Source organism: Prosthecobacter sp. (genome assembly GCF_044232965.1).
GTDB lineage: Bacteria > Verrucomicrobiota > Verrucomicrobiia > Verrucomicrobiales > Verrucomicrobiaceae > Prosthecobacter.
On sequence record NZ_JBIIKX010000046.1, the window covers coordinates 1 to 49816 of the forward strand.

At 61.6% G+C, this 49816-nt stretch carries 47 protein-coding genes, 1 tRNA gene and 1 pseudogene; 30 read left to right on the forward strand and 19 right to left on the reverse strand.

What is annotated here, in order from left to right:
* Window positions 1–777 (reverse strand): annotated as a pseudogene (locus ACILSI_RS17500) (IS5 family transposase); the annotation flags it as partial.
* A 61-nt stretch (window positions 778–838) separates the two neighbouring features.
* Window positions 839–1159 (reverse strand): transposase, encoded by a 321-nt coding sequence (locus tag ACILSI_RS17505; protein WP_395723196.1) that lies wholly within the window; start codon window positions 1157–1159, stop codon window positions 839–841.
* 202 nt (window positions 1160–1361) lie between these two features.
* Between ACILSI_RS17505 and ACILSI_RS17510 the strand changes: the two genes are divergently transcribed.
* Entirely contained in the window at window positions 1362–2939 is a 1578-nt protein-coding gene (locus ACILSI_RS17510; protein ID WP_395723197.1) for a sulfatase, read from the forward strand.
* A 2-nt stretch (window positions 2940–2941) separates the two neighbouring features.
* Here ACILSI_RS17510 and ACILSI_RS17515 read toward each other — a convergent pair whose 3' ends face one another.
* From ACILSI_RS17515 to ACILSI_RS17530, 4 genes are all read right to left on the reverse strand, one after another.
* Window positions 2942–3325 carry a hypothetical protein gene (locus tag ACILSI_RS17515; RefSeq protein WP_395723198.1) on the reverse strand — a complete coding sequence of 128 codons (384 nt, stop codon included), beginning with the start codon at window positions 3323–3325 and terminating at the stop codon, window positions 2942–2944.
* A gap of 34 nt (window positions 3326–3359) precedes the next feature.
* Entirely contained in the window at window positions 3360–4040 is a 681-nt protein-coding gene (locus ACILSI_RS17520) for a hypothetical protein (protein WP_395723199.1), read from the reverse strand.
* Window positions 4041–4074: 34 nt separating this feature from the next.
* On the reverse strand, window positions 4075–5796 hold the full coding sequence (locus tag ACILSI_RS17525; RefSeq protein ID WP_395723200.1) for a putative ABC transporter permease subunit: 1722 nt from the start codon (window positions 5794–5796) through the stop codon (window positions 4075–4077).
* Window positions 5797–5928: 132 nt separating this feature from the next.
* On the reverse strand, window positions 5929–6228 hold the full coding sequence (locus ACILSI_RS17530) for a hypothetical protein (protein WP_395723201.1): 300 nt from the start codon (window positions 6226–6228) through the stop codon (window positions 5929–5931).
* Window positions 6229–6405: 177 nt separating this feature from the next.
* On the opposite strand from ACILSI_RS17530, the gene ACILSI_RS17535 reads away from it, so the two are divergent.
* Window positions 6406–8856 carry a PPC domain-containing protein gene (locus ACILSI_RS17535; RefSeq protein ID WP_395723202.1) on the forward strand — a complete coding sequence of 817 codons (2451 nt, stop codon included), beginning with the start codon at window positions 6406–6408 and terminating at the stop codon, window positions 8854–8856.
* Window positions 8857–8964: 108 nt separating this feature from the next.
* Here ACILSI_RS17535 and sufT read toward each other — a convergent pair whose 3' ends face one another.
* From sufT to ACILSI_RS17550, 3 genes are read right to left on the reverse strand one after another with little or no spacing between them, the layout of a single operon-like run.
* On the reverse strand, window positions 8965–9522 hold the full coding sequence (gene sufT, locus ACILSI_RS17540) for a putative Fe-S cluster assembly protein SufT (RefSeq protein ID WP_395723203.1): 558 nt from the start codon (window positions 9520–9522) through the stop codon (window positions 8965–8967).
* Window positions 9523–9561: 39 nt separating this feature from the next.
* Window positions 9562–10050 carry an iron-sulfur cluster assembly scaffold protein gene (locus ACILSI_RS17545; protein ID WP_395723204.1) on the reverse strand — a complete coding sequence of 163 codons (489 nt, stop codon included), beginning with the start codon at window positions 10048–10050 and terminating at the stop codon, window positions 9562–9564.
* 9 nt (window positions 10051–10059) lie between these two features.
* Window positions 10060–10620: a rhodanese-like domain-containing protein gene (locus tag ACILSI_RS17550; protein ID WP_395723205.1), complete on the reverse strand. Its 561-nt coding sequence runs from the start codon at window positions 10618–10620 to the stop codon at window positions 10060–10062.
* A 247-nt stretch (window positions 10621–10867) separates the two neighbouring features.
* Here ACILSI_RS17550 and pssA point away from each other — a divergent pair, with 247 nt between their 5' ends.
* Genes pssA through ACILSI_RS17565 form a run of 3 tightly spaced genes read left to right on the forward strand, consistent with a single transcriptional unit; the run spans window position 10868 to window position 14334 of the window.
* Entirely contained in the window at window positions 10868–11746 is an 879-nt protein-coding gene (pssA, locus tag ACILSI_RS17555; RefSeq protein WP_395723206.1) for a CDP-diacylglycerol--serine O-phosphatidyltransferase, read from the forward strand.
* A 56-nt stretch (window positions 11747–11802) separates the two neighbouring features.
* Complete coding sequence (locus ACILSI_RS17560) at window positions 11803–13029, forward strand: hypothetical protein (protein WP_395723207.1); 1227 nt, start codon at window positions 11803–11805, stop codon at window positions 13027–13029.
* 39 nt (window positions 13030–13068) lie between these two features.
* Entirely contained in the window at window positions 13069–14334 is a 1266-nt protein-coding gene (locus ACILSI_RS17565; protein ID WP_395723208.1) for an RsmB/NOP family class I SAM-dependent RNA methyltransferase, read from the forward strand.
* A 51-nt stretch (window positions 14335–14385) separates the two neighbouring features.
* On the opposite strand, the gene ACILSI_RS17570 is transcribed toward ACILSI_RS17565, so the two are convergent.
* Together ACILSI_RS17570 and ACILSI_RS17575 are read right to left on the reverse strand one after the other, a co-directional pair.
* Complete coding sequence (locus ACILSI_RS17570) at window positions 14386–14607, reverse strand: zinc ribbon domain-containing protein (protein ID WP_395723209.1); 222 nt, start codon at window positions 14605–14607, stop codon at window positions 14386–14388.
* Between the two features lie 113 nt (window positions 14608–14720).
* Entirely contained in the window at window positions 14721–16277 is a 1557-nt protein-coding gene (locus ACILSI_RS17575; protein WP_395723210.1) for an MFS transporter, read from the reverse strand.
* Window positions 16278–16693: 416 nt separating this feature from the next.
* On the opposite strand from ACILSI_RS17575, the gene ACILSI_RS17580 reads away from it, so the two are divergent.
* Window positions 16694–16879 carry a hypothetical protein gene (locus ACILSI_RS17580; RefSeq protein ID WP_395723211.1) on the forward strand — a complete coding sequence of 62 codons (186 nt, stop codon included), beginning with the start codon at window positions 16694–16696 and terminating at the stop codon, window positions 16877–16879.
* Window positions 16880–17046: 167 nt separating this feature from the next.
* Here ACILSI_RS17580 and ACILSI_RS17585 read toward each other — a convergent pair whose 3' ends face one another.
* Window positions 17047–18573, reverse strand: coding sequence for an MFS transporter (locus ACILSI_RS17585; protein WP_395723212.1), 1527 nt, complete (start codon window positions 18571–18573; stop codon window positions 17047–17049).
* Between the two features lie 188 nt (window positions 18574–18761).
* Here ACILSI_RS17585 and ACILSI_RS17590 point away from each other — a divergent pair, with 188 nt between their 5' ends.
* The 5 genes from ACILSI_RS17590 to ACILSI_RS17610 all read left to right on the forward strand — a co-directional run bounded on the left by ACILSI_RS17590 (window position 18762) and on the right by ACILSI_RS17610 (window position 22657).
* Entirely contained in the window at window positions 18762–20813 is a 2052-nt protein-coding gene (locus tag ACILSI_RS17590) for a penicillin-binding transpeptidase domain-containing protein (protein ID WP_395723213.1), read from the forward strand.
* A 47-nt stretch (window positions 20814–20860) separates the two neighbouring features.
* Window positions 20861–21286 (forward strand): DUF6941 family protein, encoded by a 426-nt coding sequence (locus ACILSI_RS17595; RefSeq protein WP_395723214.1) that lies wholly within the window; start codon window positions 20861–20863, stop codon window positions 21284–21286.
* 29 nt (window positions 21287–21315) lie between these two features.
* Window positions 21316–21795 carry an acetolactate synthase gene (locus ACILSI_RS17600; protein WP_395723215.1) on the forward strand — a complete coding sequence of 160 codons (480 nt, stop codon included), beginning with the start codon at window positions 21316–21318 and terminating at the stop codon, window positions 21793–21795.
* A 320-nt stretch (window positions 21796–22115) separates the two neighbouring features.
* A complete protein-coding gene (locus ACILSI_RS17605; protein WP_395723216.1) occupies window positions 22116–22343 on the forward strand; it encodes a hypothetical protein in 228 nt (75 codons plus the stop codon).
* Between the two features lie 5 nt (window positions 22344–22348).
* A complete protein-coding gene (locus ACILSI_RS17610; protein WP_395723217.1) occupies window positions 22349–22657 on the forward strand; it encodes a type II toxin-antitoxin system PemK/MazF family toxin in 309 nt (102 codons plus the stop codon).
* Window positions 22658–22941: 284 nt separating this feature from the next.
* Here the strand turns inward: ACILSI_RS17610 and ACILSI_RS17615 are convergent, their stop codons facing one another.
* Window positions 22942–24690, reverse strand: coding sequence for an exosortase/archaeosortase family protein (locus ACILSI_RS17615; RefSeq protein WP_395723218.1), 1749 nt, complete (start codon window positions 24688–24690; stop codon window positions 22942–22944).
* A 79-nt stretch (window positions 24691–24769) separates the two neighbouring features.
* Between ACILSI_RS17615 and ACILSI_RS17620 the strand changes: the two genes are divergently transcribed.
* The 3 genes from ACILSI_RS17620 (at window position 24770) to ACILSI_RS17630 (ending at window position 28190) form a co-directional block, all read left to right on the forward strand.
* Complete coding sequence (locus ACILSI_RS17620; protein ID WP_395723219.1) at window positions 24770–25879, forward strand: hypothetical protein; 1110 nt, start codon at window positions 24770–24772, stop codon at window positions 25877–25879.
* A 24-nt stretch (window positions 25880–25903) separates the two neighbouring features.
* Window positions 25904–27106: a glycogen synthase gene (gene glgA, locus ACILSI_RS17625; protein ID WP_395723220.1), complete on the forward strand. Its 1203-nt coding sequence runs from the start codon at window positions 25904–25906 to the stop codon at window positions 27104–27106.
* Between the two features lie 619 nt (window positions 27107–27725).
* Entirely contained in the window at window positions 27726–28190 is a 465-nt protein-coding gene (locus tag ACILSI_RS17630; protein WP_395723221.1) for a hypothetical protein, read from the forward strand.
* Window positions 28191–28563: 373 nt separating this feature from the next.
* Here the strand turns inward: ACILSI_RS17630 and moaC are convergent, their stop codons facing one another.
* The 4 genes from moaC to ACILSI_RS17650 form a co-directional block, all read right to left on the reverse strand.
* Window positions 28564–29025 carry a cyclic pyranopterin monophosphate synthase MoaC gene (gene moaC, locus ACILSI_RS17635; protein ID WP_395723222.1) on the reverse strand — a complete coding sequence of 154 codons (462 nt, stop codon included), beginning with the start codon at window positions 29023–29025 and terminating at the stop codon, window positions 28564–28566.
* Between the two features lie 439 nt (window positions 29026–29464).
* Window positions 29465–30463 (reverse strand): GTP 3',8-cyclase MoaA, encoded by a 999-nt coding sequence (moaA, locus tag ACILSI_RS17640; RefSeq protein WP_395723223.1) that lies wholly within the window; start codon window positions 30461–30463, stop codon window positions 29465–29467.
* Window positions 30464–30526: 63 nt separating this feature from the next.
* Window positions 30527–31792 (reverse strand): sensor histidine kinase, encoded by a 1266-nt coding sequence (locus ACILSI_RS17645; RefSeq protein WP_395723224.1) that lies wholly within the window; start codon window positions 31790–31792, stop codon window positions 30527–30529.
* Entirely contained in the window at window positions 31789–32487 is a 699-nt protein-coding gene (locus ACILSI_RS17650; protein ID WP_395723225.1) for a response regulator, read from the reverse strand. Before ACILSI_RS17650 ends, ACILSI_RS17645 begins: the two co-directional genes overlap by 4 nt.
* Window positions 32488–32666: 179 nt before the next feature.
* Between ACILSI_RS17650 and ACILSI_RS17655 the strand changes: the two genes are divergently transcribed.
* From ACILSI_RS17655 to ACILSI_RS17690, 8 genes are all read left to right on the forward strand, one after another.
* A complete protein-coding gene (locus tag ACILSI_RS17655; RefSeq protein WP_395723226.1) occupies window positions 32667–33788 on the forward strand; it encodes a glycosyltransferase family 4 protein in 1122 nt (373 codons plus the stop codon).
* A gap of 4 nt (window positions 33789–33792) precedes the next feature.
* Window positions 33793–34662, forward strand: coding sequence for a UDP-2,3-diacylglucosamine diphosphatase (locus ACILSI_RS17660; RefSeq protein WP_395723227.1), 870 nt, complete (start codon window positions 33793–33795; stop codon window positions 34660–34662).
* A 30-nt stretch (window positions 34663–34692) separates the two neighbouring features.
* Window positions 34693–35388 (forward strand): phosphate signaling complex protein PhoU, encoded by a 696-nt coding sequence (gene phoU / locus ACILSI_RS17665; RefSeq protein WP_395723228.1) that lies wholly within the window; start codon window positions 34693–34695, stop codon window positions 35386–35388.
* Window positions 35389–35493: 105 nt separating this feature from the next.
* A complete protein-coding gene (locus tag ACILSI_RS17670; protein ID WP_395723229.1) occupies window positions 35494–36573 on the forward strand; it encodes a peptidylprolyl isomerase in 1080 nt (359 codons plus the stop codon).
* 9 nt (window positions 36574–36582) lie between these two features.
* Window positions 36583–37410 (forward strand): NAD(P)-dependent oxidoreductase, encoded by an 828-nt coding sequence (locus ACILSI_RS17675; RefSeq protein ID WP_395723230.1) that lies wholly within the window; start codon window positions 36583–36585, stop codon window positions 37408–37410.
* A 72-nt stretch (window positions 37411–37482) separates the two neighbouring features.
* Window positions 37483–37926: a universal stress protein gene (locus ACILSI_RS17680; RefSeq protein ID WP_395723231.1), complete on the forward strand. Its 444-nt coding sequence runs from the start codon at window positions 37483–37485 to the stop codon at window positions 37924–37926.
* Window positions 37927–37978: 52 nt separating this feature from the next.
* Window positions 37979–38893 (forward strand): sodium:calcium antiporter, encoded by a 915-nt coding sequence (locus ACILSI_RS17685; RefSeq protein ID WP_395723232.1) that lies wholly within the window; start codon window positions 37979–37981, stop codon window positions 38891–38893.
* The gene (locus ACILSI_RS17690; RefSeq protein WP_395723233.1) at window positions 38890–40164 is read left to right on the forward strand and encodes a putative Na+/H+ antiporter; all 1275 of its coding nucleotides are present in this window, start codon (window positions 38890–38892) and stop codon (window positions 40162–40164) included. Before ACILSI_RS17685 ends, ACILSI_RS17690 begins: the two co-directional genes overlap by 4 nt.
* Window positions 40165–40182: 18 nt before the next feature.
* On the opposite strand, the gene ACILSI_RS17695 is transcribed toward ACILSI_RS17690, so the two are convergent.
* Both ACILSI_RS17695 and ACILSI_RS17700 read right to left on the reverse strand, forming a co-directional pair.
* Window positions 40183–43656: a DUF1553 domain-containing protein gene (locus tag ACILSI_RS17695; RefSeq protein WP_395723234.1), complete on the reverse strand. Its 3474-nt coding sequence runs from the start codon at window positions 43654–43656 to the stop codon at window positions 40183–40185.
* A gap of 185 nt (window positions 43657–43841) precedes the next feature.
* Complete coding sequence (locus ACILSI_RS17700) at window positions 43842–44411, reverse strand: elongation factor P (protein WP_395723235.1); 570 nt, start codon at window positions 44409–44411, stop codon at window positions 43842–43844.
* Window positions 44412–44519: 108 nt separating this feature from the next.
* On the opposite strand from ACILSI_RS17700, the gene ACILSI_RS17705 reads away from it, so the two are divergent.
* The 8 genes from ACILSI_RS17705 to ACILSI_RS17740 all read left to right on the forward strand — a co-directional run bounded on the left by ACILSI_RS17705 (window position 44520) and on the right by ACILSI_RS17740 (window position 49812).
* A complete protein-coding gene (locus ACILSI_RS17705) occupies window positions 44520–44960 on the forward strand; it encodes a hypothetical protein (RefSeq protein ID WP_395723236.1) in 441 nt (146 codons plus the stop codon).
* A gap of 16 nt (window positions 44961–44976) precedes the next feature.
* Window positions 44977–46224 (forward strand): NupC/NupG family nucleoside CNT transporter, encoded by a 1248-nt coding sequence (locus ACILSI_RS17710; protein ID WP_395723237.1) that lies wholly within the window; start codon window positions 44977–44979, stop codon window positions 46222–46224.
* A 17-nt stretch (window positions 46225–46241) separates the two neighbouring features.
* Window positions 46242–46910 (forward strand): ABC transporter ATP-binding protein, encoded by a 669-nt coding sequence (locus ACILSI_RS17715; protein WP_395723238.1) that lies wholly within the window; start codon window positions 46242–46244, stop codon window positions 46908–46910.
* A complete protein-coding gene (locus ACILSI_RS17720) occupies window positions 46907–48073 on the forward strand; it encodes an FtsX-like permease family protein (protein WP_395723239.1) in 1167 nt (388 codons plus the stop codon). The genes ACILSI_RS17715 and ACILSI_RS17720 overlap by 4 nt, the downstream gene beginning before the upstream one ends.
* Window positions 48074–48116: 43 nt before the next feature.
* On the forward strand, window positions 48117–48314 hold the full coding sequence (locus ACILSI_RS17725; protein ID WP_395723240.1) for a hypothetical protein: 198 nt from the start codon (window positions 48117–48119) through the stop codon (window positions 48312–48314).
* Window positions 48311–48562 (forward strand): hypothetical protein, encoded by a 252-nt coding sequence (locus ACILSI_RS17730; RefSeq protein WP_395723241.1) that lies wholly within the window; start codon window positions 48311–48313, stop codon window positions 48560–48562. The genes ACILSI_RS17725 and ACILSI_RS17730 overlap by 4 nt, the downstream gene beginning before the upstream one ends.
* 6 nt (window positions 48563–48568) lie before the next feature.
* Entirely contained in the window at window positions 48569–49633 is a 1065-nt protein-coding gene (locus ACILSI_RS17735) for a class I SAM-dependent methyltransferase (protein WP_395723242.1), read from the forward strand.
* 93 nt (window positions 49634–49726) lie between these two features.
* A tRNA-Tyr gene (locus tag ACILSI_RS17740) sits at window positions 49727–49812 on the forward strand.
* Window positions 49813–49816 lie beyond the last annotated feature (4 nt).

Consider the following 49816-nt stretch of genomic DNA (forward strand, 5'->3'; position numbering starts at 1 on the left):
GCGAAGGCCAGCCAGTGCATGCCGGTCAGAGTCGAGGCCAGACGCTCGTAGTCCCTGGAAAGACGCTTGAAGTGTGCTGCCCAGCCAAAGCTGCGTTCCACCACCCAGCGGCGCGGCAGCAGCACAATGCCCTTCTTGGCTTCCGAGAGCTTGACCATCTCAAGTCTGATGCCGTGCTCCCGGCCCTGCCGTGCCGCCTCTGCTCCAGTGTAGCCCTGATCCACATAGGCCAGTTCCACGTTGTCTCCGGTGGCCTGTTGGATCTGCGCGGCAAGCTCTCCGACCTGCGCACGCTCCTGCTCGTTGGCCGCCGTCACCTTCACTGCCAGCAGATGTCCCAGAGTGTCCACCGCAATATGCGCCTTGCTGCCTTTGCGCCTCTTGTAGCCGTCATAGCCAGCCCGGCCTCCGCTTTCAGGCGAGGACTGCAACGTGCGGCCATCAAGAATAGCCGCCGAGGGCTGCGCGTTGCGTCCCCTGGCCAGACGCGCGAGCTCACGCAGATCATGAGCCATGGCTTCGAAGCTGCACGCCTTTATCCAGCGCTGCGCCTGCTGGTAAACGTTCTGCCAGGGGGGGCAGGTCATGGGGCATCATGCGCCACTGGCACCCGCAGCGCACGATGTAGCGCAGCGCGTTAAAAACTTCATGCGGCGAATAGTCCCGCTGGGGCGCATCTTCCTTCATCAGCACCAGGTAGGGCTGGCAAAAATCCCACTCTGCATCGCAAATGTCACTGGGGTAGGCGGTTCTTGGCTTGTTGCTCGAAGGTTCCATTCCAAGTTTATTGCTTGGAACCTCACCGGGGTACAGCTCTTTTTAAAGTTAATAACAGGCTCTAATTCAGTGCCATTCCACTCAGGCTGGAATGATCCGGCGTGTTCTCCGTGAGCGCGTAGCCAAGGAACCCGCGGATGGACAACGAGTCCGCGCACCGCGAGGCGATGGCCCGCTCGCTGGGCAGGTTCTCGAAGAAGCCCACCATGAGCATCTTTAAATACACCACAGGATCAATACCGTGGACGTCCGCCCTTTCTGCGCTCAGCTTAGGCAGGCGTGCAGATCTTCCAGACATCGGCGCAAAGCCCATCTTCTCCAGCGTCCGGTTCACCCGCCGGTAGAAGCCATCGGGCGTCGCCGCCGGCAGTTCCCCGGCCATGATCCAAAACTCTTTTTGCTCCCCGCCTGCTTCGCGTTGTTCAACAGGCTGCTAGGTTACGCATTGCCATTGATGGTGCGTCCTGAAACCAGCCGCCGCGTTTTTACCCCGGCCATCTGGAGCACTCTCCCGATTTTCGGCATAATTGGTGGGTAAACCGCTGCAACAATCCGGCGAAACGCTCGTTCCGGTTTGCCCAGCCATGATTCGTTCTCTTTTTGCGTCATTTCTTCTCGTCACCGCCGCCAGCGTGGCGCAGCCGCCGAATATTGTTTTCATTTTTTGCGATGACCTGACCACTCAGGCCGTCAGCGCGTATGGCGACAGCCGGAAACTGCTCGAAACGCCGAACATGGACCGCATCGCCAAGGAAGGCATGCGTTTTGACCGTTGCCTCGTGACGAACTCCATCTGCGGCCCGAGCCGCGCGGTGATCCAGACCGGCAAGTACTCGCACGCCAACGGCTTCTACAACAACAGCAACAGCAAGTTCGACAGCTCCCAGCCCACCTTCCCAAAGGTGATGCAGAAGAGCGGCTATCAGATGGCCGTGATCGGCAAGTGGCACCTCATGACCGATCCCGTCGGTTACGACTACTGGAACGTGCTTCCCGGCCAGGGCGCGTATTACAACCCGCCGATGACTGAGAATGGCAAGAACGTGAAATACGAGGGCTACACCACCGACATCATCGGTGATCTCACCCTCAAGTGGCTCGACCAGCGCGACAAGACGAAGCCTTTCATGATGATGAGCCAGCACAAGGCCCCGCATCGTGAGTGGGAGCCGCCGCTGCGCCTGCTCGGCTTTGACAAGGACCGCGTCTATGAGGAACCGGAGACGCTGTTCGACAACTACAGCGGCCGCAGCAAGGCGGTGAGCGATCACGACATGGGCATCGACCGCACTTTCACGCCCAAGGACGCCAAACTCGTTCCCCCCGGCAATCTGACGCCTGAACAGCGCAAGCAATGGGACGCCTACTACGAACCGCGCAATGCCAAGTACACCGCTGCGGCCCCTGCGGGCCGTGACCTCGTGAAATGGCGCTACCAGCGCTACATGCACGACTATCTGGCCTGCGTGAAGGCTGTGGACGAGAACGTGGGCCGTGTGCTCGACTACCTCGACAAAAACGGCCTCACTGAGAACACGGTGGTCATCCTGAGCAGCGACCAGGGGTTCTTCCTCGGCGAGCACGGCTGGTTCGACAAACGCTGGATCTTTGAGGAGTCGCTGCGCACGCCGCTGCTCGTCCGCTGGCCGGGCGTGATCAAGCCAGGCAGCAGCACAAACCAGATCGTGAGCCTGATCGACTTCGCCAGCACCTTCCTCGACATCGCGAAGTGCGAGAATCTGGCCGACGTGCATGGCCGCAGCTTTGTGCCGCTCATGAAAGGTGAAACGCCTCCTGACTGGCGCAAATCACTCTACTACCACTACTACGAGTATCCGGTGCCGCATCGCGTGCGCCCGCATTACGGTGTCATCACCGACCAGTTCAAGCTCGTGCATTACTACACGCCCGATGTCGATGACTGGGAGCTGCTCGACCGCAAAGCCGACCCGCTTGAGTTGAAGGACTTTTCCAACGATCCCGCTTATGCCGACAAGGTGAAGGAGTTGAAAGCCGAAATTTTGCGCCTCCAGGCCGAGGTCAAGGAAACCATGCCACCGCCGCGCTTCACGCATGGAAACAAGGCCTTCGATGGCGAGGTGAATCCTCCGCAGCAGCCGAAAGGCAATGGCAAGAAAAAGAACGCCGCGAAAGGGGAATAACCTCAATTCCAGAAATGGAACCACTGGTTCAGCCAGCCGACCACGGCGGCGATCGCGCCGAGGACGAAAACGCCTTCGGTGAACATGCGCAGCTTGGCACCACGCCGGGCACGCTGCTGGGCGATGGGCACACGGCGCTGACGACGCGGGGCAGGGGAGGAAAGCTCCATCGGCGGCACCATGTTGATGTTCGCGAGGCGCTGCTGGCGCTGAAGGCGCGGCGCGTCGGTGATGAGGCATTCCAGTCGGTGGATCTGGCTGCGCACCTCATCCGAACGTCTGGCCAGATGTCGGGTTTCCCTGCGTGGAGAAAGCTCCTGCTTGATCTCCTTCGCGGTTTGGGTGCGACGGGAGCGAACTTTACGGTTGCCGGAGAAGAGGGCCATAAGCGCGGTGGGTGAGAGGTTTGCCGGAGGGAAATTAGAACATGAGGCGGATCAGCACGATGGCGATGAGCACGGTGGCCATCAGTGGCAGTGTGAAAGCAAACCCACGGCGCATCCAGGTGGCAAGATCATCGGCGCTGCCGTTCATGCCGGAGAGCACGGGAGCATCCGCGTCTTCCAGCGTGATCGCGCTGGCGGCGGAATCCGGTGGTGTCATGGCGTGCAGGCGGCGCATGCCCTTGGCGAAGTCATTTTCCGCGTCCTCAATGGCGAGGAGAGCGTTGTCGAGCTCCTGGTCCACCTGGGTGCGGTGCCATTTTTCTGGCTGGAGTGATTTCAAGATGTCGATGTGACGGCGAAACTCGTCGAAGGTCAGGCTGAGTTCCTCCACGCGCTTCTGGGCGTCGTAGAGCTCGCGTTCGACATGACCGTTGGCCCGGCCGATTTTTTCGAGGAGATCCCGTTTGCCGGCCACGAAGCGCTCCTGCTTGATGCGCAGTGCTTCCAGATGCTGTTTTTGGCGCTCAATTTCCTCCTGTTGATGGCGGAGTTGGATGAGCTGCTCCTGGGCGGCTTTGACCTTGAGGTCCACATTTTCCAGAGAGGCTGAGACCGCGTGTCCGTCCATGAATTCGGGGGCTTCTTCGAAGACGAGGAGGTTTTCCTCGATGTGACCGGGCGCGGTTGCCGTGGCGGGTGCTTTGCGGGTGATCATGGGAGTGCTGGAAATTATTTCCAGCACGGAAATACTACAGATGTCTTAAATACTCCAGATTTTTCGTTCTCCTCTTGGCAAAAAAATACGGAAGACCTCCAAAAACCACAGTCAGCACAGCCAGTCCGCTGAGGCTGAGCAGTTCCAGCCGCCCGTCATAGGCCATGCCAACCGCTGCATCCTGCCTCAAATGCTGCCAGGAGGGGAGCACCAGCACCGCCATGCCGCACACGATGTAAACGAAGCTGGCGATCAGGCAGACGGTGCCGCCGAAGCCGGACACGATGCGCGCGGGGTTGGATTCACGGAAATTCGGCACCAGCGCCCCAAGCGACAGCGCCAGCGAGGTCAGGCCGTAGCTCAGCATCAAAATCGAGGCGCTGAAGAACCCGATGCGCCGCCAGGGCAGTGCCAGGGAAACGCCGGACACGATCACGAGCGCCACCATGATGAGTGAGAGCACGCTGGCGCTCAGCCGCAGCTTCAGGCCGAGCACGCGATGCAGCGGCACCGGGGACAGGCCCAAAATCCACATGCGCCGGCCTTCCAGGCTGAACTGCGGGTAAATGAAGCGCGTCGTCAGCGTGGACAGCGCCAGGCAGCAGACCAGCAGGTTCAAATGGCTCACCACCGCGATCCAGAAGGGGCTTTGCAGGTCATAGCCGAGTTTGCGCAGGTTCATGGAATACATCAGCAGCAGCCCGAAGATGACCGCTGTCTGCCCCCACTGCACCGGCTCGCGTACAAACATCCGCACCTCCTTCACCAGCAGCGCAAAGGAGGCGCGGTCCAGCGCCAGCACACGCCGCAGCCATTCCGCCAGCCGTCCCGGCCGTGCGCAAAACTCGGGCCGTTTCGCGGCTGAGTCCACGCCGGGCGCCGCGCTCATGACGCGGTTCCACGCAGGGTAAAACTGCGAGCCCGCGATCCGCGCCGTGATGACGATGCTCAGCAGCGCGTGCGCCAGCAGCACTAGGTTGAAAAACAGCGCTCTCTCCCGAATCCCGCGTCCGGCGGCCTGGATCGTCTCCGCCACCCAGGTGCTGGGCAGCAGCGGGTGCATGCAGATTTCCGTGTGGCGCAGGATCTGGTTCAGGCTCGCCGTCAGATCCCCCGTGTTGAGGGTTTCAAAGCCCGACTGCCAGACCGGCAGCGTGCGCACCAGCAGCAGGGCCAGCACCAGCGCCAGCGGCTTCCACATCCAGCGCCGTGCCCAGCGGGCCAGCGCGATCAAGAGCCAGGTCGAGACATTGGCCGCGATCGTCACCAGCGACAGCAGCGCTGGCAAAACGGCGAGCATGAAGCCTGAATCGGCCTCATACACCCGTGCCAGGGCCATCAGGATCGGCGCGCTGAGCAGCAGCAGGCCCCAACTGGCCAGCAGCATGCCTTCCAACGTCTTCCACAGCACCAGGCTGCGCGGTGGCAGCGGCAGCGCGATCTGCCACTCCATCTCGCGCCGACGAAACAGGCCCATGCCCGTGATCGTCGCGTTCGAGATGATCAGCATGATGAAGAAAAAGAAAAACAGCAGGAACACCAGCCGCTCCGTCAGCAGCGGGCCGATCAGCGGAAGCTTGGCGATGAAGTCCAGCCCCCGCGCCACCAGGAAATACGCGCCGAAGCCATACAGCACGAGAAAGGTGCCCACGGTGAGGCTGAGCAGCCGGTTCTCACGCAGCCCGAACCGCGCCTTGTGCACCAGCATGCGCCAATGGGCGCTCGCGAGCAGGGTGGTGGCACGGGCGACGGTCATGGGGCCTGTTGTTAAACCCGCTCCTGCCTTCGCGCCAGCGTCGAGTCACTTGCGCCCCCTTACCTGCGCAGCGCATTGATCAGCTCATCGAGCTTGCTGACGATGGCCTGCAGCTCGCTCTGCGTCGGCGGGTCACTCACCACCAGCCCCCAGCAAGGCCACACCGTTGCTGTTGCATCTCGTGCCTGCGATGGCGGCGCTGAAAGCGGCATTCGTCACCTCCCCCGGAGGCCCTTGCGGGCCAGGAGGTCCTCCCGGCTGTCCATCGGCTCCGGGCGGGCCTAGCGGTCCGGGCACACCGTCGGCCCCAGGCGGCCCCTGCGGCCCGGCGAGAATGGCGTCGATGAGATCCTTCAGGCCGTTGAACTGCGCACGCATCTGCGCCGAGGAGTTCGGCGCATTGTTGGCGGGAAGAGTGGGGTCGAAGGGCATGGCGGTTGAAGACTTGGAGAAGAGGGGACTGGGAGACGAGGAGTGCTTCTCCCGGTGTGAGCTGGAGTCTTGGAGCCGAGGAGACTGGCGGGACTTCTTCGTTTGCACAGATTTGGGGCGGGGCGTAATTTCCTCCCAGCCGGTGGCGTATGTGTGCCATCCCCTAATTCTTCCGTCATGACCTCTCTTCACCGTTTTGCCCTCCTCGCCGCTGCGGCTGCGCTAAGCACTTCCGCTTTTGCCGCCTACCCGACCTTCACGACCACGACGCCAAACGGCGGCCAGCGTGGCACGGAGATGAAGCTGACTCTCACAGGATCCCAGCTCGCGGATTTCGAGAGCCTGATGTTCTTCTCGCCCGGATTCACGCAGAAGAGCGTGGAGAAGGCGGAGAACGGCAAGGTGGAACTGACCATCGCCATCGCGCCGGATGTGCCGCCGGGAAATCACCTGATGCGCATCCGCACGAAGACGGGCATCTCGCACCCACGCCAGTTCTTCGTGGGGATCTTCCCGAACGTGGATGAAAAGGAGCCGAACAGCGACTTTGAGACGCCGCAGGTGATCCAGATGAACCAGACGGTGGAAGGCATCGTGCAGAACGAGGATGTGGACTACTACCGCATCTCGGCCAAGAAGGGCCAGCGCATCTCGGTGGAAGTCGATGGCCTGCGCCTGGGCTACACGGTGTTTGACCCCTTCCTGGCGATCATCGACAAGGACCGTTTCGAAAAAGTCATCTCTGACGACACCATCCTGCACCGCCAGGACGGCTACTGCTCGTATGTGGCCGAGGAAGACGGCGACTACACGGTGATGATCCGCGAGTCCTCCTACCGTGGCGGTGGCAATTCGTTTTACCGCCTGCATGTCGGCGGCTTCCGCCGCCCTGATGTGGTCTATCCCGCCGGTGGCAAGATCGGCTCGAAAACCAAGGTGCGCTTTATCGAGCGTGACAGCTCCTTTGAGGAAGAGGCCCAGCTTCCGGCGGAGATTGACCCCAACTACATGATTTACTCGAAGACCCAGGAGCCTGCGCCCTCCGGCAATCCCTTCCGTCTGGTGAATTACGACAACGTCCTCGAAGTCGAGCCGAATGAAGACCAGGCGAAGGCCACCGCCGCCGCGACGGGAGAGCCGATCGCGCTGAACGGCATCATCGAAAAGCCGGGTGATGTGGATTACTTCAAAGTGCCGCTGAAGAAGGGCATGACGCTGGAGGTGCAGACCTTTGCGCAGAGCCTGGGCTCGCCGCTGGACAGCGTGGTGAACATCTACAATGAAAAAGGCGGCAGCCTCAGCGGTAACGACGACGGTGGCGGCCGCCGCCGTCTGGACAGCAAATTCAAGATCGGCATTCCGGCGGACGGGAACTACTTTGTGCGTGTGGCGGACCATCTGGAGCGCGGCGGACCGAACTACGTGTATCGCCTCGAACTCATCGCCGCCGAGCCGGAGGTGTTCTTTGCCTCGCCGCAGTTCACAGTGAATGACACGCACTACCGCCAGTTCATCGCGGTGCCGAAAGGCGGCCGTTATGCCACGCTGGTGAACATTTCCCGCGTCAATGTGGGAGGGGATTACAAGTTTGAGGCGCCGAACCTGCCGCAGGGAGTCAAGCTGCTCACCGAGCTGGCTCCGAAAGATCTCGGCAGCATACCGTTGCTGTTTGAAGCCACCGCCGATGCGCCGCTGGGACATCAGGTCGTGCCGGTGAAGCTCAATCCAGTCGATCCCGCCAACAAGGTCGTGGGCAAGCTGCGCCAGGAGTTCGACGTCGTCCGCAACGGCAACGTGGTTTATTACACCGAGGTGGAAGACCGGCTTCCCGTCGGAGTGGTGGAAGAGGCGCCTTACTCGCTGGAGATCGTGAAACCCGCCGTTCCGCTGGTGAACAACGGTATTCTGGAGCTCAAGGTCGTTTCCAAGCGCAAGGAAGGCTTCAAGGCTCCGATTCGTGTGTTCATGATCTGGAAGCCGAACGGCATCAGCTCCCTGGGCGAGCAGACCATCGCCGAAGGCCAGAACGAATGCACCTTCCAGCTCGATGCGAACGCCGCCGCGCCTGCGGGCACCTGGAACTTCACCGTCATGGGCGAGGCCGACGCCGGAGCTGGCCGCATTTACAATGCCTCGCCTTTCCAGCAGGTCGTGACGGCTCCGGCCTACCTCAACGCGCCCGCCATTCCGCTCGTCGCCGTGGAGCAAGGCAAGGAGGCGGTCATGGTGGCCAAGCTGGAACATCTGCTGCCTTTCGAAGGAGAGGCCAGCGCCCAGGTGCTCGGTGTGCCCGAAACCATTCCGATCGAAGGGGCCAAGATCACCAAGGACACGAAGGAAGTGACCTTCAAGGTGAAGACCGACGCGAAATCCCCCATCGGCAAGCAGGCCAACCTGTTTGTGCGTGTGGACATCCCGGTGAAAGGCACCAACACCACCACCATTCATCGCATCGCGCTCGGTTCCATCCTGCGCATCGATGCGCCGCGCAAGGTGGTGACTCCGCCTGCCGCGCCGGTCATCGCCGCAAACAAACCGAAAGAGGCTGCGAAACCCGCCGCTCCTCCTGCACCGAAAGTGCTTTCCCGCCTCGAACAGCTTCGTCAGGAGGCTGCCGGCAAGAAGTAGCAGCGAAGGCTGACCGACAGACTGTCAAAAAGGGCATGACGCGAGTCATGCCCTTTTTCGTGATGGGAGGTGTATTGGAGTCCCGCCTTGAGGCGGTTCAGAGCCGACTCAAATCATGCCGAGCTTCATCTTGCCCTCGACGCTGATCATGCCCTGGTTCCAGGCGGGATCCCAGACGAGTTCCACTGCGGCGTCGTCCATCTCCTCGATGGTCATGATGCGGCTTTGCGCGTCAGCGGCGATGGTGGGGCCCATGCCGCAGCCGGGTGCGGTGAGGGTCATCTTCACGAGCGCCCTGTTCTTGCCCTCGGCGTCGGCCTCGACCTTACAGTCATACACGAGGCCAAGATCGACGATGTTCACGGGGATTTCCGGGTCATAGACGTTCTTGAGCTGGTTCCAGACCTGGCCTTCGAGATCGCTGACATCGGCGGGAATGTTGGAGGAGGTGCTTTCCTGCTCTTTCTTGGAGGCTTCAGGATCAATGCCAAGCGCATCGACATCCTTCGACTGGATGCGGGCCAGGCCGAAGTCTGTGGCCACGGTGTAGGTGCCACCGAGGGACTGGGTGATGATGACCTTCATGCCGATGGGCAGTGTGATCATGTCGCCGCTGGGGATTTGAACGGCTTCGACTTCGCGTTTGAGTTCGAGGGAGGAGTGCATGCTGGAAAATGACGATTGGTGAATGAACGAATGACGAAACTAGCTGGTGAGAACGATCTTGATTTTGCCCTGGGTCTTGCCGGCGAGGTTGAGGGCGTCGGCGAGGGTGCCGCTTTGGTCATTGACCGGCTTGGACTCTGGACTTTCCGCTCTTGGTTCTTTGCCCTCGGCCTCCAGAGCCGCCCGCAGCGCGCCTTCGACCATCTGACCGCAGTGGATCTTCATGGGGGGTAGCGGGCCGAGCGGCTGGCTGAGTTCTTCGGCTGACATGGAGAGCGCCTCGGCCTTCGTCTTGCCGCGAATCAACTCGGTGGCGATGCTGGCGACGGCGATGGCCGTCTGGCAGCCGAAACTTTGAAAGCTGGCCTTGTCGATGACCTTCTGGCCGTCCTTGTCCTTGTATTTGATCCACATGCGGACCATGTCGCCACAATCCGGGCTGCCGACGGTGCCGACGGCGTCGGCATCGGGCATTTCGCCGAGGTTTTGCGTGTTGGTGAGCGCTTGTTGGAGGGTGGCTTCGTCCATGAGAGGGAATCAGGCTTCGATTTCGATACGATAGCGGGGCAGGGAAGGATCAATCTCCTGGCTGTAGGCGGCGATGCCGCCGCTGAGGCATTTGGTTTCGGCAAAGCCGTGGCCGATGAAATACGCCGCCGCGTCGAGCGACCGGGACCCGGTGTGGTCGTAGAGCACGAGGGTTTTCGTCTTGTCGCCGCTGGTGAAGATTTCCTGAACGAGTTCCTGGGTGAGCAGGCGCGCGCCGGGTAGCTTCACGGCGTCATGCTCCTCGCGGGTGCGGACATCCAGCACGATGAGGTCGGGTGTTGAGCGGCGGAGCTGTTCGAAGTCCTGCGCGGAGATTTGCAGCGAGGCGTCGCCTTGGTGGCTGTCTTGGATGTGCGCGACGGCCTCGGTCACGGGGATGTTTTCATTGCGCTCGCAGACCTGGGCCAGCGTTTCACCGGGCTGGAAGCCACAACTGCGGCAGCCGCCGATGTGATAACGCGCAAACAACGCCCGCTGCGCCCCAGGATAGGCCTGGAGCACCTGGCTCATGGTCATGTCGCCGTTGAGGGGTGGAAGTTCGGAAGGCATGGCGGAAATGACGAATGTCGAATACGGAATGACGAATTGCGGGAAGCGTGGTGGCGGCTTTTTGAATGATTCTAAACGCCGGGGTTCTGCCATAACGGCAAAACCAGGCAATGCAAGCCGTCAGGGCGTCCTGGTTCGTGGCTCTCATTCGTCATTGATGCGCTGCGCTTCCCTGCGGGCTGCCTGCGGCAGTCTGTCTCGATTCTCTCGGCTCGACATTCCTCATTCTGCATTCACCTTTCCAGCCATGTCTTCCGCTCACGAACCCCGCATCCCGGTGCTGCCAACTTTGATGACGGCGGGTAACATTCTCTGTGGATTCGTCGCCATCCTGCAAATCTTCGACGGGCGGCATCTGGCGATGAACCAGCATTACCACTACGCGATCGTGTTCATCCTGCTGGCCTGCTTGTTTGACGCCTTGGACGGTCGCGTGGCGCGCATGGGGGGCACGGAGAGCCCGTTTGGCCGGGAACTGGACTCGCTGGCGGACATTGTGAGCTTTGGCGTGGCACCGGCGCTGCTGGTGCATGACATCGTGCTGAAGGAAATCGACACGCCGAAGGGCTTGGGCTGGCTGATCTCGTGTGTTTACCTTGTCTGCGGGGCGATGCGCCTGGCGCGTTTCAACTGTCTGGCGGCGGCGGATGTGAAAAGCAGCAGCAAGAGCTTCCGTGGCTGCCCGATTCCGGCGGCGGCGGGCGTGATCTCCTCGTTGACGCTGCTGGTCATCTGGCTGGACAGCACGGAGAAGGAGATTGGGAATTGGAAATACGCGCTGGCCGGGCTGATGGCGTTGCTGTCCTACCTGATGGTGAGCAATCTCGAATATCCGAGCTTCAAGGCGGTGAACTGGCGCACGAAGCGGTCGTTCCACTGGGTGCTCATCACCATCGTGGTCATTGCCTTCACGGTGATGAACTGGCACTGGATGCCTTCGGTCATTTTCGTGAGCTACCTGCTTTATGGATTGGCACGGCCGTGGATTTCCCGCCAGTGGCGGCAGGAGATCGAGATCGAGGCGGAATCCATCGAGATCGATCCCGAGGTGGAGGCGCTGGCGCTCAACGGCGAGGAAGATCGTCAGCAGGGGCCGCGCAACGCCGATCCCGCCGCGCAGATTTGAACAAAAACGTTTCACAATCGCGCGGCATGCGTCATTGAGCGTGCACACCAACCCTCATGGCAGATTTTTATCAGCACGCCCGCGTGCCCACCCTCCACCACCTCGCCCACGCGGACAGCGCCGAGCGTGAGCAGGAAATGCTGGCCTGGGCGGCGAAAAAGCCGGTGGCCCTGCTGCTGCCAGCTTTGTATGCCGAGTGCGAACGCCCGGCCCTGCCGCGCATCCTGGAGGAGGTCTCGCAGGCCTGCCACGTCAGCGAGGTGATCCTGAGCATGAACGGCATGAACGCCGCCGAGCACGATCGTGCGCTGCTCTTTTGCCGTCAAAACCTCAAGGGCAAGCGAGCGCATATTTTGTGGAATGACGGGCCGCGTCTGAGCCAGGTTTACCAGCGCATGGCGGACGCCGGGCTGCCCGGTGCGCATGCGGGGAAGGGGTCCAACATCTGGATGGGCATCGCCTGGCTGAAGGCGCGTGGGTTCAAGGGCGTGGTGGTCAGTCATGACACGGACATCCTGAACTACAGCCGGGATCTGCTTTGGCGGCTGTGCTACCCGCTGCTGCATCCGCGCATGGGCTACCGCTTTGCCAAAGGGTACTACAGCCGCGTGTCCGACCGCCTGTTTGGCCGCGTCACCCGCCTGCTGATTTTTCCACTGATTCAGGCTTGTCGCGATGTGCTGGGGGCGAAGCCGCTCATCGAACAGCTCGACAGCTACCGCTACCCGCTTTCCGGCGAGTTTGCCGCCGACATGGACGCGCTTCAGGACTTCAGCCTGCCCGGTGGCTGGGGTTTGGAGATCGCCTTGCTGTGCGAGGCCTTCCGTCATCTGCCGGGAGAGCATCAGTGTCAGGTGGATCTTGGTTTCCATTTCGAGCATCGCCACCGCAGTCTCTCGCATGAGCAGGTCGGTGTGAATGAGCCGGGTCTGATCACCGCCGCCGCCGACGTGGCGCGTTGCCTAGCCTTCCAGGTGCTGCGGGAGTCGGAACCGCGTTCTGCGGAGAACTTCATGAGCCTGATCATCGAGCGTTACCGCTCCCGGGCGCAGGAATGGCTGTCGCGCTACGAGCATGTGGCCCTCCTCAATGGTCTGCGTCATGACGCCGAGGAAGAAGGCGCGGCTGTGACTGCCTTTGGCCAGGCTTTGGACCGCCTCTTGAAAAATCTGCCCTCGGAGGGCCTTCGCGTGCCCGCCCTCCGTGAGACCCCGGCCAAAACCTTCGCGCAAATCCCCGGCCTCGCCGAGGAGATCGCAGGCTGTGCCACAGAGGTGTGTTGATGGCTTGCATGCGGGACGTGCTCCGCGTATCGGCAGCGCATGAAACTGCCGCCGCATCTGCTGGATGAAATCATTGTCGCCTTGGGGGATGTCTTTGTCGGGCGCAGGTATGCGGACAAGGTGATCGAGTTCACCTTCAAGCGGCATCGCAAATGGGGCAGCCGGGACCGGCGCATCTTCGCGGAGTCGATCTACGAGTGCGTGCGCTGGTGGCGCTGGTACTGGTATCTGGCCGGTTTACCGGATGCAGAGCACACGCAGCCGGAGGAAATCACCCCAGAGCGCCTGTGGCGGGTCTGGGCGGCCTACTGGATCGTCAACGGTCGCGATCTGCCGGCGGATGAAACCGCGCCGCAGGTGAGGTCGGCCGATATTTTGAAACGGGCGAAGGATGGTGCCGCGCCTGCGATCCGTGCGGCGATTCCCGACTGGCTGGAGCAGCGCGGTGAAAAGGAACTCGGCAGCGCCTGGCCGGCGTTGCGTGAGTCGCTGAACGTGCCTGCGGATGTGTTCATGCGTGTGAACACGCTCAAAAACGACCGCCGGGCGCTGCGGGAGCGGCTGGGGCAGGAAGGGTTTGAGACGGAGATCGTCGAGGATGTGCCGAGCGCCCTGCGTTTGAAGCAGCGGGCAAACCTGTTTGGCACCGCCTCTTACAAAGACGGCCTGTTTGAGGTGCAGGACGCGGCCTCGCAGCTCATCGCGCCCTTTTTGCAGCCAGAGCCGGGCCAGCGCGTGATCGACGCGTGCGCCGGTGGTGGCGGGAAGGCGCTGCACCTTGCGGCGCTCATGCGCAACAAGGGCCGCATCCTCGCGCTGGACATTCATGCCTGGAAACTGGCCGAGCTGCGCAAACGTGCCTCACGCGCGGGCGTGGACATCATCGAGGCGCGGGAGATCGAAGGCTCGAAGACCGTGAAACGTCTCGCGCAGAAGGCGGAACGTGTGCTGCTGGACGTGCCATGCTCCGGCTTGGGCGTTTTGCGGCGCAATCCCGATGCGAAGTGGAAATTAAGCGACGCGGAGATCGACCGCCTCACCGCGTTGCAGGCGGAGATTTTGGAAAGCTACAGCCGCATGGTCGTGCCCGGCGGAAAGCTGGTCTATGCGACGTGCAGCATCCTGCCGAGCGAGAACGAGCGCCAGGTGCAGGCGTTTTTGGCCAAGCACGGCGACGAATGGACGCTGGAGGAAGAGCTGCGCCGCACACCGGAGACCGGCGCGTTTGATGGGTTCTATGCGGCGAGGTTGCTGAGAAAACCCAATCAAGAGATGCCCACGGAAAGAACGGAAGACACGGAATGATCAGAGCCTTCTGTTTCCGCATCATTCCGCGTGTTCAGTAGGTCATCCAACTCAATGGCATCCGCATCCGGTGCCGCAGGAACCGCCGCTTGAGGAGCTGGCGCTGCTGCTGGCTCCCATGAGGCCGGTGCCGCCGATGGGGACGCGGCGGACCGGCTGGCCGCTGTCAGGATGCTGCGTGAGCGCGGCGTCCTTCATGCTTTGGCGGATTTCAAAGCGCTTGGCGGGCTCGCCTTCAAACTGGGGGATGGTTTCGTAAACGTAGGTGGGCATGATAGTGGAATGACGAAATCAGAATGACGAATGCCGAATGGGACGCAAGGCGGGAAATAAAAACGGCGTCCCGGTGAGGGGACGCCGCGTGAAGAAGATGAATGACGGGCAGATTACTTCTCGGCCGCCACTTCTTCGTCGATGGTGATCGGCTTGTAGCCGCCGATGGCCTTGAAGTAGAGCAGCAGCAGGAGGTAGATCGCCGCCATGGTGGCGGGGATGTAGGCGTCGAACTTCAGCGTCTTGCGGTCGCCCTGCTGGTCGGCCAGCACGACCACCTGCTGGTCAGGAGTCTTGGCTTTGGCTTCCTTGGCCTCGGAGAGTTTTTTGCCATCAAGACCGATGGTGGCGGTGGCATCCAGGTTGAGGAACTTGCTCGGGGCGGCGGCCTTGTAGGTTTCGTAGAGAGCCGGGTTCTTGGCCTTGAGCTCTTCACCGGCGAAGCGGTCCTTCATGTAGCCGAGGCCCGGGCCGCCGATGATGCCGGCGGAGAGCATGCCGATGCCACCCATGATCGAGATGGCGACAGCACCCGTGCGGGGGAAGCGGTCGGAGGCCACCGCGAGCATCGTGGGCCAGAAGAAGGTCTTGCCAAAGGCGTAGATGCCAAGGGCGATGAGCGCCGTGGTGAAGGTGTTCATGGTGGAGGCCAGCGTCAGGCCGCCAGCGGCGAGCACCGAGCAGACAAAGAGCAGGCCCACGGGGGACAGCTTGAGGGTCTTCTCGATCCAGTGGGCGCAGAAGCGCAGGCCGAACATGATGGCGGAGGTCCAAAGGAACAGCGCCTTGCCCTGTTCGGGGGTGAACAGGTTGCCGGTGATGTTTTGAATCCAGCCGTCTGTGCCAAGTTCCACCGCACCGACGAGGGCGTGGGCGATGAAAAGAATGAACAGGACGATCGAGCCGAGAGAGAACTTGGTGATCAAGCCCACGCCGATGAGCAGCGCACCACCGACACCGTAGCCAACGTTTTTGGCCATCTCAGGAGCCAGACCGATCACATCCTTGAAGAAGCCTTCCGCGAAGAAGGAAAGGAGGAAGCAGGCCACGGCACCGCCGAGGATACCCACGTCCTTGAGCATATTGCCAAAGCTGACGCCCTTGGCGGCGGCCTCGGACTGCGGGAACTTCTGGCCCATGAACATGAGGCCGTAGATCACGGTCGGGATGAGGTAGAGCGCGAGCTGGATGCGCCAGTTGATCTCCATCTTATCGTCGAGGAACCAGCCGATGATCACGCCGATCACCATGCCGGCAGGCCAGGAGGCGTGCAGGATGTTGAGGTAGTGCGTGCGGTTTTCCGGGAACAGCGTGGCGACGAGCGGGTTGGCCACGGCTTCCAGTGCTCCGTTGGCGAAGGCGAAGATGAACATGCCGAGCGAGAGCACCATGAAGGCATTGCCACCGCTGGCGGTGAAGGTGATGAGCGCGGAGGCGACGTGCAGGAGGAAGGCCAGCACCACGAGCTTGCCATAGCCGATTTTGTCCACCACCACACCGCCGAGGATGATGCCGAAGCAGAAGCCGTTGAAGCCCATGCCGCCGATGGCGCCGAGCTGTGCGCCTGTGAAGCCGAACTCCTTCGCCCAGTTGTCAAAGATGCCGCCACGGATGGCGAAGCCGACGCCTGCGGCAAGGATGGCCATGAAGCCGGCCCAGAGAAGTCTCATTCGATTGTTTTCGCTCATAGAGGAGGGGAGTGTGTGGATATGGTTGGGTGGTAGTTGTCGGGAAAGCGCGTGTTTTAGGTGCCACGCCTTCAAGCGACAAGGAAAAAATGTTCTCAAAGCTGAGAAGGTTGTCGGGGGTGAAGGGGCTCGTCGGGCCTTTCACATGCCTATTCCCCTTGGACCAAGTGTGGGCAGTGGTCCTTCGATGGCAGCGATTTCTACATCATCCAGGGGCTCCTCAATGGTGGCTTCCGCGAGTCATGTCAGGGGCTGGCCGATATTTTGATTGCTCGGCAACGGTTCGGAGGAGTAGAAATGACCCATGCGCATGGCCACCCTTAGTTTCTATATTTTCGTTTGGATGTCCGGTGTCTGATGTGGTGCGCGATGTGTTAACCCCATTCAACTGTGTCACCATGGATAAAACCCCGCCCGAAATCATCATTGCCGAACTTCAGCAAAGAATTCTGCACATGGAGTCCGCAAGTCTGCAGTTTCAAGAAGATGCGAGAGCTCGCATTGATGAGCTGGAAATAGAGAATGCCAAACTCAAGCTGGAGAACGAGAAGCTCAAGTTGTCAGGCGGGCCATACGAAGCCTGAGGCCATCCAGGCAAACAGCCGCGCTCTTCTATGCGCGATGTTTGATGCCTCTTTGAAGTGGTGCGGCATACCGACGATCGCGCCGTCCATCCCGGCGCACCGAAAAGAGCTGGGGCTGAATGTGTGAGCGCCGTTGAACTCGCTGGAAGAACTGGCGGGCGGCCGTTTCAGTGGGAGGAAGCGAGGTCCACCGGCTTGTAGCCGCCTCTGGCGCGGAACCAGAAGAACATGCCGAGGTAGCAGACGAGCATGAAGCCTGGCAACACGGCAATGTTGGTGAAGGCACCGCGTTTGCTGTCAGCCTGCACGGCGGTGAGTTCCTTCGTGGAGGCTTCGTCGAGAGCCTGGATCTTTTTCTGATCGAGGCTGGGCGTTTCGCCAAAGATGCTGGGTTTCGCCGGACCAGCGACTTTGGCGAGCAAGGCGCTGTGATCCTTCGTCAGGCGCTGATGCATGTCCTGATCCTGCTGGTAACCGATAAAGGGACTGCCCAGCACGCCGAGAAAGAGCACGCCGACGGCGGAGACGCCATTGAGAGTGAGCGCTCCGCCTTTGGGAAATTGCTCGGAGGTGAGGCCGAGGGTGGTGCTCCACAGAAAGGTTTTGCCAAAAGCATAGATCGTGGCGGCACCGACGATGGTCCAGCCGACGCTCTTCGAGAGCAGCATGAGGCCGACGATGGCCACGGCCGCTCCCATGACCAGCAGACCAATGGGCGAGAAACGATGCACGATCGGCCCGGCGTAGAAACGCAGGATCGTCATGATGGCGGAGACATAGACGAAGACCCAGGCAGCGAAGTTCGGCGAGTCGGCTGGGCCATTGAGCTTCAGCAGTTCGGGCATCCAGCCATCCGTGCCGAGTTCGGTGGTGGCGAGCGGGCCGATGACGATGAGCACAACCAGGAAGAGCCAGTTCCCCAAAGAGCGGGTGTAGAGGCCGATGAGGATGGCGACCACGCCTGCGATCGCGAGGTCGTAGGTCCAGTTCACTTCCTTGCCGGCCATCTGATAAACGGCGGCGACGATGAGGGCGGCGATCATGAAGAAGCCGACAGCGCCGACCTCCTTCAGCATGTCACGGTAGCTGACGCCGGCGGCGACGCGTTCATTGATGGGGAACTGACGCGGCAAGATCAGCAGCGCATAGAGCACGACGGGGACGAAGCACAGCGCGAAGCGGAACTTCCACACGGCGTCGAAGCCGAGGGTGGTGTTGGGGAACAAGGCGCAGAAGAGAGCGCCCAACGCGAGTCCGGCGGGCCATCCGGCGTGCAGGATGTTCAGCCACTTGGATTTGTCCTTGCTGAACACGGTGGCAACGACGGGATTGATGAAGGACTCGACCGTGCCATTGGCCACGGCGACGAGGAGCGTGCTCCAGTAGAAGGAATTGAATCCATCCGCCCGCAAGGTGAGAACGAGAGAGACGAGGTGACAGACGATGGCGAAGAGAGCGACGGTCTTGTACCCGATCCAGTCGATGATCAGGCTGAAAAAGATGATGCTCAGCGCGAAGGGCCACATCCCGGCCCCGTTGATGGCTCCCTTCTGGGATTCGGAGAGATTGAAGCCGTCTTGCAGCAGGCCGATGGTGTTGGCCCGGACGCCGAAGACGAAGGAGGTGGCGACGAGGGCGATGAAGCAGGCCCAGAAAAGTTTCATGTCGGGTTTGCCGACGGCGGAGTGGCTCATGAGAGATGGTGGTGGGTGGAATGCGGAGCGATTCCAGCAAATGTGCCTCCACTGCGCAATGCCTTTTTGCAGGATCATGCGTTTGCCACCGCTGACGTGCGCCTTGACGCCGTGCGCACGGGGCCGCATGTTCGGGGCGCTGCCGGGGGGCGGATCGATTCCCGGCGGCTGTTCTTTTTCCGACCCCCATGTCTTTTCCGTTCTCACTGAAGAATCTGCGCCTGTGCCGCGTGGTGTGCTGTTTCATGGCCGCAAGCCTGCCGTCGATCTCCCAGGCCCAGGTGGTGCTGAAGGCGCAGCCGGTGCTCGATGAGCCGAAGGAGGCCGTCGCCAAGCTGCCACCCCCACCCAAGGAAGATTTGAAGGCTTCCTGGCAGACGCAGAAGGAGGCGCGGGCGATGACGCTGAGCGTGCCTGCTCCGCGGGGTCAGATCGTGGACCGGCATGGCATCCCTTTCGCGCAAAACCGCGCGGCGAGCTACCTGGCGCTGGTCATGCCTTACATGGAGGGGGCGGGAGACGCCCAGATCGTGGCGTATGCGAAAAACGCCATCGACGGCGTGAACAAGGCGCTGGGCAAGAGCTGGTCGCTGGCCGATGACAAGCTGCTGCTGCACTACAAGCACCGCCGCTGGCTGCCGCTGGTTTTTTCCATTGAGGAGGGCCTCAATGTGGAGATCACGCCGGACATGGAGGAAAAGCTCAAGTCGCTGCTGGGGCCGAGTCTTGTGCTCCAGCCGGCTTACCTGCGCCATTACCCGCAGGGCGCGACGGCCTGCCACATCATTGGTTACACGGGCAAGACGCGTCCGCTGCCCACCGGGCCGATTGTGGACGGTGATCCGGTGTTTGAGGAGATGGAAGGCCGCGAGGGCATCGAGACCGCCTTTGACAGCGATTTGAAAGGCGTGCCGGGCATCGTGAACGTGCTCTTCAGCCCGGACGGCAAGCGTCTCTCCGAGGATGTGCGTCGTGTGCCGAGCCCTGGGCGCAATGTGGTGCTCTCCATCGACTACAACTTCCAAAAGTACGCCGAGAACGCCCTGCGCAAGCACACCACCAGCGGCGCGATGGTGATCATGGATGTGACAAACGGGGACATCCTGGCCATGGCCTCCAATCCTGGTTTTGACCTCAATGAGTTCGTCCCCGGCATCCGTGCAAAACGCTACGAGGAGCTGACCAAAGATCCGCGCCTGCCGCTCTATCCGCGTGCTTTTCGCGGCGAGTACCCACCGGCCTCGACCTTCAAGATCGTGACCGCTCTCGCCGCATTGGACAGCGGCAAGGTCACGGCGAAGACCTATTATGACTGCACCACGGCGCTGGAGGTCGGCAACCGTGTGTTCCACAACTGGAACAAGGAAGGCGAGGGGTCGATGACGGTGGTGACGGCCATCAAGCGCTCCTGCAACACCTGGTTTTACCGGGCGGCACTGGACTCGGGGGCTGATTACCTTTCCAACATGGCCCTGCGCCTGGGCTTCGGTGAGCGCACAGGCATACCGCTGAAAGCGGAAGGCGCTGGCTTTGTCCAAACCAACGCCTGGTCGTTGCAGAACCTGGGGCAGAAGACGCAGTCGGGTGACTTGGCGAACATGGCGATCGGCCAGGGCCGCGTGCTCGTGACGCCCTTGCAGGCCTGCCAGTGCATGGCGGCCTTGGGGGACGGTGCGCGCATTCCGCAGCCGCGCTTGGTTTTGCAGGTGCAGGACATCGCGGACCGGGTGGTGATGGCCTACGAGCCGAAAGACCGCAAACGCATCGACCTGAACCCTGACCATCGGCAGACGGTGATCAACGGCATGGTGGCTGTGGTCAACGGCGGCGGCGGCACGGGTCGCTCCGCAGGGATCAAACACGCCGAGATCGCGGGCAAGACCGGCACCGCGCAGTGGAAGATCGCAAAAGACCAGAACCTGGCCTGGTTCACGGGTTTTCTGCCGGCCGGAAAGCCGATGTTTGCCTTTGCTGTCGTTTACGAAGGCGAGCCGGGGGAGACAGTCAGCGGCGGTCAGAAGGCCGCGCCGATTGTGCGCGAAGTCTTCACCAACATCTTTGAAAAAGCCCCGGCTGATGATCCGATGCTGCTGGCGATGAAAGATGTTCCCAAGGCCAAGGTGGTTGAGGAGGAGGTGACCGGCTCTTCTGACAATGAAAAAATCGAACCCGCCCGTCCGCCCCCGCCGCAGAAAAAGGGCATCGGCGGATTCTTCCGCAAGCTGTTTGGCCGCGACTAGCGTAAACCGAAAGCCCGTCCTGATCTGCGAACCGCGAACCATCCCTGATGAACATCCAGCTCGCCACCGTGTGTGACTTCGCCGCCGACTACAACGGCAAGCTGTGCATCCAAGGCGCTTTCGACACTCTTTGCGCGCAGACCTTTCCGGTGGTCCATCCGCAATGCTCCATCGCCGTGCGGGCCGTTTTCATGCCTGACGACGCTGGCAAGCATGAGTTTGTCATCCGCTGCGTCGATCCTGAGGGGAAAGAATGCCTGCCGCCGATGCCCGCCGGGCTGGAGGTGACGTTCCCCTCGTCCTTCATTCCCTTTGTCTCACGGAACATCGTTTACACGCTCCAGCGCGTGAAGTTTGAGCGCCAGGGGCTCCACCGCTGGCTGGTGCAGCATCGTGGCGACACCCTGGCCAGCATTCCGCTGCGGGTGACGCTGTTTGACGACCGCCGCTCCACCACTGGCCCGGCCGGCTGACCGGGGAAATTCGCAGCACGCTTTTCTTTATGACCACGATTCATCCCAAGTCACAGGAGGAGACGGCCACACCTGCGGGAACACCGGTGCGGCAGCTCTCGGTTTTTCTGCAAAACCGCGTGGGTGCGCTCATGGCGCTGGTGAAACTGCTCGCCGAGCACCGCATCGAAGTGCTGGGCCTTTCCCTGCAGGACACCACCGAACTGGCCCTGGTTCGCCTCGTGCCGAGTGATCCTGAGACGGCGCAGATGCTCTTTATCGAGAAGGGCATCCCTCATGCGGTTTTTCCGGTCACCGTGGTGGAACTGCGCGAGACCGACCGCTCCCTTGTGCAGGCGCTTGCCGCGCTGCTCTCTGCCGAGATCAACATCAGCTTCAGCTACCCGCTGCTGGTGCGCCCCTCGCAGCATCCTGTGCTCGTGCTGCATCTTGATTCACCAGATGTCGGTGCGGAGGTGCTTTCCAACGCCGGCTTCAAGGTGCTGATGCAGGAAGATTTGAGCCGCTAGGCGCGCGGCTCCAACCTCCATGTCTATGTCAGACAGAACGCGTGGACGGTGTTCGATCCAGATGGTCAGGCGTTAGCGCTACGCATCTATTTTCTGCCGGATTCACCGACACCTTGCCCCATGCGTGCATGCTCGCGCCAAAGAGCACGAGCAGCAGCAGGCAGCATGGGAAATTCAATCGCATGGAAACTCTGCATCCGTAGGAGGTCTGGACTGACGACGGAAGCATCTTTGCACGGCAGCCCGGATGGGTGTCCTGTAACACTGGGCTTAGAAGAGGATGCACTCGACGAACCAGCCTCCCTGCGCTAATCTTTAGCATGTCCGTCACACTCAGACCCGTTCCCGCCACCGTGCTGCCCAACGGCACAGTGCGCCTGCTGGAAAACATCCGGCTGCCGTTCCCCGCGATGGCGGTAGTGACGCTGCTCATTGAGGACGATGCGCCCGCAGGGCCGGAAACGGCTCTGCTCAGCCAAGACGCCCTGATGGACTGGAACCGCGATGAGGAGGAGGCTGCATGGGCGCACCTGCAAGAGGCGAAGTAGTGCTGGTGAACTTCCCGTTCACCGATTTGAGCGGACGCAAGCTGCGGCCCGCCGTCGTGCTAGCCGCCGGGGATTACCACAACGACATCATTCTGTGCCAGATCACCAGCCAAGCTTATGGCGACCGTGAGGCCGTGTCGATTGATCCGGTCAATGACTTCGATCAAGGCACGCTTGCCAAGCCCAGCTTTGCCAGACCGCGCAAGCTCTTCACCGCCAATGAGAGATTGGTGAGCCGGGTCATCGGCACGTTGAAGACAGCCAGGCTCGAAGCGATTGCACAGGCCGTCACGAGCGCCATCGCTGGCCGCTGACTTGTGTCAGGCGGCGCGGTTGTCGTTAAAACCTCTTTCGTTTAGCTACTTGAAGCGGCTACAACAGCGATACTGATGCGCTCGATCCTCCAGTTTGGTTTGATGGTGCTGCTCCTTAGCGCGGAAAACCGTCTCTGGGGCAAAGTGGCTTTCGGTCAACAAATTTCAGAGCGGGGCTTTGTTGAGAGCGGTGTGTTTGTCGGCGTGGTCGATACGCCGCCGGTGCTAATGTCATCAGGGGCGCTGGCGGCCAGCGGCGCGAATCAGCAGCCTTCGAGGATGGTTCAATGTTTTACCATGAAACTCGGCGCGAGTTTCGCGATGAAACTCCGTGCGTCTTCCAGTGCGTTGAGTTCGATCAGCGGATCTTCCCGGCCCACGGTTTGTTCTGGCAGGGGGACGTAGATGGAGGCCATGGACCAGCGGTGCTGGATGTTGCGGAAGACGGAGTCAAGGTAGGTCAGCAGGATGTGTTCATAGTGCTCCGGGCAGGTGGTGCCGTCCGAGCCGATGTACCAATACAGATTCAACGCCCGCGTGCGCAGCCGCGTTCCATCCGGCGTTTCCTTGTCATGAAAAATCCGCAGCAAGGTGACGGTGATCTCGCGCCCGTCATCCAGCCGCACAGGGATGTGGGTGCTGTTCGTCACCGTCCATCCCTGGCCGGGCAGGCAGACCTCCGGGCGGTGCAGGCTGCGTTTCACCAGCCCGCTGAGGATGATCGTGGCCATGAGCTGCCTGCCTGTCTGGGAGCCGTAGGTGTTGCGCACGAGCTTGACGCCCTCGTCCAGAACGTTTTTTTCCTGCGCTGTCATGTCAAACTCGCGCCCCTGGTAGTCTCCCAGGGACAGGGGAAGTTGCAGCACGACACCGGGTTCGGAGACATGAAAGCTGATGTCAGTGCGGGCGCAGATGCCGAGCGCGGCCAGCGGCAGCAGCAGCGCCGCCGCGATCTGTGCCAGCGTGCGGTTCGGCCGCAGGATGGCGGCGCGCCCCTCTGTCGCTGTGGAGCCGCCTCCGTGCCGTTTTAGATTAGACTTCATTTCCCGCCCTTCTAGCAGCCAGCACAGGGCAAACATGCCGCCCAGGGCCACGCCGAACACCGCAAAACCGGCGAAGGTGTGAAAGGGGGACATCTCCTGGTGGTCCCCCAGGCGGCGGCCCACCGCAAACTCGGAGCCAAAGGTCAGCGTGCCCGCCACCAGCAGCAGCAGGCGCACCACATTGCCCGCCACGGCCAGCGGCACCGAGCAGATGAACAAAATGAGCCGCGAGCGCGGGTGTTTCAGCGCCAGATAGCCCAGCAGAGCCGAGATCATCATCAGTGCGAAGAGGGAATTGATACCGCTGCACTTGGCGTCCACGTCCAGGCTGAACAAATCCCCGGTTTGCCGGCCTTGCGCCGCATCCGGGGCGGATTGCAGCGCCGAGCCCTCGCTCACCGCTGGTTTGCCAACGAGGTTCAGCATCGTGGCGGCCATCGCCGCCGTCTTGGGGCGTAGCGGGGAGGCCACGGAGTCCTCCAGCGGCTGCATCGGCCAGGTGAAGAACAGAAACAGCCACGCAAATCCCAGCGCCCGCATCCAGGCCGTTCCAAACACCAGCAGGATCATGCCCGCCAGCACCAACTGCACCGCCAGAAAGCCCGGATAGCCCGTGTCCGCCTTGTAGCCCAGCCAGTAAAAAAACAATCCTGCCGCCAGTGGCAGCACGCCGCGCCAGTCTCCCTGCCAGGGCAGCTTGCGCAGTTCCTCGCGCCGCAGCCACACCAGCCAGCCCACCAGCAGCGGCACCAGCAGGCAGAACTGCCAGTCCGCATACTTGCTCACCCACTTCGCCCAGCCGTGCAGCACGCTGAACCGCTGGCCAAACTCCCAGTGCTGATAGGGCCACGCCAGAAACAGCACCGCAAACACCGCCGGCAGTCCCCACAGCGCCAGCCAGCGTGGTATTTTCAAGCGCAGTCCGCCTGCCGCCGGGGAGTCCGGTGACGTTGACAATACGGCGGGTGGGCGGGTGGATTCTGTTGCCATGACGTGGGTTGACGCGCAAAGGCTGGCCTTGTTTGTTGCGTCTGGCAACCTTCATCGCGTAACGTAACATCCACACGACATGGCAAGCAAAAAGAGCACCCGGACCAAGCTCCTCGAAAATGTGAACGATCTGGAGCTGCCGGCTTCCACCGCGATCTGGAGGGACGACCCTGGCTCGGTCAAAGAAGCGCCGGAGAAAGCCGCCGATGGCCTGTCTGCCGCGCATGACCCGCTGCTGATCAAGCGCGATGCTCATTCCCCCGCCAGCTCCAACCTGCGGCGTTCGCATCTGACTTACCGGCATCTGGTCATCTCCCTCATGACCTCGGTGGTGATCGGTTTGCTGGTGCTGTGGGTGGAAAACAGGTTCTACGAGCGCGAGATTGCGCCCCGGCTTGCTGCGTCAGCGCCCGCGACCCCCGCCGTTCCTGCGGCAACGGGTGTGGAGGCGGCCGAGCTTGTCAGGGCTGAGGAGAAAATCGCCGCGTTGCAGCAGCAGTTGGATGTCATCCGCCGCGAGCAGCTCATCACACAGCAAAGCACGCGGGAGTCCTTGGAGCGCATCTCCGGGGTGCTCAATAACCCGCAACTGGCTCCCAAACCCGCCGCTCCGGCCACCGACCAGCCGGGTGAGGCGCGCATGGCCGACGCCACGCCCAGCATCACGCCCACCCAGGCGGAATTCATCCAGATCAAGGAACGCAACCGCCTCACGCAGTACGCTGACGAGGCCATCGCCACCGGCCTGCGCAAGCCGCTGGCCGCCATCGTCGAGTATTTGCGTGATCCCGACTCCAAACATCTCCATGAGGCGGCCCAGGCTGAATACATGCGGGTCGTGCGCTCCATTCAGTTCATCCAGCGTGACGATCCCGGTTACCGCCTGCCCGTGTCTGAGCTGTTCAAAGGCCAGAAAATTCGGGAAGAGGCGGATGTGAAGCCCGAGGCGTTGCTCAAGCTCCTCGCCGACTATCAGCAGCCCTGGGAGGTGCGCGTGCGCGTTTGCTTCCTGCTGCTGGGCAGCGCCGCGCCGGAGACCAACGCGAAACTCATCGCCGCCATCAAGGATGATCCTTCCCTCGAAGTCGCCAAGCACGCCCAGCTCGCGCTGGAGCAGCGCGTCAAGCGCCGCTTCCGCATCTTCGACATCCCTGCCATCGATGCCTGGTGGAAATCCCAGGGCAACTAAAGCTCCCCGCTCCCGAACTCCCGCATGAAAACACTCTTCCTCACCAACGAATATCCTCCTCACATCTACGGCGGAGCCGGCGTCCACGTCGAATACCTCTCCCGCGAGCTGGCGAAGCTCATCGAGGTCGATGTGCGCTGCTTTGGCGACCAGGACAGCAGCGGTGAGAACCTGAGTGTGAAAGGTTTTGGCCTCGACACGAAGGACTGGGACTGCCCGCTGAATTTGAAGTCCGTTTTCGGCGCGCTTCAGCGCTGCCTCGACTTCAACACCCGCGGCATCGACGCCAGCATCGTCCATTTGCACACTTGGTATGCGCACTTCGGCGGCATCCTCGCCAAGCTGAACTACGGCGTGCCCATGGTGCTCACCGTTCACTCACTGGAGCCGCTGCGCCCGTGGAAGCGCGAGCAGCTCGGCCACGGCTATGATTTCACCGTCTGGCTGGAAAACACCGCGCTCAGAATGGCCGATGCCGTCATCGCCGTGTCCGAGGAAACGCGCATCGACCTGCACAAGCACTTCGACCTCGATCCGCACAAGATCCACGTCATCCACAACGGCATTGATCTCGATGAATACCATCGCGTTGAAGCGCCGGACGTGCTGAGAAAGCACGGCGTCGATCCTGACCAGCCTTACGTCCTCTTCGTCGGACGGATCACGCGACAGAAAGGCATCATTCATCTCGTGCGGGCCATTCAGCACCTCGATCCGGGTTTCCAGATCGTCTTGTGCGCCGGTGCGCCTGACACACCGGAGATCAAGGCGGAGATGGAGGCCGCAGTGGCTGCGGTGAGCGCTACTCGCCCTGGTGTCGTGTGGATTCAGTCCATGCTGCCCGCGCCGGAAAAGATCGCCATGTATTCGCATGCCGAGGTGTTTTGCTGCCCGTCGATCTATGAGCCGTTTGGCATCATCAACCTGGAGGCCATGGCCTGTGAGACCGCCGTCGTCGCCACCGCCGTCGGCGGCATCAAGGAAGTCGTCGTGGAAGGCGAGACCGGCTTCCTCATTCCGATCGAGCAACAGACCGAGAGCCCGTTTGAGGCCGTGCATCCTGAAAAATTTGCCCGCGACCTCGCCGCAGGCATCAACAAGCTCATGGCCGATCCCGCGCTGCGCCAGCGCATGGCCCTGGCCGGCCGTCAGCGCGCCGTGGACCACTTCAGTTGGAAGTCCATCGCCCGCAAAACGCTCGCGCTCTACAAGACGCTCGCGGTTTGATCCGCCTTCGTCTTCTTCACGAGTCGCACTCCCTCGACGCGCATTTTTTTCTGCCCGACCAACGGCGTTAATCCCGTGCCATTCATCCTTGCCCCTTTCTTGCTTGCTTGAGTTCTTGCCGATTCAATTTGTCAGCCAGTTGCACACTGACCCCGTTTCCCCTGACCCCGTTTCCCTGGATCATCGGCCAATCATTTACTCATGAGAACCTTGGGGACGATTTACAACGAAAGCCACTTGGACTCCAAAAGGTTTTCGCCCGACGAGGAAACAACAATTAAATCCAAGCGGAAATTTTATGTCCCGACTAACTAAGCTGCTTGCATTCAGCATCTTCGCATCTGGCGGAGCGAATTCTCAAGAACCTAGGGCCGAATACTCTCCAGACAGGACTGTTATCGAATCGCTTACTGATGAGAAATTGAAGCAATTAGATTTACATGATAAAACGTTGTCGATGGCATACGCAGAAGTGTTTGTGGCGTCGTTTGAACCTGGTGAGAAAAGGCCCGCTTGGTTCGAAGCTGCCAAACTCGACCTCATGCGACGAGGAAACTCAGCAGTCCCACTGTTACTGACCTTGTTTAAACAACATCCCCTGCAGTAGTTTAAGGACGATTTGCTCAGAAAAGTTGAAAACTATCCATCAATCGACATCGCACCATTCTTGGATCTGGCACGCTCGTATTGGCGTGAGCACAAATTTTCAACTCCGCCGAGAACTTGTTATGGCATCGCTCGGATACTTAGCAGGCACGGCTCCAAAGAAGACCAAGCCATCTTGGCCGAAATGAAAAACCATCCGACGAAAGAGGTAGGCTTTGTCATTGAGCCTGACATTGATCGCATGACCAAGCGATTGAACGGAACGCTGAAACCTTCGGAATGGCATGATGCTCTTGGCCGTCCTCCCGAAGGTTACGATTGGCCTCAAACAACCAAAGCGGTAAAAGCCCCCTCAACAGCACCGACGACATCAACACCGAGCGAAGCACCAGCTTCATCAACGCCGTGGAGCATCATCGTTGTGTTGATCGCGGCAACTCTTGGCCTACTATGGTTGCCGCTCAAGCGGCGTTCGTGAGCAGGAAAGGGTCAGGAGCAGGAAAGGGTCAGGAGTCGATAGTTGACAGAAACGACTGAACAAGCGTGGCGGTTCGCAAATCACGCAGAACGCAAGCCGCCGGGTTTAGGACTTGGCAACGGGCCTGCCTGTGTCAGCATCGGCGTTGTGTGGACTCGTCTGCGACATCGGAACTTCAGCGGGTGGCCTGCCTCCTGCCCACCGCTTTGAACTCGACCATGCGGAGTAGTGTGCAGCAGGCCGCCACCCCTCCTTCGCTAAAGCTACGGAAGGGAACCCGGCGGCCTGCTGTGCGCTCGCAAAGCCTCGCCACACTCTGCCGCGTGATGGCTCCGGCCGCATGGCCGTCCGGCGCCGCCAGCCCTGATGCATGTCAGCTCCAGAGGCTGACCTCCTTCGTCTTCTTCACCAGCCGAACGCCCTCGATCCGCATCTTCTTGTCCGCAGCCTTGCACATATCGTAAATCGTCAGCGCGGCGATGGAGACGGCGGTCAGCGCCTCCATTTCGACGCCTGTGGGTGCCACAGTGATGGCGGTGGCGGTGATGTGAACGGCTTTGAGGCGCAGTTCGAAGTCGATCTGCACCTTGCTCAGTGGAATCTGGTGGCAGAGCGGGATGAGGTGCTGCGTCTGCTTCGCGGCTTGAATGCCCGCGATGCGCGCGATGCTCAGCACATCTCCCTTGGCGATTTGGTTCTTCCGAATCAGCTCCAGCGTGGCCGGGGCCAGCACGATGCGGCCTTCAGCCACCGCCTCACGTCTCACCGGCGGTTTGGCGGAGACATCGACCATGGCGGCTTCGCCTTTGCGATTGAGGTGAGTTAATTGGGTCATGGGTTCAGAAGTCAGGGGTTGGAAGCAACGCAGTCGAGCAAAGCTAATGGATGTGATGAGTAGGAGAAGGCCAAGGGCCTTCCGTAACATAGCGAAGGGGTGCCGAGCCTTGGCGAGTGCTCCCCTGGCAGCGCAGGCCGCACGACGCGGTTCTTCTGGGCGAACCCCAACGGGGTTCCGTATCTGCGCGTCGTGGGAGATGAACGGGCGTTCAAAGATACGGAACCCCGTTGGGGTTCGGCGCGAAGGAGGTTGTGCGTAATGGCTACCCCAGGGTTCTGCGAACCCTGGGCTATGATACGCAAGCCCCTTGGGCTTAAGCGGCAGCACCCGCAAGTCAGGCGATCCCAAACAGCATGGCTTAAAGTCATAGAGGTTAGAGGCGAGTGGCCTTGTGACATGGAACGCTTAACTCATAACTCATCACACCGATCACTCCTCACCCACCAATCGCGATCATCTTGCGGTTGGGCTGGTAGTTGTCCCGGAAGTCATGCTCCTTGGGCTTGCGGGCGACGACGTTTTGGAAAAACGCGGCCAATTCGGCATCCGTGCAGCCGCCGCGCAACACGGCACGCAGGTCGAACTCCAAATAACTGCCGAGGCAGGGCCGCAGCTTGCCGTCACAGGTCAGGCGCAGCTTGTTGCAGTTCTCACAGAAGTGCAGGTTCGTCATCGCGCCGATGAAACCGACGCGCTGGCCGCTGGCGGGGACGCGATGATAAACGGCGGGGCCGTTGGTCTTGAAATCCGGCTCCGCGATGAGCGGGCCGGTGGTTTGCTCGACGAGCTGCTTCGCGGTGGCGATGGGCAGGAAGTTGTCCTCGCTGAGCACGTCCTGGGTACTGACGGGCATCAGTTCGATGAAACGCAGCAAGGCGTTCTTCCGCCGGGCGAAGTCGATCAGCGCGGGCAGTTCGCGCTCGGTCTGTCCTTTCATGAGGACGCAGTTGAGCCGGATGGAGTCAAAACCGGCGTCGATCGCGGCGTCGATGCCTTCAAGAACGCGGGGCAGCAGATCGCGGCTGGTGGTGCGCTGGTAGGTGGCGCGGTCGAGGGAGTCGAGGGAGACGTTCGCGGTGCGGACCCCGGCTTTGACGAGTTTTTCAGCCAGGGTGGTTCCACCTTCGGTTTTGGCGAGCAGTGTGCCGTTGGTGGAAATGCCAACGCCTTCGATGCCGGGGATTTGTGTCAATTCACCGCAGAACCCGGCGATTCCGGGGCGCGTGAGCGGCTCGCCGCCGGTGACACGGATGCGCTTGATGCCGAGCGTGGCGCCGACCCGCACCACACGCGTCATTTCTTCATAAGTGAGCGTGTCCTCCTTGGCGAACCAGGGCTGCTCCTCCTCGGGCATGCAGTAACGGCAGCGTTCGTTGCACCGGTCGGTGACGGAGACGCGCAGGTAGGAGATGTGATGGCCGAAGGAGTCTTCCACGAGGGGGTTGGAGGCGGTTGCACGCCTTAACCACAGTCTGCGGCCTGTCTCAAGGCGAATGCCTCACTCGCATTCACACGGCACGGGCACGCGCATGGTGAAGGTGGTTTCCACGCCGGGGGTGCTGGTCAGCTCGATCGTGCCGCCATGGGCCTCGACGGCACGTTTGACGATGGAAAGCCCCAGCCCGGTGCCTTTGACCTGGGAGGCGGAGGAATGATGCTTGTTGCCGCGATAGAAGCGTTTGAAGACGAAGGGCAGGTCATGCGCGGGGATGCCGATGCCGTTGTCCATGACTTTGAGGACGCACTGGTCGTTGTCCCAGCGGCCGGAGACGCGGATGACGAGACCTGGGCGGGAGTTTTCCTTGATGGAGTTTTCGAGGAGGTTGGTGAAGATCTGGTCCCAGTAGAAGCGGTCTCCCATGATCCGTCCGCCATTCTCGGGAAAGTCGAACTCGAGCCTCACATCCCTGCCTTCCAGCATGGGGGCCAGATGATCGGCGGCGTCCTGGGCGCTGGCGCGGACGTTGAAGGGCTCGCAGTTGAGCGGTGTGCCGCTGTCCTCCAGGCGTGAGATGGCCAGCATGTCCTCGATGATGCGGGCGATGCGCTTGGTGTGCTTTTCCATCACGTCCAGGCTGCGCTTCATGGCGGCTGGCGTGAGTGGCGCGCCGCCGTCCTGCAGCATTTCAATGTAGCCGCCGATGAGGGTCAGCGGGGTGCGCAGCTCATGCGAGGCGTTGGCCACGAAGTCTTTCCGAATCTGCTCGGTCATGGCGGCCTCGGTCACATCCTGGATCATCAGCCAGGCGCCCTCTCCGCCTTCCGCGCCGAGCGGGGCGGCCTCGACGAGAAAGTGGCGTCCGCTGAGGTTCGTGCCGGCACCAGCCTCCGAGGACAGCATCTGAATGCGCCGCGTCGTGTGCTGCTTCTTCTGCAGCGACTCCTGCACGAGGTCGGTGATCTGGTGGTCGCGCACCTCTTCGATGAGGGAGCGCCCTGGGTGGATTTCAGCGCGGTTGAGGAGCCTGGCGAGCGGCCGGTTGGCGTAGCGGATGCGCAGGTCTGCCTCCACCAGCACCAGTCCTTGGCTGATCTCATCAAGCAGCGACTCAAAGATACGGCGCTGCTCGGACTGCCGCCTGGTTTCCTGGAGAGCGTTCCAGACCTGCACCGCCTGCTCCGGCAGCTCATCCGCGTCCCTGGCCCGCATGCCGATGGACCGGGCCACCGACTCCCAGCGCTTCCGCCAGAATTTCTCACGCTGCATCCAGATGACGACGCAGGCTGCCAGAAGAATGAGAAGAACGAGGCTCAATGACGTCATGCGGCGATGGCCTCCGGCAATTCCGTCTGAAACTGGAAGCCTGTGCCGCGAATGGTGACGATGTGGTTGCCCGCCGGGCCCAACTTCTCGCGCAGGCGCTTGATGTGCGTGTCCAGCGTGCGCGTGGCCACCTCGGTGCTGTAGCCCCAGACCTCGCGCAGCAGGTCGGCGCGGGTGTGTACGGTGGCGTCGTTTTCCATGAGCGTGGTCAGCAGTTTGAACTCCGTCGTGGTCAGGTCAAGCGGCGAACCGTCCAGGAACAGTTTCATGTTCTTGCGGTCCAGCATGAAGCGCCCGCGCTGGATCTCGGAGACATGCGTCACTTTCTTCACCCGGCGCAGGATGGCGCTGATGCGCAGGTACAGCTCGCGCGGGCTGAAGGGTTTGGTGAGGTAATCGTCCGCGCCCAGCTCCAGGCCGGCGATCTTGTCCGTCACTTGCGACTTGGCCGTGAGAATGATGACCGGAATGTGGGTGGTGCGGGTGTCGGCGCGGAGGCGCTTGAAGATTTGCAGGCCGTCCAGGCCGGGCAGCATCAGGTCCAGCACGATGAGGTCCGGCTGATGCTCCACGGCGGAGGGCAGCGCCTGCAGCCCGTTGGCCACGCAGAGGTAGTCGTGCCCTTCGCGCGTGAGGTGCAGCGCGATCAGTTCGGAAATGTCCGATTCATCCTCGACGATCAGTATCTTGCTCATTGTGTGGGGCTTTTCTGCTTCGTGAAGGCTTGCGGGGCAAAAGAATGATGGTGACGAACGTGTCACATGGCAACAGGGTTGCTCGGTCATTGCATTTAGATAGTGTCAATTACGTCACGTTTGCCGGGTTGGCCGGCCGGACATGCTGAACTATCCGCAAACACGTTATTCATATGCCCATGCGGGTTCTCATCGTCACAGACACGTTTCCGCCGGACATCAATGGTGTCGCGCGGACGCTGAACACCCTCGGTGAGGGACTCCAGCGCCGGGGTTGCGAGGTGAATGTCGTCACCACCGTCGAGGCGGCGGAGCCCGGCGGTTTGCGCCGCCACGTCATGCACTCCATGCCGTTGCCCGGTTATCCCGGCCTGCGCATGGGCTTCAGCTCCGCCCGCCAGATGCTGGAAATCTTCGACGAGTTCCGCCCGGACGTGCTTTATGTCGCCACGGAGACACTCATGGGCATCGCCGCCATCCGTGCGGCAGGAAAGCGCGGCATCCCGGTCGTGTCCGGCTTTCACACGAATTTCCAAACCTACCTCGAAGACTACCATCTGCCTGGCATGGAGACCGTGGCGCAGGGCGTCCTTCGCAGCATCCACAACCACACCGCCCGCACTCTCACCCCTTCTGCGGACACCGCCACCATGCTGGAGCGCTGGGGCATTCAAAACGTTGGTGTCATGGGCCGTGGTGTGGACACGGAGCTGTTTGATCCCGCGCACCGCAGCGTGGAACTGCGCCAAACCTGGGGCGCGGATGATTCGACCCCCGTGGCCGTCTATGTCGGACGCATCGCTGTAGAAAAGAATCTGGCCCTGGCCGTGCGGGCCTTTGCCGTGTTTCGTGAGGCGCAGCCAAAGGCACGCATGGTCTTTGTCGGCGACGGCCCGCGACTGGCCGCGCTGCGGGAGGAGCATCCCGAGTTTATTTATGCCGGTGCCCGCACCGGGGCAGATCTGGCCGCGCACTACGCCTCGGCGGACGTGTTTCTCTTCCCCAGCATCACCGAGACCTTTGGTAATGTCGTGCTGGAGGCCATGTCCGCCGGTTTGAGCGTCGTCGCCTTTGATTACGCCGCCCCGCGCCTCCTCATCCGCAGCGGTGAAAATGGCTGGCTCGCCCCGCTGGGTGACGAAAATGCCTACCTCTCCCAGGTGCGGCTGGCCGCCGCCGCATGGAACAATGCTGCGCTGCGCTCCGCCGCCCGCCAGTCCGCGTTTGATCTCGGCTGGGAGCGTGTCATTGCACAGTTCGAGCAGGAACTCGCCGCCGTCATTCCACCCGCCACCCATTGATTTTATGAGCGATACCTTGGAACCTGAATCCAGCGGCAAAACCAAGCTCCGCGTCAAGACCGTCTTCATCTCCGACGTGCATCTCGGCATGCCGGACTGCAAGGCCGCCCAGGCCTCCCACTTCATCCGCAACTGCCTTTGCGACAAGCTCGTGCTCAACGGCGACATCATCGATGCCTGGCACCTCCGCCGCCTCGGTGGTTGGAACAAAGGCCACACCCACTTCCTCCGCACCGTGCTGCGCAAGATGGAGAAGGAGAACACCCAGATCATCTACCTTCGCGGCAATCACGACGACATCCTCGACCGCTTCATCCCCATCCAGTTTGACGGTTTTCAGATCACCGACGAGCACATCCACCAAACCCCGCAGGGAGACTACCTCGTCGTCCATGGCGACGGCTTCGACGCCGTCACCACCAACCACGCCTGGCTCGCCAAACTCGGCGGCCTCGGCTACAACGCCCTTCTTCGCGTCAACCGCACCTACAACTGGTACCGCCGCCTGCGTGGTAAGGAGAGCTTCTCCCTCAGTGCCTGGGTGAAGCACAAGGTGAAGTCCGCCGTCAGCTTCGTCGGTAAATACGAGGAGCAGCTTCAAAATCTCGCCCGCCAGCGCCACTGCAAGGGCATCATCTGCGGGCACATCCACAAGCCCGCCAACAAGCTCGTCGGCGACACGCATTACCTCAATTCTGGCGACTGGGTCGAATCCCTCACCGCCATCGTCGAAAACCTCGACGGCAGCTTCGAGGTCATCAACTACGACACCTTCTGCCAGCGCACCAACCGTGTGCCCAAAGGAGACGCCCCCTCCGCCACCGTAGCCAACGAGGGCGCGTTTCCGCTCGAAACTTCTCCCAATCCGATGTAGAGAAAACGTCACACTCGGCCATTTTACAACATGCAAGATCACATCCTGTCCACCTTCAACCATTCCCTCGACCGCCTTCGCCAGGATGTGCTCGCCATGGCCAGCATGGCCCGCAAAAACCTCGCCAGTGCCATGCGCGGCCTGCTGGAGCGGGACACCGACCTCTGCAACAGCGCCATCGCCGCCGACCAGGACGTCAACGAGCTCGAAAAGGCCGTGGACAAGCACGGCATGCAGATCCTCGTGAAGTTCCAGCCCACCGCGCACGACTTGCGCCAGGTCATGGGCACCATCCGCGTCGCCAACAACCTTGAGCGCATCGCCGATCAGGCCTCCAGCATCGCCAAGCGCGCTCGCTTCATCAACAACCTACCCGAGTTCGCCGAGATCAAGCTCATCCAGCCCGTCTATTCCTTGTGTGACCACAACCTCGACGCCAGCATCCAGGCCTTCCTCAACGCCGACCCGGAAGCCGCCGCCGCCGCCCGCCTGCTCGACAAACAGCTCGACGCCGCCGAAAAGGATCTTGATCGTGAGTTGATCAGCGTCATGGAGTCCCACCACTCCTCGCTCGAAGGCTACATTCACCTCATCTTCGTCGCCCGTTTCCTCGAACGCGTTGGCGACCACGCCAAGAACATCTGCGAGGACACCATCTTCATCGAGCGCGCCGAGGACGTCCGCTTCACCAAGGACAAACGCGCCGAGCTCAGCGCCGCCGTCTGAGCCGCCCTGCCGGCTTCGGCACAAGCTTACTGCCTGATCGGATTCAATCTCCTGGCGCTGCCGGGTGGTTGTCATCCGGCGGGCCTGTCCTAATCTGCGGCTCCCATGCCGTCCTCCTTCCAAGGCTTTCCCTGGCGCTTCGCCGTCTATTTCATCGCCGCCTGCTATCTGCTGGCGGATCTGTATGCCTGCAAGGGGCCGCTGCATGCGCGGTTACTGGCGGGGCGAGGATCGTCACCGGAAGGGCAGGGGGGCGGCTACGCGGCGGAGGTGTATGGCCGCCCGATCACGCGGCTGGAGCTGGAGGAGGCCATGCGGGAGCATCTGTGGAAGCGAAACGAGTCCTGGGCCGCGCTGAATCCCGAGGCGCGCAAGCAGACGCGCTGGACGGTGCTGGAAAATTTGGTGAATGACCGCATTCTGCGCGCCTTCCGCATCATGAACGGCCTGGACACCGTGCCGCCGCTGGAGGCCGCTCGCCGCGAATCCGATTTCATGCGCCGTCAGTTTGCCAACGAGGTCGAATACCCGCAGCGACTCGCGGCGATGCAGCAAACGCCCAAGTCGCTCGATGAGTCGGTCCGTGACGCGCAGCTCGATGAGCAGTGGATCACGGAAAAGATCGCCCATCGCCTGGCCGAGGTGACGGAGAAGGACGTGCGGGCCTGGTATGACGAGTTCAAGGAGACGCTACGCATTCCGCAGGCGCATCATGCGGCGCACCTTTTCCTCACGCGGCACGACAAAACGAAGCCAGACCGCGAGGCGGAAATCCGTGAGCTGCACCGCCAGATCGTCGCCAAAGAAAAAACTTTCGCCGGACTCACTGCTGAGCATTCGGACGACGACCGCACGAAGAAGATCGGCGGTGATCTAGGCTGGTTCACGCGTGAGCGAATGCCCGCTGATTTCATTGCCGCCGTGGAACAGCTCAAGATCGGCCAGCTCAGCGAACCGGTGCCGACGAAGCTTGGCTGGCACTTGATCATCGTGATGGAGCGCCATGAATCACGCCTGCCGACATTTGACGAGGCCAAGGATGAAATCTCCGCCTTGCTGACCAGCCAGCGCCGCGAGGAGGCGGCGAGAAGCCTCATTGGCGAGCTGCGCGCCCGCTCGCAGCGGCCCACGCAGTTTGTGTTTTATCACGCGTCGATCATTGACCGCGCCGAACCTGCGCCCTAAATGCCGCGCATGAAGCAAAACGTTGGCGTTCTTGGTCTCGGTATCATTGGCAGTCGTGTGGCGGAAAACCTGCGCAAGGCAGGGCATGAGGTCTTCGTCTGGAGCCGCAGCGCCCGCCCCGTGCCGAACTTCCTTTCGTCTCCGCGCGAGGTCGCCGAAGCCGTCGGCATCATCCAAATCTTCGTACGGGACAGTGCGGCGCTCATTGAGTCGATTGAAGACATGAAACCTGCGCTCAAAGCCGGTCACCTCGTCATGAACCACGCCACGGTGAGCAAAAGGGCCACATTGGAGGCGGCCAAGCTCGTCGAAGCCACCGGAGCCGCGTTTCTCGACGCGCCCTTCACCGGCAGCAAGATGGCCGCGCAAAATGGCAAGCTCTGCTACTATATCGGCGGCAACGACTTGATGCTTGAACGCGCCAGGCCGGTGCTGGAAGCCAGCGCGGCCAAAATTCTGCCGCTGGGAGGCATTGGTGACGCCATGGTGCTCAAGATCGTCACCAACCTCGTTTCAGCCGTCATCGTCGAAGCCGTGTCCGAAGCCGCCGCGATCACGAAAGCGAATGGCATCGCGCTGGAGCGTCTGCACGAGGCGCTGGAGTCGAACGCCAACTATTCCACGCTCATCGGCATGAAGATGCCCTCCATCATCAAGAGCGACTTCGAGCCGCACTTCAGCCTGCGCAACATGCTCAAGGACGCCGACTTCGCCCGCGAACTGGCCGCCGAGGCGAAACTCAACGCTCCCGCGCTCGACTGCACCGCCGCCGCGATGCGCGCTGGGGTCGATGCCGGCAAGGGTGACCTCGACTTCAGCGTGATCGGTCAGCGGTAGGCCGCATGCCACGACATTTTTTGCGTCGAAGACGCTTGCCGTCGGAGATGAAGGGCACTTGTATGAAACGCCATGAAAACCTCATCCACCCCTGACCTCTGGCGGAAAATCCTGGTCCCGACGGACTTTTCTGAATGTGCGGAGGCCGCCGTTCACGCCGCCGCCGCGCTGCATCAAAAATCCGGCGTTGAAATCCTTCTGCTGCACGTCACCGAGCCGGCGTATCAAGGCCTCCGCGTGCAGACGAACGACCTCCATGCGCAGATGCGCCAGGAGGCGGAGAACCACCTGAAAAAGCTGGCCGCCGAAGTCTTCCCCAATGCCACCAGCGTTCGACTGCTGGTCAAGGACGGCCGCCCGGCGGACGTGATCTGCCAAGCCGCCGCAATGGAAAAAGCAGACGCGATCATCATCCCTACCCATGGGCATTCCGGTCTGAAGCATGCGCTGCTGGGCAGCGTGGCAGAGAAAGTCGTGCGCCATGCGCCTTGCAGCGTGCTGGTGGTGCGGGACTAGAGCCGCGAAACTGCGCGCGCGCCTTTTTATGCTTGTCCCTGTCCTCTATCTCATGGTCGGCGTGCTGCTGGCCTGGTTCGGGGGTGAATGGTTTGTCAAAGGCGGTGTCGGCATCGCCCACTGGGCGCGTTGGCCGAAGGCGGTGGTGGGTGTCACGGTGGCGGCGTTTGGCACGTCATCGCCTGAGCTGATGGTGGCGGTCAACGCCGCGCTCGACGGCGTTCCAGAAATGTCGCTGGGAGATGTGCTCGGCAGTAACGTGGTGAACATCGCGCTGGTGCTGGCGGTCGTGCTGGCGGCCTCCAGCATGAAAGCGGAGGATGATGGCGTGCGCCGTGACTGGCTGGTGGCATTGCTCGTTCCAGTCCTAGTTTACGGCCTGCTGAGCGATGGCTGGTTCTCGCGCCTGGACGCGGCCATCATGATGGCGTGCTTCTTTGCGTGGTTGCTGGTGGTTATCCTGCATGCGCGAGCACATGCGAAAAAGCAAGCGCCTCATGCCCAGCGGGTCACGCCCTACAAGCCGGGTTTTCACCTGCTGGCAGGTTTGTGCCTGCTCATAGGGGGCGCGCATTTCGTGATTGAGGGGGGCAAGGGGGTCGCCACCGCGCTGGGTTGGAGTCCGTTCATTGTCGGCGCGGTGGTGGTGGCTGCGGCGACAAGCACGCCGGAGCTGGCCACCACACTGATTTCACGCTTGCGCGGCCATCATGATGTCGGGCTCGGCAATATCCTGGGCAGCAATATCTTCAATGTCTTCTTCATCGCCGCCATCGCCGCCCTGATCCAGCCATACGCGGTCAAACTGCCGGAAATCCTGCCGAGTCTGGCCTTCGGTGTCCTCACGGTGCTGCTGATCTTGCCAGGCCGCGGCGGCCACCTGGGGCGCTGGCGCGGGGTGCTGCTCATCACCATCTACGGTGCTTACCTGCTGCTCACATTGAATCAGAACCATCCGCATCCATGACCGCCACGCCGATTGAAATTCTTGCCAGCGTGCTGTTTGGACTCGCGGTGTTGCACACCTTCTCAGTGAAGCGTTTCGCGCACTGGGCGCATCAGCACCCCAAAGGCTCGATTCAGGAGAACCTGCTGCATTTCCTGGCGGAAACGGAGGTTGTGTTCGGCCTGTGGGCGGCGGCGTTGTTCGTGGGCATCGCGGCGCTCAAAGGCTCCGTGCATGAGGCGGTCGTGCACATCGAGAGCCTGAACTATACCGAGCCGAAGTTCGTGCTCGTCGTCATGGTGGTGGCTGCCACGCGGCCGGTGGTGAAACTGGCGGAGAGTTTCATCTCGTTCATCGCACGTTTGCTGCCGATGACGGAGAGCCTGGCGTTTTACGGAGCGGCCTTGTCCATCGGCAGCCTGCTGGGGTCGTTCATCACCGAGCCGGCGGCCATGACGCTGCTCGCGCTGGTGCTGAAGCGTCGTTATTTTGATCGGGGCATCACTCTGAAGCTGGCCTACGCCACGCTGGGTCTGCTGTTTGTGAATGTGTCCATCGGCGGCACGCTCACGCACTTCGCGGCACCGCCCGTGCTCATGGTGGCCACGAAGTGGGAGTGGGACACGCTGTTCATGCTCACGCACTTCGGCTGGCGGGCGGCGGCGAGTTGCTTCGTGTCCACGGCGCTGGTGATGTGGGCGTTTCGGAAGGAGCTGCAAGGCATCCAACCCACGCCGAATCCCAGCGCGGCCATTCCGGTATGGCTCACACTCGCGCATCTCGGCTTCCTGGCTGCCGTCGTTGGCTTCGCGCATCACCCGGATGTGTTTTTCGGGGTGTTCATGATGTTCCTCGGTCTGGTGACCGCCACGCGGGAGTATCAGGACAACTTGAAGCTGCGTGAGGGCTTGCTCGTCGGTTTTTTCCTCGCGGGACTCGTCACACTCGGCTCGTTGCAGTCTTGGTGGCTGAAACCGCTCATTGAAGGCATGAATGGGGCCACCTTGTTCTTTGGCACTACCGGTTTGACCGCGCTGACGGACAACGCGGCACTGACCTACCTCGGTTCGCTGGTCGAAGCCATCACGCCTGAATTGCAATACGCTCTGGTGGCCGGTGCGGTGACGGGTGGGGGCCTCACAGTGATCGCCAACGCACCGAATCCCGCCGGTGTCGGCATCTTGCAAAACGCCAAGGCCTTTGGCAGCGAGGGCATCAGCCCCATGGGCTTGTTCCTCGGAGCGCTGCCGCCGACCGCGGTGGCGATCGTGTTCTTCTGGCTCCTGCACTGATCATGCCGCGAGACTGGCTCAATGGTTGAACACGAACTCCGCCGAGTTCAGCAGGCTCCAGAGCACGTCTTCAATCGCCGCCTGTCGGTTCGCGACTCCCACGTCGAGCGCCTTGCCCGCGATGGCCGCCTCCTCCGCGTCTGGCAGTCGTGCAAAGCAGGCCAGATACAGCTCCTCAGCGATCTGCTGCGGAGTAAGTGTGCTTTTGGCAAGGCGAGTGACACGGCCCTTGGTGCTGGTGAGCATTTCCTGAAGCTTGGTGGAGTTCATCAGATGAAGCGCCTGCACGACGCTCGGTTTCGCATCGCGCTCGCAGGGGCACTCGGAGCTAGCATTCGGGCGGCCGAAGGCGTCCATGAACTGACTTTCGAGCTTGTGATTCCACGTCTGTTTCGCCAGCGCATCGGGGGGCAGGCCGGAGAAGCTTTCCTTGACCTCGGTGACGGCACAGACGGCGTCGAGCAGCGTCTCGGCGGGCAGGCGGCGGCGGTAGCTGCGGCTGTAGTTCTTCAAATCGGCCACGTTCGTCTCATTCGGCAGGCTGCTGAGGCGATAAGTCTGCGACAGCATGATGGTGCGCATGAGGTGCTTCAAATTGTAGCCGTGCTTCACAAAATCCTGCGCCAGCCATTCGAGCAGCGGGCCGTTGGATGGCGGGTTCGAGGCACGGAAGTCATCCACGGGATCGACGATGCCGCGACCCATGAAGCTGGACCAGGTGCGGTTCACCACGGCCTGCGCGAAGTAGGGGTTCTTCGGGTTTGTCATCCAATCGGACAGCACGGCGCGCGGGTCCTGCGTTTCGGCGATGGGGATTTCCTTGTCGGCAGGCGGGCGTGGTTTCAGCGAGGCTTTCGTCACCGGATGCTCAATGCTGGCGTTGCCGGGAGCGAACCACATCTGCTCCGGCTCGCCGCTGATCGGCGCGGAGATGCCCTGTCCCTTGCGTTTCATCTGTGTGAAGAACGCGGCCATCTGGTAGTAGTCGGTCTGGTCCCATTTCTCGGTCGGGTGATGGTGGCACTTCGCGCACTCCAGGCGCACGCCGAGGAAGATCTGACCAATGAAGGTGGCGGCGTCGATGGGTTCGCGTTTGTCGCGCCAGATGGCGACGGGACCGTTCTTGTGCGTGTTGCCCTCGGCGGTGAGGAGTTCGCGTGTGAAGCGGTCCCAGGGCTTGTTCTCGCGGAAGCTTTGCCGAATCCACTGATCGAGCAGATAGACCGGCTTCACACCGACACGCGACGGGTTCGGTCGAATGAGATCGCCCCACTTGATGGCCCAGTGATCGGCCCATTCGGGACGTTCGAGCAGTTGAGCGACCCACTGCTCATACTTCGACGGATTTTTGTCCGCGAGGAAGGCGCGGGCTTCTTCAACGGTGGGCAGCATGCCGATGGCATCCAGCGTGCTGCGGCGCAGGAACTCCGAGTCGCTGCATGTCTCGCTGGGCAGATGGCCGAGCTTTTGCAGGCGGGCATAGACGAGCTTGTCGATCTCGTTGCGCACGGTGAGCTTCGCGTAGCTCTCTGCTGGGAACAGTTTCTCTGCAGGCACCGCCACGCGGGAGATCGACACTTGGCCCATGTAACGCGCCACGATGACGGTCTCGCCGCTTTCCGTGCTCGTCTTGAGCTTTCCAGTCTCATCCACAGCAGCGATGGCTTTTTCCGACGAGATGTAATCCGTCAGCGCGGTGACATCGCGTGTGGAGCCGTCACTGTACTTCGCCATCACCTTCAAGACCTGCTCCTCGTTCTTGCGATAGGTCTTCTCACCCGGCGTAACCTCAATGCCCGCCAGCGCAGGCTGGTTCGGCGTTTCATACGGCATGCCCTGGCGAATCCACTCCGCGACGGTCTTCGCCGACTCCGAATCTGGCTCAAATCGCTGTCCGCCCTCGTGCTGCACGCGCACCGTGGCCTTTTGCAGAATGAGGCTGTCCTCCGGCAATGCGGGGAAGACACGGCGGCCCCGCGAGTCGTTCACGAACTCCATGTAATCGGTCTTTGGGTCAAAGGCGAAGATCGACAGGCGGAATCCGGCCTGCCCGCTCGCTTTCGCATGACAGGAGCCGAGGTTGCAACCGGCCTTGGTGAGGATGGGCAGGATGTCCTTGGTGTAGGAGAGCGTGGGGGCCTTGGCGGCTGGAGGTGCGGTGTTGGCTGCGAGCTTCGATACCGCCGCTTTCTCATCGAGCTTGATGACTTCACCGCTGTGCATGGCGGTGAAGATGTTTTTGCCGTCGGCGGTCATCACGGCGGTGTTGGGCACACCCTCGAGGCTGGTCAGCTTCTTCTGCGTGCCAGAGGTGAAAGCGAGACGCACGCCATCGTGCGTCTTTAATTCAGTCACGCCATGCACGCCGCCGCTTTCGGTGAGGTAGGTGAGGCTGGTGGCATCGGGCGACCACATGAGCGCGTTCACTCCCGCTGATTTGTCGCCCAGCAGCATCAGCATCTCCTTGCTGGCGATGTCCCAGACCTTGAGGTCTTTGTCTGCGCTGCCTGTGGCGAGCCACTTGCCGTCGTTATTGAAACCGAGCGCGGTGATGTGGCCGACATGGCCCTCAATCTTGGCGATTTCCTTGAAGGTGGCAGCGTCCCACACCTTGGCGAGGTTGTCCGCGCCGCCCGTGGCAATCTGCTTGCCATCGCGGCTGATGACGAGGCTCAAAATGTTGTCCGCATGAGCGTCGATGCTCTGCGCGGGCTTCGCCTCGCCGAGTTTCCAGCGATGCAGCACGCCCTTCACGCTCGTCGCGCCATCTGCGAGCGCCAGCGTGGCATTATCAGGCAGGAAAAGCAGCCCGGTGACACGGCCTTCGAGCGGCGCGGTCAGCGTGTGCGTGACTTTCCAATCTACCGGGTTCCAAACGAACACGCTGCGGTAGCCGCCTGCGGCCAGTCGCGTGGCATCGCTGCTCCAGGCGAGCGACTGGATCACATCCTTGTGCCCTTCGAGCGTGGCAATGATGGGCGTGTCCTTGGCGGTCAAATCATGCACCACGACGCGGTTGCCGATCCCGGTGGCCAGCCACTTGCCATCCTTGCTCAAAGCGATCGCTGCCGAAGGCGCATGACCAGCGGGCAACGCGACCAGCTTGTCCGCCGGTGTCAGTTCACCGAACTTCTTCAGCGCCGCGTCATCCCAGGCCGCTCCCGCGTTCACCCAGGCCTTCAGCAGGTTGATCTGCTTCTCCGGCATCTGTTTCTTCGGCGGCATGTGCGCGTCGCCCGAGTCACTGAGTGAGGTGATCAGCGCGCTGTGCGCCGCATCGCCCGCTTTCAGCGCCGCGCCGTTCTCGCCGCCTTTGAGCGCCAAATCACGCGTTTCGAGCGACAGTCCGCCTTTCTGCTTTTGTGCGTTGTGGCAACTCATGCACTGCGTCTTCAACAGACCCATCGCCTGGGCTGGACGCACCTTCAGTTCCTCCGCAGCGAGCGAGGAGGTGAGCAAAACGAAGAGGAGGGCATTTTGGCGGGCAATCATGAGCGTCTCAAACTACGGACGCATCCGCACGCCTCTTGCCTTGGAGACTTTGGATGGCTTGAAAGGAGAGGGATCATCATGATCCCTCATGCCGGGGCCAGGATGGCCCCGCTCCTTCTTCCCAACAAAAACGCCTGACCGCTTTCACGATCAGGCGTTGTTTTGAATCAATCTGTCAGCGGAACTCAGTTCGCGCGGCCGAGGTAGGTGCCGTCTTCGGTCTTGATGCTGACCTTGTCTCCGTTGTTGATGAACAGCGGCACCTGCACGCGCATGCCGGACTCCGTGATGGCCTCTTTGTAAACATTGTTCGCCGAGTCGCCCTTCACCCCGGCTGGGCTGTCGGTAATGGTCATGATGATGTTGGCGGGCAGTTCGATGCCGGCGACGACGTCATCCGCGAAGACGACGAGGTACTTCTGGCCTTCGATGAGGTAGCCGCGGGTCTTGGCGTCGAGTTTGTCCTCGCCGATGAGCACGTCCTCAAACGTCTCGGGGTGGATGAAGTGGTAGCCGTCGCCATCCTTGTAGCTGAACTCGTGGTTGTCGCGCACGAGGTTCACGGACTCGAGCGACTCGTTGGAGGTCATGCGGAGGTTGTAAACCTTGCCGATGGTGATGCTGCGGACGGACATCTGGACGAACGAGGCCATGCGCGGCGGCGTCTTGAGTTCGGTCTCGGTGACGACACAGACGTCGTTGTTGTGACGGACGGCGTGTCCTTTGCGGAGGTTGATAACGGGGGTGGCTGCCATAAGAGCCCGAGTTCATGGCGAGTTTAGGACGCTTTGCAAGCACGGGTTCGGGGGTGCGGTCTGAGCAGCCCGGTTGATTTGCGGGCGAGGTGGTTGATGATCCGCGCCATGACGCTCAATTCCCTGATTCAGTCTGGCGTGGCCATGCGCTGCTTCATTGTTTCACTGCTCCTCGTGGGATGTGGTCCACGGGGGATTCTGCCCGGAGGAGGCTATAGCTATCCTGGCAGTCTGGCTGCCTTTGCACCCCGCATGGGCAGCGCGGCCAATTACACCTACCATCCGCGTTACGAGGCCTATTATCATCATCCCACGAAGGAGTTCCTCTACCCCAATGGGGAGAAGTGGGAAACGCGGCCGACAGTGCCCGGTGCCTCGGTGGATGCTGTTCGCTCCACCACCGGCGTGCCGTTTCATTTCCCTGATCATCCGTCGAAGCATCACTGGCAGGTCAGGCTGGCTTTCCCGCCGGGCTGGTCTTCATCCTCCATGGGCAGTCAACCAATCAACGACTGGGGGAATCCCGGCTTGAACACGAGACTCCATTAAACCTTCCCTTTTGCCCATGGAGCGTCTCGTCTGTCTTCTCGGTCTTGTGGTGTTCGTGGCGCTGGCCTGGGCGCTGTCGGAGAAGCGTCGGCTCTTTCCGTGGCGCATCGTGTTCACGGGGCTGGGCTTGCAGCTCGTGCTGGCGCTGCTGATTCTGCGCACGGGGTTTGGCGGGGCTTTCTTTGTGTTTCTGGACAAGGCGTTCCGGCGGCTGCTGGGTTTTGCGGACGAGGGCATGGCGTTTGTGTTCGGGGCGGTGGCGCAGCCGGGGCTGATGGAGCCGGTCTTCGGTCCTGGGAACAAGGCGGTGGTGGCCCTGATCATCACCGGCAGCATCATTTTGGTCTCCGCGCTGTCCTCGCTGCTCTACCACTACGGCGTGCTCCAGCTCATCGTCAAAGCAGCGGCTTGGGTGATGCGGCGCGTCATGCGCACCAGCGGCAGCGAGACGCTGGCCGCTGCCGCGAACATCTTTATGGGGCAGACGGAAGCGCCGCTGGTGGTGAAGCCTTACCTCGCCCGCATGACCCGCAGCGAGTTGATGGCGCTGATGGTGCCGGGCATGGCGACGATCGCCGGCGGGGTGCTGGCGGCCTACGTTTCTTTCGGCATCTCCGCCGGGCACCTGCTCACCGCCTCGGTCATCAGCGCCCCGGCGGCTCTGATGATGGCAAAAATCCTACTGCCCGAGACCGAGGTGAGCGAGACGGCGCACGGCGCGCACCAGCCCATCGAACGCGAGACCGCCAACGGCATCGACGCGCTCTGCCATGGAGCGAGCGATGGCATGAAGCTGGCCATCAACGTCATCGCCATGCTCGTGGCCTTTGTCGCCGTAGTGGCGCTGGCGAATTACCTGCTCTCGCTCGGCCTGCGTGCCTTCGGTCAAAGCGTGCCGCAGCCCTTGCAGCTTGTGCTTGGCTGGCTGAACGCGCCCTGCGCTTGGCTGATGGGCGTGCCGTGGGCGGAGTGCGGCAAGGTGGGCGCACTGCTGGGCGAGCGCGTGGTGCTCAATGAGTTCATCGCCTACTTGCACCTCAGCTTTGACGTCAAGGCCGGAGCGATCTCGCCACGCGGCGCGGAGATCGCCACCTATGCGCTGTGCGGCTTCGCGAACTTTGGCAGCATCGCCATCCAGATCGGCGGTATCGGGGCGTTGGTGCCGCAACGCCGGGCGGAACTGGCCCAGCTCGGCTTCAAGGCCATGTTCGGCGGCCTGCTGGCCTGTTATTGCACGGCTTGTGTTGCCGGACTGCTGCTCTGATGCAAAGGATCGCCTGCATGTCCGACCCCAGCGGCCTCCACGTCACCGACCTTCGTTTCGCCTATCCCGGCGACTCGTTTCGTCTGCATGTGCCGGGTTTGGAACTCGCCGCCGGTCAAGCGCTCGCGCTCGCCGGGCCGAGCGGGGCAGGGAAGTCCACGCTGGTGCGCCTGCTCACGGGTTTGCTGGCCCCGGCTTCAGGCCAAGTCCGGTTGGGTTCTTCTCAAATCGACGCGCTGAACCGCGAGCAGTGCCGTGCCTTCCGTCTTCAGCACATCGGCCTCGTGTTTCAGGACTTCGCGCTGCTGGATTACCTCAGCGTCACCGAGAACATCCTGCTGCCGCACCAATTCAAAGGGAGCGCGGGTGCCCTCACCCGCAAAAAGGCGCAGGAACTCGCCGAGCGTCTGCAAATCGACCGCTACATCGACAAACGCGTCTCCCAACTCTCACAAGGCGAACGACAGCGTGTGGCCGTGGCGCGTGCACTGGTGCATGAGCCGCGTTTCATCTTTGCCGACGAGCCTACGGCTTCGCTTGATCCTTCGCGGGGGCGCATCGTCGTCGATCTGCTGTTGGAAGACGCGCGGCAGCGCGGCGCGTGCCTGGTGATGGTCACGCATGACCCCAATCTGCTGCCGCTCTTTGATCAAACCGTGCGCATGGAGGATTTGCTCAACGCATGAGCGCCGCGTTTCAACTCGCGGCGCGTTATGTGCTGCGGCATCGCCTTCAGAGCACGCTGCTGGCCGGGGCGCTCGGCCTGGTCTTCGCGCTGCCGTTTTGCCTGCGCGTGCTGATCGACCACGCGCAGCGCGAATTGCGCGCCCGTGCCGCCGCCACGCCGCAGATCATCGGCGCTCGTGGCAGCGCGCTGGACCTGATGATGACCGCTCTCTACTTCAAACGCGAGAACCTCACGCCGCTGCCCTTTGGCACGCTGGCCGAGCTGCGGCAGAATCCCAGCGCCGCCGCGATTCCCCTGCATGTGCGGTTTCAGGCGCAGCAGGCACCGATAGTCGGCACCGAGCTCGATTACTTTACCTTTCGTGGCCTGCGCCTCGCCGCTGGCAAACAAATCACCCGTCTCGGCGATTGCGTGGTGGGCGCGAACCTCGCCAAGCAGCGTGGCTTGCAGCCCGGCGGCCATGTCTTCTCCACGCCGGAGCTGGCCTTCGACATGGCGGGTGTCTATCCGCTGAAGATGCGCGTGAACGGCGTACTCGCACCGAACGGCACGCCCGATGACGACGCGGTCTTCGTTGATTTGAAGACCTCTTGGCTCATTGAGGGCCGTTCTCATGGTCATGACGATCTCAAGAAGGACGAATCGGTCGTTTTGAAGCAGGAGGAGCACAACATCGTGGGCAATGCCGCCGTGCGCATGTTCAACGAGGTCACGGATGTGAACATCGCTTCTTTCCACTTCCACGGCGACATCGCCGACTATCCCGTCAGCGCCGTGATCTTGCTGCCAAAAGATGCGAAGACCGAAGCGCTGCTCGCCGGGCAGTTCGCCCGCTCCAAGGACAAGCAGCTCATCCGCCCGCGCGATGAGATGGAGTCCCTGCTCGCCCAGCTCGTGCGTCTCGAAGGTTTTGCCGCCAGCGCCTTGCTCCTCACCGCCACGGCGGCCCTGCTTGTCACCGCGCTGGTCTTTGCGCTGTCCTTCCGCCTACGGGAGCGCGAATTTCAAACGCTGGAGGATGTGGGCGTGTCCCGCCGCTCACTGCTCACCGTCAAGGTGCTCGAAATCGTCTTCGTCGGCCTTGCCGCCGTTGTGCTCGGCCTGTTGCTGCTGATGCTCGCCTCCTCTGCCGCGCCGCATCTGCTGCGCTGGGCCTTGTGAGCCGAAGGTTGCAAGCCTGTGGCTCCTGTGAGATGATTTTCCCATGCTTTTGAAACAGATCGAAGAACAAATCGCCCAGTTAAGTCCGGAGGAACTCAAGCAGTTCTCGGCTTGGTTTGATGAATACACGTCCGACGAATGGGACCGGCAGATCGAGCGTGACGAGGCGGCAGGGAAGTTTGACAAGATCATCAAGCAACTGGACGCGAATTTCGAGGGCGGGCTTTGCACGCCGCTATGAAGCACTTTGCGGACCCGCAGTTCTGGCAGTGCCTGAATCAATTGCCTGAGGACATCCAGGAGCTGGCGAGGAAAAACTTTGACCTGCTGAAGGGCAATGAACGCCATCCTTCTGTTAGGCTGAAGAAAGTGGGAAGATTCTGGTCGGCTCGTGTTGGGAAAGATTACCGTGCCTTGGCGTATGAACGCGTTGAAGGATTGCAGTGGTTCTGGATCGGGCCGCACCACGAATACGACAAATATCTCTAAACTACCGTGTCCGACACTCTCGACGCCCTCATTTACGCCCTCGACGTCAATCCTGACATCAGCACCGAAGGCCGTGTGCTGTTCCTTCGTGCGCAGGAGCATCCGGCCCTGGAGCACTTCGCCGGCCGACTGGTATGCCAGCAGACCTGGAAACCGCGTGCCAGCGAGCTTGAGGCCGCCGGTCATCGGGTGGAACGTGAGGCACACGGCCTGTTTGACCTCGTTCTGGTGCTGCCGGACCCGCAACGTGATCTCATGGTGGCCGATCTGGCGCGTGCGCATGATCATCTGGCCCCCGGCGGCCTGCTGATGGCCTCACAGCACAACGACGCGGGCAGCAAACGCTGCGAGCAGTATCTCCGCGATGTCGCAGGCAAGGTCGAGTCGCTCTCCAAACATCACAGCCGCGTTTTTTGGGCCACCAAGGACGAGAACCGGCCCTGGAACGCCGACTTGCTCGAACGCTGGCGTCAGGGAGCCGCCATGCGCCGCATTTTGGACGGGCGCTTCTGGTCGCGGCCCGGCTTGTTCAACTGGGACCGCATTGATGAAGGCTCCGCCCTGCTCGCCAAGCATCTCCCAGAGACAATCGCGGGCAATGTGGCCGACCTCGGCTGTGGCTGGGGCTTTTTAGGCGATCACCTGCTGCGCAACTGCCACGACATCGTCTCGCTCGACATCTACGACGCGGACGCCGACTGCTTCGAGTGTGCGCGGCGCAATCTCGGCCTCGTGCCCACCCGCGTGAAGGCGCGTCCGCATTGGCACGACGTGACCGCCGGGATCAAAACCGCGCAGTTTGACGCCATTGTCATGAACCCGCCGTTTCACGAGGGAAAACACGCCGACCTGCTCATCGGCATGAAGTTCATCGCCAACGCCGCCCAGGCGCTGCGCAAAGACGGGCATCTCTGGATGGTCGCGAACCGCCAGCTCCCTTACGAGAGCCTGCTGGGCGACACTTTTGCGGTGGTGGAGAAGGTGGTCGAGACCGGAGCCTTCAAGGTTCTGCACGCCTCGCAACCCACGGTGAAACCCGCCTTTGAGCACCGCCGCAAGAAGCGCCGCTGACCTCATCGAAATGATTCTTCTTTGAAGAGAACAAAGCGTTTGCAAAGCCGGGGCCAGTCTCCATAATCGCGGCCCTTCCGAAAGGATGGAAATGGGTAGGTGCCCGAGCGGTTAAAGGGGGCAGACTGTAAATCTGCTGGCTTACGCCTACGCTGGTTCGAACCCAGCCCTACCCACCATTTT

Coding starts and splice junctions, on each gene's coding strand:
- ACILSI_RS17515 (WP_395723198.1), bottom strand. CDS start 3,325: ATGGCCCTCTTCTCCGGCAACCGTAAAGTTCGCTCCCGTCGCACCCAA.
- ACILSI_RS17565 (WP_395723208.1), top strand. CDS start 13,069: ATGAAACTGCCGCCGCATCTGCTGGATGAAATCATTGTCGCCTTGGGG.
- ACILSI_RS17690 (WP_395723233.1), top strand. CDS start 38,890: ATGACCGCCACGCCGATTGAAATTCTTGCCAGCGTGCTGTTTGGACTC.
- ACILSI_RS17590 (WP_395723213.1), top strand. CDS start 18,762: ATGTCTTTTCCGTTCTCACTGAAGAATCTGCGCCTGTGCCGCGTGGTG.
- ACILSI_RS17620 (WP_395723219.1), top strand. CDS start 24,770: ATGGCAAGCAAAAAGAGCACCCGGACCAAGCTCCTCGAAAATGTGAAC.
- ACILSI_RS17600 (WP_395723215.1), top strand. CDS start 21,316: ATGACCACGATTCATCCCAAGTCACAGGAGGAGACGGCCACACCTGCG.
- moaC (WP_395723222.1), bottom strand. CDS start 29,025: ATGACCCAATTAACTCACCTCAATCGCAAAGGCGAAGCCGCCATGGTC.
- phoU (WP_395723228.1), top strand. CDS start 34,693: ATGCAAGATCACATCCTGTCCACCTTCAACCATTCCCTCGACCGCCTT.
- ACILSI_RS17670 (WP_395723229.1), top strand. CDS start 35,494: ATGCCGTCCTCCTTCCAAGGCTTTCCCTGGCGCTTCGCCGTCTATTTC.
- ACILSI_RS17585 (WP_395723212.1), bottom strand. CDS start 18,573: ATGAGCCACTCCGCCGTCGGCAAACCCGACATGAAACTTTTCTGGGCC.
- ACILSI_RS17715 (WP_395723238.1), top strand. CDS start 46,242: ATGTCCGACCCCAGCGGCCTCCACGTCACCGACCTTCGTTTCGCCTAT.
- ACILSI_RS17535 (WP_395723202.1), top strand. CDS start 6,406: ATGACCTCTCTTCACCGTTTTGCCCTCCTCGCCGCTGCGGCTGCGCTA.
- ACILSI_RS17570 (WP_395723209.1), bottom strand. CDS start 14,607: ATGCCCACCTACGTTTACGAAACCATCCCCCAGTTTGAAGGCGAGCCC.
- ACILSI_RS17725 (WP_395723240.1), top strand. CDS start 48,117: ATGCTTTTGAAACAGATCGAAGAACAAATCGCCCAGTTAAGTCCGGAG.
- ACILSI_RS17615 (WP_395723218.1), bottom strand. CDS start 24,690: ATGGCAACAGAATCCACCCGCCCACCCGCCGTATTGTCAACGTCACCG.
- ACILSI_RS17645 (WP_395723224.1), bottom strand. CDS start 31,792: ATGACGTCATTGAGCCTCGTTCTTCTCATTCTTCTGGCAGCCTGCGTC.
- sufT (WP_395723203.1), bottom strand. CDS start 9,522: ATGCACTCCTCCCTCGAACTCAAACGCGAAGTCGAAGCCGTTCAAATC.
- ACILSI_RS17680 (WP_395723231.1), top strand. CDS start 37,483: ATGAAAACCTCATCCACCCCTGACCTCTGGCGGAAAATCCTGGTCCCG.
- ACILSI_RS17655 (WP_395723226.1), top strand. CDS start 32,667: ATGCGGGTTCTCATCGTCACAGACACGTTTCCGCCGGACATCAATGGT.
- ACILSI_RS17660 (WP_395723227.1), top strand. CDS start 33,793: ATGAGCGATACCTTGGAACCTGAATCCAGCGGCAAAACCAAGCTCCGC.
- ACILSI_RS17710 (WP_395723237.1), top strand. CDS start 44,977: ATGGAGCGTCTCGTCTGTCTTCTCGGTCTTGTGGTGTTCGTGGCGCTG.
- ACILSI_RS17530 (WP_395723201.1), bottom strand. CDS start 6,228: ATGCCCTTCGACCCCACTCTTCCCGCCAACAATGCGCCGAACTCCTCG.
- ACILSI_RS17525 (WP_395723200.1), bottom strand. CDS start 5,796: ATGACCGTCGCCCGTGCCACCACCCTGCTCGCGAGCGCCCATTGGCGC.
- ACILSI_RS17730 (WP_395723241.1), top strand. CDS start 48,311: ATGAAGCACTTTGCGGACCCGCAGTTCTGGCAGTGCCTGAATCAATTG.
- ACILSI_RS17705 (WP_395723236.1), top strand. CDS start 44,520: ATGACGCTCAATTCCCTGATTCAGTCTGGCGTGGCCATGCGCTGCTTC.
- ACILSI_RS17720 (WP_395723239.1), top strand. CDS start 46,907: ATGAGCGCCGCGTTTCAACTCGCGGCGCGTTATGTGCTGCGGCATCGC.
- ACILSI_RS17595 (WP_395723214.1), top strand. CDS start 20,861: ATGAACATCCAGCTCGCCACCGTGTGTGACTTCGCCGCCGACTACAAC.
- ACILSI_RS17545 (WP_395723204.1), bottom strand. CDS start 10,050: ATGGACGAAGCCACCCTCCAACAAGCGCTCACCAACACGCAAAACCTC.
- ACILSI_RS17505 (WP_395723196.1), bottom strand. CDS start 1,159: ATGGCCGGGGAACTGCCGGCGGCGACGCCCGATGGCTTCTACCGGCGG.
- ACILSI_RS17575 (WP_395723210.1), bottom strand. CDS start 16,277: ATGAGACTTCTCTGGGCCGGCTTCATGGCCATCCTTGCCGCAGGCGTC.
- ACILSI_RS17605 (WP_395723216.1), top strand. CDS start 22,116: ATGTCCGTCACACTCAGACCCGTTCCCGCCACCGTGCTGCCCAACGGC.
- ACILSI_RS17685 (WP_395723232.1), top strand. CDS start 37,979: ATGGTCGGCGTGCTGCTGGCCTGGTTCGGGGGTGAATGGTTTGTCAAA.
- ACILSI_RS17700 (WP_395723235.1), bottom strand. CDS start 44,411: ATGGCAGCCACCCCCGTTATCAACCTCCGCAAAGGACACGCCGTCCGT.
- ACILSI_RS17550 (WP_395723205.1), bottom strand. CDS start 10,620: ATGCCTTCCGAACTTCCACCCCTCAACGGCGACATGACCATGAGCCAG.
- ACILSI_RS17695 (WP_395723234.1), bottom strand. CDS start 43,656: ATGATTGCCCGCCAAAATGCCCTCCTCTTCGTTTTGCTCACCTCCTCG.
- ACILSI_RS17510 (WP_395723197.1), top strand. CDS start 1,362: ATGATTCGTTCTCTTTTTGCGTCATTTCTTCTCGTCACCGCCGCCAGC.
- glgA (WP_395723220.1), top strand. CDS start 25,904: ATGAAAACACTCTTCCTCACCAACGAATATCCTCCTCACATCTACGGC.
- ACILSI_RS17650 (WP_395723225.1), bottom strand. CDS start 32,487: ATGAGCAAGATACTGATCGTCGAGGATGAATCGGACATTTCCGAACTG.
- ACILSI_RS17520 (WP_395723199.1), bottom strand. CDS start 4,040: ATGATCACCCGCAAAGCACCCGCCACGGCAACCGCGCCCGGTCACATC.
- ACILSI_RS17580 (WP_395723211.1), top strand. CDS start 16,694: ATGGATAAAACCCCGCCCGAAATCATCATTGCCGAACTTCAGCAAAGA.
- pssA (WP_395723206.1), top strand. CDS start 10,868: ATGTCTTCCGCTCACGAACCCCGCATCCCGGTGCTGCCAACTTTGATG.
- ACILSI_RS17560 (WP_395723207.1), top strand. CDS start 11,803: ATGGCAGATTTTTATCAGCACGCCCGCGTGCCCACCCTCCACCACCTC.
- ACILSI_RS17675 (WP_395723230.1), top strand. CDS start 36,583: ATGAAGCAAAACGTTGGCGTTCTTGGTCTCGGTATCATTGGCAGTCGT.